Source organism: Serratia sp. Tan611 (genome assembly GCF_905188235.1).
In the GTDB taxonomy this organism is placed as follows: Bacteria; Pseudomonadota; Gammaproteobacteria; order Enterobacterales; family Enterobacteriaceae; genus Serratia_B; species Serratia_B rhizosphaerae.
The window spans coordinates 4,693,988-4,751,658 of record NZ_LR994655.1 but is presented as its reverse complement, the minus strand read 5'-3'; the positions used below and the strand labels follow the sequence as shown (position 1 = coordinate 4,751,658).

At 57.7% G+C, this 57,671-nt stretch carries 46 protein-coding genes (2 of these 46 running past the window's edge); 25 read left to right on the top strand and 21 right to left on the bottom strand.

Annotated elements, in window-relative coordinates; translation table 11 throughout:
- Positions 1-415, top strand: partial view of a DUF2461 domain-containing protein gene (locus TAN611_RS22435; protein WP_203067022.1) — the 3' portion only. The gene continues 287 nt to the left of window position 1, outside the view; 415 of the gene's 702 nt are visible here — the last part of the coding sequence; the start codon falls outside the window, past its left edge; the stop codon is at positions 413-415.
- A 13-nt stretch (positions 416-428) separates the two neighbouring features.
- Here the strand turns inward: TAN611_RS22435 and ilvY are convergent, their stop codons facing one another.
- Complete coding sequence (gene ilvY / locus TAN611_RS22430; RefSeq protein ID WP_105233550.1) at positions 429-1,310, bottom strand: HTH-type transcriptional activator IlvY; 882 nt, start codon at positions 1,308-1,310, stop codon at positions 429-431.
- Positions 1,311-1,479: 169 nt separating this feature from the next.
- Here ilvY and ilvC point away from each other — a divergent pair, with 169 nt between their 5' ends.
- Positions 1,480-2,955, top strand: a complete 1,476-nt coding sequence (gene ilvC, locus TAN611_RS22425) for a ketol-acid reductoisomerase (protein WP_105233018.1) — start codon at positions 1,480-1,482, stop codon at positions 2,953-2,955.
- A gap of 44 nt (positions 2,956-2,999) precedes the next feature.
- On the opposite strand, the gene TAN611_RS22420 is transcribed toward ilvC, so the two are convergent.
- A complete protein-coding gene (locus TAN611_RS22420) occupies positions 3,000-3,725 on the bottom strand; it encodes a LuxR family transcriptional regulator (RefSeq protein ID WP_203067021.1) in 726 nt (241 codons plus the stop codon).
- Between the two features lie 207 nt (positions 3,726-3,932).
- Positions 3,933-4,865: a sugar kinase gene (locus tag TAN611_RS22415; RefSeq protein ID WP_105233016.1), complete on the bottom strand. Its 933-nt coding sequence runs from the start codon at positions 4,863-4,865 to the stop codon at positions 3,933-3,935.
- A gap of 259 nt (positions 4,866-5,124) precedes the next feature.
- Here TAN611_RS22415 and TAN611_RS22410 point away from each other — a divergent pair, with 259 nt between their 5' ends.
- The gene (locus TAN611_RS22410; RefSeq protein ID WP_111737938.1) at positions 5,125-7,167 is read left to right on the top strand and encodes an AsmA family protein; all 2,043 of its coding nucleotides are present in this window, start codon (positions 5,125-5,127) and stop codon (positions 7,165-7,167) included.
- Positions 7,168-7,174: 7 nt separating this feature from the next.
- Here TAN611_RS22410 and TAN611_RS22405 read toward each other — a convergent pair whose 3' ends face one another.
- From TAN611_RS22405 to yhjD, 3 genes are all read right to left on the bottom strand, one after another.
- Complete coding sequence (locus tag TAN611_RS22405; protein WP_203067020.1) at positions 7,175-7,939, bottom strand: CDP-diacylglycerol diphosphatase; 765 nt, start codon at positions 7,937-7,939, stop codon at positions 7,175-7,177.
- An 87-nt stretch (positions 7,940-8,026) separates the two neighbouring features.
- The gene (locus tag TAN611_RS22400) at positions 8,027-9,349 is read right to left on the bottom strand and encodes an MFS transporter (protein ID WP_197950458.1); all 1,323 of its coding nucleotides are present in this window, start codon (positions 9,347-9,349) and stop codon (positions 8,027-8,029) included.
- Between the two features lie 342 nt (positions 9,350-9,691).
- Complete coding sequence (gene yhjD / locus TAN611_RS22395) at positions 9,692-10,699, bottom strand: inner membrane protein YhjD (RefSeq protein ID WP_203067019.1); 1,008 nt, start codon at positions 10,697-10,699, stop codon at positions 9,692-9,694.
- A gap of 406 nt (positions 10,700-11,105) precedes the next feature.
- Here yhjD and spy point away from each other — a divergent pair, with 406 nt between their 5' ends.
- Positions 11,106-11,591, top strand: coding sequence for an ATP-independent periplasmic protein-refolding chaperone Spy (spy, locus tag TAN611_RS22390; RefSeq protein WP_105233011.1), 486 nt, complete (start codon positions 11,106-11,108; stop codon positions 11,589-11,591).
- A 93-nt stretch (positions 11,592-11,684) separates the two neighbouring features.
- Here the strand turns inward: spy and TAN611_RS22385 are convergent, their stop codons facing one another.
- On the bottom strand, positions 11,685-12,911 hold the full coding sequence (locus TAN611_RS22385; RefSeq protein ID WP_105233010.1) for a Tm-1-like ATP-binding domain-containing protein: 1,227 nt from the start codon (positions 12,909-12,911) through the stop codon (positions 11,685-11,687).
- Positions 12,912-13,204: 293 nt separating this feature from the next.
- Between TAN611_RS22385 and TAN611_RS22380 the strand changes: the two genes are divergently transcribed.
- The 4 genes from TAN611_RS22380 (at position 13,205) to TAN611_RS22365 (ending at position 21,811) form a co-directional block, all read left to right on the top strand.
- Entirely contained in the window at positions 13,205-13,831 is a 627-nt protein-coding gene (locus tag TAN611_RS22380) for a TetR/AcrR family transcriptional regulator (RefSeq protein ID WP_105233548.1), read from the top strand.
- 421 nt (positions 13,832-14,252) lie between these two features.
- Positions 14,253-17,357, top strand: coding sequence for an autotransporter outer membrane beta-barrel domain-containing protein (locus TAN611_RS22375; RefSeq protein WP_203067018.1), 3,105 nt, complete (start codon positions 14,253-14,255; stop codon positions 17,355-17,357).
- 93 nt (positions 17,358-17,450) lie between these two features.
- Positions 17,451-20,513: an autotransporter outer membrane beta-barrel domain-containing protein gene (locus tag TAN611_RS22370; RefSeq protein WP_203067017.1), complete on the top strand. Its 3,063-nt coding sequence runs from the start codon at positions 17,451-17,453 to the stop codon at positions 20,511-20,513.
- 446 nt (positions 20,514-20,959) lie between these two features.
- Positions 20,960-21,811, top strand: coding sequence for a helix-turn-helix domain-containing protein (locus TAN611_RS22365; protein WP_111737933.1), 852 nt, complete (start codon positions 20,960-20,962; stop codon positions 21,809-21,811).
- Here TAN611_RS22365 and TAN611_RS22360 read toward each other — a convergent pair.
- The 4 genes from TAN611_RS22360 to TAN611_RS22340 all read right to left on the bottom strand — a co-directional run bounded on the left by TAN611_RS22360 (position 21,801) and on the right by TAN611_RS22340 (position 26,825).
- Positions 21,801-23,585, bottom strand: coding sequence for an ATP-binding protein (locus TAN611_RS22360; RefSeq protein ID WP_105233006.1), 1,785 nt, complete (start codon positions 23,583-23,585; stop codon positions 21,801-21,803). The genes TAN611_RS22365 and TAN611_RS22360 overlap by 11 nt on opposite strands.
- Positions 23,582-24,076 (bottom strand): molybdopterin-dependent oxidoreductase, encoded by a 495-nt coding sequence (locus TAN611_RS22355; protein WP_105233005.1) that lies wholly within the window; start codon positions 24,074-24,076, stop codon positions 23,582-23,584. Before TAN611_RS22355 ends, TAN611_RS22360 begins: the two co-directional genes overlap by 4 nt.
- Before the next feature lie 421 nt (positions 24,077-24,497).
- A complete protein-coding gene (gene gorA, locus TAN611_RS22345) occupies positions 24,498-25,850 on the bottom strand; it encodes a glutathione-disulfide reductase (RefSeq protein WP_203067016.1) in 1,353 nt (450 codons plus the stop codon).
- Between the two features lie 132 nt (positions 25,851-25,982).
- A complete protein-coding gene (locus TAN611_RS22340; RefSeq protein WP_197950473.1) occupies positions 25,983-26,825 on the bottom strand; it encodes a 23S rRNA (adenine(2030)-N(6))-methyltransferase RlmJ in 843 nt (280 codons plus the stop codon).
- A 126-nt stretch (positions 26,826-26,951) separates the two neighbouring features.
- Between TAN611_RS22340 and TAN611_RS22335 the strand changes: the two genes are divergently transcribed.
- Together TAN611_RS22335 and TAN611_RS22330 are read left to right on the top strand one after the other, a co-directional pair.
- Positions 26,952-27,368 carry an ASCH domain-containing protein gene (locus TAN611_RS22335; RefSeq protein ID WP_203067015.1) on the top strand — a complete coding sequence of 139 codons (417 nt, stop codon included), beginning with the start codon at positions 26,952-26,954 and terminating at the stop codon, positions 27,366-27,368.
- A 136-nt stretch (positions 27,369-27,504) separates the two neighbouring features.
- Positions 27,505-27,720, top strand: coding sequence for a DUF6500 family protein (locus TAN611_RS22330; protein ID WP_203067014.1), 216 nt, complete (start codon positions 27,505-27,507; stop codon positions 27,718-27,720).
- 49 nt (positions 27,721-27,769) lie between these two features.
- Here the strand turns inward: TAN611_RS22330 and TAN611_RS22325 are convergent, their stop codons facing one another.
- Entirely contained in the window at positions 27,770-28,054 is a 285-nt protein-coding gene (locus tag TAN611_RS22325) for a hypothetical protein (RefSeq protein WP_203067013.1), read from the bottom strand.
- A 329-nt stretch (positions 28,055-28,383) separates the two neighbouring features.
- Here TAN611_RS22325 and prlC point away from each other — a divergent pair, with 329 nt between their 5' ends.
- From prlC to TAN611_RS22310, 3 genes are all read left to right on the top strand, one after another.
- The gene (prlC, locus tag TAN611_RS22320) at positions 28,384-30,426 is read left to right on the top strand and encodes an oligopeptidase A (protein ID WP_111737930.1); all 2,043 of its coding nucleotides are present in this window, start codon (positions 28,384-28,386) and stop codon (positions 30,424-30,426) included.
- Between the two features lie 8 nt (positions 30,427-30,434).
- Entirely contained in the window at positions 30,435-31,181 is a 747-nt protein-coding gene (gene rsmJ, locus TAN611_RS22315; RefSeq protein WP_105232997.1) for a 16S rRNA (guanine(1516)-N(2))-methyltransferase RsmJ, read from the top strand.
- Positions 31,182-31,336: 155 nt separating this feature from the next.
- The gene (locus tag TAN611_RS22310) at positions 31,337-33,235 is read left to right on the top strand and encodes a bifunctional UDP-sugar hydrolase/5'-nucleotidase (RefSeq protein WP_203067012.1); all 1,899 of its coding nucleotides are present in this window, start codon (positions 31,337-31,339) and stop codon (positions 33,233-33,235) included.
- A gap of 55 nt (positions 33,236-33,290) precedes the next feature.
- Here the strand turns inward: TAN611_RS22310 and gdhA are convergent, their stop codons facing one another.
- Positions 33,291-34,634 (bottom strand): NADP-specific glutamate dehydrogenase, encoded by a 1,344-nt coding sequence (gdhA, locus tag TAN611_RS22305; RefSeq protein WP_203067011.1) that lies wholly within the window; start codon positions 34,632-34,634, stop codon positions 33,291-33,293.
- 180 nt (positions 34,635-34,814) lie between these two features.
- A complete protein-coding gene (gene uspA, locus TAN611_RS22300) occupies positions 34,815-35,258 on the bottom strand; it encodes a universal stress protein UspA (RefSeq protein WP_015962256.1) in 444 nt (147 codons plus the stop codon).
- 583 nt (positions 35,259-35,841) lie between these two features.
- Between uspA and uspB the strand changes: the two genes are divergently transcribed.
- On the top strand, positions 35,842-36,177 hold the full coding sequence (uspB, locus tag TAN611_RS22295) for a universal stress protein UspB (protein ID WP_105232994.1): 336 nt from the start codon (positions 35,842-35,844) through the stop codon (positions 36,175-36,177).
- Positions 36,178-36,229: 52 nt separating this feature from the next.
- Here uspB and pitA read toward each other — a convergent pair whose 3' ends face one another.
- Entirely contained in the window at positions 36,230-37,732 is a 1,503-nt protein-coding gene (gene pitA / locus TAN611_RS22290) for an inorganic phosphate transporter PitA (protein WP_105232993.1), read from the bottom strand.
- 301 nt (positions 37,733-38,033) lie between these two features.
- Between pitA and TAN611_RS22285 the strand changes: the two genes are divergently transcribed.
- Complete coding sequence (locus tag TAN611_RS22285) at positions 38,034-39,233, top strand: NAD(P)/FAD-dependent oxidoreductase (RefSeq protein WP_203067010.1); 1,200 nt, start codon at positions 38,034-38,036, stop codon at positions 39,231-39,233.
- On the opposite strand, the gene TAN611_RS22280 is transcribed toward TAN611_RS22285, so the two are convergent.
- Positions 39,230-40,150 carry a LysR family transcriptional regulator gene (locus tag TAN611_RS22280; RefSeq protein WP_203067009.1) on the bottom strand — a complete coding sequence of 307 codons (921 nt, stop codon included), beginning with the start codon at positions 40,148-40,150 and terminating at the stop codon, positions 39,230-39,232. The genes TAN611_RS22285 and TAN611_RS22280 overlap by 4 nt on opposite strands.
- 137 nt (positions 40,151-40,287) lie before the next feature.
- Between TAN611_RS22280 and TAN611_RS22275 the strand changes: the two genes are divergently transcribed.
- From TAN611_RS22275 to fetB, 3 genes are all read left to right on the top strand, one after another.
- The gene (locus TAN611_RS22275) at positions 40,288-40,692 is read left to right on the top strand and encodes a RidA family protein (RefSeq protein ID WP_203067008.1); all 405 of its coding nucleotides are present in this window, start codon (positions 40,288-40,290) and stop codon (positions 40,690-40,692) included.
- A 158-nt stretch (positions 40,693-40,850) separates the two neighbouring features.
- A complete protein-coding gene (gene fetA / locus TAN611_RS22270; protein WP_203067007.1) occupies positions 40,851-41,522 on the top strand; it encodes an iron ABC transporter ATP-binding protein FetA in 672 nt (223 codons plus the stop codon).
- Entirely contained in the window at positions 41,509-42,282 is a 774-nt protein-coding gene (gene fetB / locus TAN611_RS22265; RefSeq protein ID WP_015962249.1) for an iron export ABC transporter permease subunit FetB, read from the top strand. The genes fetA and fetB overlap by 14 nt, the downstream gene beginning before the upstream one ends.
- Before the next feature lie 41 nt (positions 42,283-42,323).
- Here fetB and TAN611_RS22260 read toward each other — a convergent pair whose 3' ends face one another.
- Positions 42,324-43,163, bottom strand: coding sequence for a TIM barrel protein (locus TAN611_RS22260; protein ID WP_111737921.1), 840 nt, complete (start codon positions 43,161-43,163; stop codon positions 42,324-42,326).
- Positions 43,164-43,188: 25 nt separating this feature from the next.
- Positions 43,189-44,631: a sugar porter family MFS transporter gene (locus TAN611_RS22255; protein WP_105232973.1), complete on the bottom strand. Its 1,443-nt coding sequence runs from the start codon at positions 44,629-44,631 to the stop codon at positions 43,189-43,191.
- 528 nt (positions 44,632-45,159) lie between these two features.
- On the opposite strand from TAN611_RS22255, the gene TAN611_RS22250 reads away from it, so the two are divergent.
- Entirely contained in the window at positions 45,160-46,665 is a 1,506-nt protein-coding gene (locus tag TAN611_RS22250) for a CoA-acylating methylmalonate-semialdehyde dehydrogenase (protein WP_105232972.1), read from the top strand.
- A 120-nt stretch (positions 46,666-46,785) separates the two neighbouring features.
- Positions 46,786-47,604, top strand: a complete 819-nt coding sequence (iolB, locus tag TAN611_RS22245) for a 5-deoxy-glucuronate isomerase (protein ID WP_105232971.1) — start codon at positions 46,786-46,788, stop codon at positions 47,602-47,604.
- A gap of 66 nt (positions 47,605-47,670) precedes the next feature.
- Here iolB and TAN611_RS22240 read toward each other — a convergent pair whose 3' ends face one another.
- Positions 47,671-48,507, bottom strand: coding sequence for a MurR/RpiR family transcriptional regulator (locus TAN611_RS22240; protein ID WP_105232970.1), 837 nt, complete (start codon positions 48,505-48,507; stop codon positions 47,671-47,673).
- A gap of 200 nt (positions 48,508-48,707) precedes the next feature.
- Complete coding sequence (iolC, locus tag TAN611_RS22235; RefSeq protein WP_105232969.1) at positions 48,708-50,648, bottom strand: 5-dehydro-2-deoxygluconokinase; 1,941 nt, start codon at positions 50,646-50,648, stop codon at positions 48,708-48,710.
- Positions 50,649-51,216: 568 nt separating this feature from the next.
- Between iolC and iolD the strand changes: the two genes are divergently transcribed.
- The 4 genes from iolD to iolE all read left to right on the top strand — a co-directional run bounded on the left by iolD (position 51,217) and on the right by iolE (position 56,228).
- The gene (gene iolD / locus TAN611_RS22230) at positions 51,217-53,151 is read left to right on the top strand and encodes a 3D-(3,5/4)-trihydroxycyclohexane-1,2-dione acylhydrolase (decyclizing) (RefSeq protein WP_105232968.1); all 1,935 of its coding nucleotides are present in this window, start codon (positions 51,217-51,219) and stop codon (positions 53,149-53,151) included.
- Positions 53,152-53,195: 44 nt separating this feature from the next.
- The gene (locus TAN611_RS22225; protein ID WP_111737919.1) at positions 53,196-54,209 is read left to right on the top strand and encodes a Gfo/Idh/MocA family protein; all 1,014 of its coding nucleotides are present in this window, start codon (positions 53,196-53,198) and stop codon (positions 54,207-54,209) included.
- A 131-nt stretch (positions 54,210-54,340) separates the two neighbouring features.
- Positions 54,341-55,225 carry a sugar phosphate isomerase/epimerase family protein gene (locus tag TAN611_RS22220; RefSeq protein WP_105232966.1) on the top strand — a complete coding sequence of 295 codons (885 nt, stop codon included), beginning with the start codon at positions 54,341-54,343 and terminating at the stop codon, positions 55,223-55,225.
- 106 nt (positions 55,226-55,331) lie between these two features.
- Entirely contained in the window at positions 55,332-56,228 is an 897-nt protein-coding gene (gene iolE, locus TAN611_RS22215; RefSeq protein WP_105232965.1) for a myo-inosose-2 dehydratase, read from the top strand.
- Between the two features lie 59 nt (positions 56,229-56,287).
- Here iolE and TAN611_RS22210 read toward each other — a convergent pair whose 3' ends face one another.
- On the bottom strand, positions 56,288-56,785 hold the full coding sequence (locus TAN611_RS22210) for a GNAT family N-acetyltransferase (protein ID WP_111737918.1): 498 nt from the start codon (positions 56,783-56,785) through the stop codon (positions 56,288-56,290).
- A 383-nt stretch (positions 56,786-57,168) separates the two neighbouring features.
- Between TAN611_RS22210 and TAN611_RS22205 the strand changes: the two genes are divergently transcribed.
- On the top strand, positions 57,169-57,671 hold the 5' portion of the coding sequence (locus tag TAN611_RS22205; protein WP_203067006.1) for a pirin family protein. The gene runs 193 nt beyond the window's last position; the window shows 503 of its 696 coding nt (coding positions 1-503); it begins with the start codon at positions 57,169-57,171; the stop codon falls past the right edge of the window.

Below are 57,671 nucleotides of genomic sequence, written 5' to 3'. Positions count from 1 at the left end.
ACGGCCGAGCAAAGACTGGAAAGACGCGCCGGTATATTTCTTTGAGCTGGGGCCGGACATGCTGCGCTACGGGTTGGGTTACTACAGCGCCAACAAGCCGACGATGGATCTGTTCCGCCATACGCTGCAGCGGCAGCCGCAGCAGTTTCTGGCGGCGGCTGCCTGCTGCCGGCCGCCGTTCGAGCTGGTGGGGGAGAGTTACAAGCGTCCGTTGGTCAAAGGCCAGGCGGCGGAGATTGCCCACTGGTATCAGCGCAAATCCTTCGCGGTGATGGCCTCGGACCATCAGGTGGAAAAGCTGTTCAGCGCCGATTTGGCGCCGATGCTGACGCAGGCTTTTCAGCAGCTGGAGCCGCTTTACCACTGGCTGATGAAAGTCGAGGCGATGAAGCAGATCGACCCGGCCGATTTATAAACGTCGCGTGGCGCTACAGCAGGCGCCAGAACGCTTCGATCAGCGGATCGCCAAGGCGTTTGCGCTGTACGCAGACCCCCAGTTCAAACGGCTCCACCATCGAGACATTGTCCAACTGCGAGATACGGTTGCGCACCGGCTCCGGGCTGTTGTCCACCACCACGCTGGGGATCAGCGCGATGCCGCAGCCGAGCGCCACCATCGAGACGATGGCCTCGTGGCCGCCGACGGTGGCGTAAATCAGCGGGTTGCTGATGCGCTGCCGACGGAACCACAGTTCGATGCGTTTCCGCGACGGGCCGTGTTCCGGCAGGATAAAGGGAATATTGGCCCAGTCGGGCTGCTCGGCAAAGGCCTGGGTGCGCACCGCGCACGGCAGCGCCGGCGCGATCAGCACCAGCGGAATTTCGCCGATCTTGGTGAAATCGACGCTGCCCGGCAGGCTTTCCGGCCGGCCGGCAATGCCGAGGTCTGCCTCATTGGACTGGATTTTATCCACCGCATCGGCGGCATCGCCGGTAGTGAGTTTGATTTCAACCAGCGGATGCTGGGCGCGAAAGCGGTCAAGGATCGGCGGCAAATGGCTGTAGGCGGCGGTCACCGAGCAAAACAGGCGCAGCTCGCCGCTGAGCGACGGGCCGTGCTGGCCGAGCGCGTGCTTAAGCTGCTGGTACTGCAGCAGCGTCTGCTGGGCGAACACCTTCAGCAATTCGCCGGCGTCGGTCAGTTGTACGGTGCGGTTGTCGCGCAGAAACAGCGGTTTGCCGATGCCCTCTTCCAGCCGCTGTATCTGGCGGGAAAGGGTCGAGGGGCTGACGTGCATCGCCTTGGCGGTGCGGCCGAAATGGCGGCTCTCCGCCAGATGCAAAAACAGCTTTAAATCGCGTAAGTCCATATCAGTATGCTCGCAGCGCTGGCGTTGCATAAAATGCAACGTGATGTTCTTAATATATCAATTTAAGCAACGCAAATCCTGTTATACATTGAGTTTAACGAATCTCCGCACAGACAGGGCGGGGAATGAAAATAACATGTAATACACAACATCTAACTGGAGTAGCACCATGGCTAACTATTTCAACACATTGAACCTGCGTCAGCAGCTGGCGCAATTGGGTAAGTGTCGTTTTATGGCGCGCGACGAATTTGCCGATGAGGCGGGCTACCTGAAAGGGAAAAAAGTGGTGATTGTCGGCTGTGGCGCTCAGGGCCTGAACCAGGGTCTGAACATGCGTGACTCCGGCCTGGACGTGGCATATGCGCTGCGTCAGGAAGCGATCGACGAAAAGCGCGCGTCATGGCGTAAAGCGACCGAGAACGGCTTTAAAGTGGGTACTTATGAAGAACTGATCCCGCAGGCCGATCTGGTGGTTAACCTGACGCCGGACAAACAGCACTCAGCCGTGGTGCGCGCGGTGCAGCCGCTGATGAAAGACGGTGCGGCGCTGGGCTACTCGCACGGTTTCAACATCGTTGAAGTAGGCGAGCAGGTGCGTAAAGACATCACCGTCGTGATGGTGGCGCCGAAGTGCCCGGGCACCGAAGTGCGTGAAGAGTACAAACGCGGTTTCGGCGTGCCGACGCTGATCGCCGTACACCCGGAAAACGATCCGAAAGGCGAAGGCATGGCGATCGCCAAGGCATGGGCGGCGGCGACCGGCGGCCACCGTGCCGGCGTGTTGGAGTCTTCCTTCGTGGCCGAAGTAAAATCCGACCTGATGGGCGAGCAGACCATTCTGTGCGGTATGCTGCAGGCGGGCTCGCTGCTGTGCTTCGATAAGCTGGTGGCGGAAGGCAGCGACCCGGCTTACGCCGAGAAACTGATTCAGTACGGCTGGGAAACCATCACCGAAGCCCTGAAGCAGGGCGGCATCACTCTGATGATGGATCGCCTGTCCAACCCGGCCAAGCTGCGTGCCTATGCGCTGTCTGAGCAGCTGAAAACCATCATGGCGCCGCTGTTCCAGAAGCACATGGACGACATCATCTCCGGCGCATTCTCCAGCGGCATGATGGCCGACTGGGCGGAAGACGACGTGAAGCTGCTGACCTGGCGTGAAGAGACCGGTAAAACCGCGTTTGAAAACGCGCCGCAGTTTGAAGGCAAAATCAGCGAGCAGGAGTACTTCGATAACGGCGTGCTGATGGTGGCGATGGTGAAAGCGGGCGTTGAGCTGGCGTTTGAAACCATGGTGGATTCCGGCATCATCGAAGAGTCGGCGTACTATGAGTCGCTGCACGAACTGCCGCTGATCGCCAATACCATTGCCCGTAAGCGTCTGTATGAAATGAACGTGGTTATCTCCGACACCGCAGAGTACGGCAATTACCTGTTCGCCAACGCCGCCGTGCCGTTGCTGAAAGAGTTTATGACCACGCTGCAGGCGGGCGATCTGGGCAAATCTGTGGCGGGAACCGCGGTTGACAACGCGCAGCTGCGCGACGTGAACGAAGCGGTGCGTAACCACCCGATCGAAGCGGTGGGTCGCAAACTGCGCGGTTATATGACCGATATGAAGCGCATTGCCGTCGCAGGCTAAGCGTCGCAGCACACATACCAGGCCGGCAGAGATTGCCGGCTTTTTTATGGGCTGACGCTTTGCGGCGGCGTAATTAAGCGCCGCTCAGTCCCCAGCCGTATTGCATGTTTGGCATTCAGTACGCCGAACTTTCTCACGGCATTGCCGACATGAAATTTCACCGTGCCGGTTTTAATTCCCAGTATCTGGCCAATTTCCTGATAGGTTTTCCCCATGCTGGCCCAGTATAGGATTTCATTCTCGCGCGGCGACAACATGACTGCGGGCGCCGGCGGCGGGGCAGCCGCCGCGTTGAGAGCTGCGCTGTGGGTATCGACCAACAGCATCTGCAGACGCTGCCGGTGATGGCGCAGCAGTTGCTGTACGCCGTGACGGTTATCCGTCGGCGTACTGAGCGACAGCAGCGTGAGGTGATCGGTGTGATCGTGCAGGACAAAGGTACAGCCGCTGATGATGTCGTAGCGCCGCGACTGGCTGAAAATATGCTCATAATGCGGGGCTTGTGTGGTGACGCAGGTTTCCTGCCAGGAAAAGGGCGCGACCTGATGCCGGCTCGCCTGCACGACGGGATCGCATGCCGGGTAATGATGTTTCTGGTAGAAATCGAGCCAGGGTTCCGGGTAGTCAGAGGTCAGAAACCACTGCCCGGGGCGCAGCTTATCAAGCTGCAGGTAGGCGTATTTTACGCCATGAAAATGGCGCAGCTCACGTTTCAGCCTGTCTCTTATTTTCCCTTCAGCGGCGGCAGCACCGGCTAATATTCCTGACATGACGCACCTCAATACGGCGTTGGCAATCGCGCCCGCGTAAGTAAAGACCCGTAACCTGTACTTTAGTCTAGCTAGGATCGCGGTCAGGAAAATATTTATACTCTGACGCTATAGCACAATAAAAATAGTCACGTATGCTGGAAATGAGCGCCATTAGCATCAGGGAAATTTACCTGCGGGCACGCGGATGCCCGCTTTATCGGCCGGTCAGACCGGCATCGCCGCCCGTGGAATAATCGCGCCGCGGTGTTGAATCACCGTGCTGGCGGTCAGGTGGCCGCGTTCCGCCGCCTGCTGCGGCGCACCGCCGCTCAGCCGTACGGCGAGATAGCCGGCGCTGAATGAATCGCCGGCGGCGGTGGTATCAATCACCTGCTCCTGCGCCAGCTTCACCGCCGCAACCTCCAGTGGCGCCTCATCGTTCAGATAGACCAGACAGGCCTCGGCGCCGCGTTTGATCACGATCTCCTGCACGCCGAAATTGCGGGTGCGTTTGACCACCTGCTCCACCGGCATTTGCCCCCATAACGCATCTTCATCGTCCAGCGTCAGGAACGCCGTATCGGTGCAGGACAGCATCTCGCGATAGGCCTGCTGCGCCTCTTCTCTGTTTTGCCACAGCCGTGGGCGGTAGTTATTGTCGAAAATGACCTGGCCGCCGTTGGCGCGGCATTGATGCAGCAGCGCCATCAGTTTGCGGCGTGCCTCAGAGGAGAGGATCGCCAGGCTGATGCCGCTGAGGTACAGATAATCAAACTGCGCCAGCCGACGGCAAATGGCGTCGGCCTGCGGGCCGTCGAGCCAATAACGCGCGGCGGCGTCGTTGCGCCAGTAGTAGAAGGTACGCTCGCCGGTTTCATCGGTTTCTATCACGTACAGCCCCGGTAGTTTATTCTCCAGCTGCTGTACCAGCGTGGTGTCGATCTCTTCCTGTCGCCAGGCGCGCAGCATTTCCTGACTAAAACTGTCGTTGCCGAGTGCGGTGACATAGTGGACGTTAAGCGCCTGCCGTTCTGTCTGACGGGCGATATAGACGGCGGTATTGAGCGTATCGCCGCCAAAACCACGGCTGAGTCCGGTGCCGTTTTGCGACAGCTCAATCATGCATTCGCCGATAACGGCAATATTTTTGCAAGTCATGATAATCCCTGAATAAAGGTGTGCGGGTTTATGTCAGTCTTACGGCTGCGGGGCGCGGAGTCAATAGAAATGAAATGGTGTTTTAATTTGTTTTTTACGCCGTTCGCCAAACGATCGGTTATTGCTGCTTAATGTGCGCCATGGACGGCGCAGGCCGAAAGGGTGAACTCTGCCGCATCCTTAACTAGGCTTAGGGAGAACGGCCGTCAATCAATCTCCGCCAAACCGGCCGTACGCAACGGATATTAGGGAACTGACAATGAGCAAAACGGGAAAAGTAATCAGCGGGATCGGCGGCGTTGTGCTGCTGGTGATTGTGGCGCTGGTGGTCTTTATCACCACCTTCGACTGGAACCGTCTTAAGCCGACGATTAATGACAAAGTCTCTGCCGAGCTGCAGCGGCCCTTTGCCATCCGCGGCGATCTTGGCGTGGATTGGCAGCGCAAAAAGGAAGAAGGCGGCTGGCGCGCCTGGGTGCCGTGGCCGTACATTCATGCGCAAGATATTGTACTGGGCAATCCGGAAAATATTCCCGGCGATCGTATGGTCAGCCTGCAACGTGTCGAACTCAGCATCGCTCCCCTGGCGTTGTTACATAAAGAGGTGCTGATCCCGCGCATCTGGCTGCAGCGGCCCGACGCACGGTTACAGCGTCTGGCCAATGGCGAGAATAACTGGACGTTCAACCTTGCCAGCGGTGGGCAGGATGACCAGAGCGCGGCGTCAGACTGGTCGGTGAATATTCACGATATCGTGTTCGATCGCGGCCAGATAGCGTTTAAGGACGCTACGCTGAAGGCGGATTTCCAGGCGACGATCGACCCGCTGGGCAAGCCGCTGCCATTTAGCCAGGTCACCGGCAAGAAGGAGGAGGGCCAGGTCATTACGCCGGACTATGTATTCGGCTGGCAGGTAAAAGGCAAATACAACGGCGAACCGCTGAGCGGCAGCGGTAAGATCGGCGGCATGCTGTCGTTACAGAATGCCGGCCTGCCGTTCCCGCTGCAGGCTGATATACGCTCCGGCGCGACCCGCGTGGCGGTAGCGGGCACCTTGACCGACCCGTTAAATCTCGGCGGGCTTGATCTACAGCTGAAGTTTTCCGGCGACAGTCTGGGCAATCTGTATGGCCTGACCGGCGTGCTGTTGCCCAATACGCCGCCGTATGCCACCGACGGACATCTGACGGCCCGTTTGCATGAAAAGGGCGGCGCGGTTTATCGCTATCAAAATTTCAGCGGCAAGATTGGCGACAGCGATATCCACGGCGATCTGCGCTATGTCGCCAGCCGGCCACGGCCGAGCCTGAGCGGTAATGTGCTCTCTAAACAGCTGCGCTTCGCCGATCTGGCGCCGCTGATCGGCGCTGACAGCAATGCAGCCAAGGCCGGCCGCGGCGAGAAAACGCGGCAGCCGGCGGATAAGGCGTTGCCGGTCGCAACGTTTGCCACCCAAAGCTGGGGCGTGATGAACGCCGACGTCAAATTTACCGCCAAACGTATTGAGCATGGCGATGCCTTGCCGTTAAGCGATCTGTACACCCATCTGCGGCTGGAGAACGGCGTGATTCTGCTGGACCCGCTGCGCTTTGGTGTGGCGGGCGGCAACCTGAATTCAACCGTGCGGCTGGACGGCAGCAAGCAGCCGATGCGTGGGCGGATGGATATGCACGCCCGCAATTTCCAGTTGAAGAAACTGCTGCCGAATGTGGAATCGATGAAGCGCAGCCTGGGAGAACTGAACGGCGACGCGAAGTTAACCGGCAGCGGCAACTCGGTGGCGGCGCTGTTGGGCAGCAGCAGCGGCGATCTGCGTCTGCTGGTTAACGACGGTATGATCAGTCGCAGCCTGATGGAGATTCTGGGCCTCAACGTTGGTAATTATCTGGTGGCGCAGATCTTCGGCGATGACGAAGTGGGTATCAACTGCGCGGCGGCAGACGTCGGTATACGTAGCGGCGTGGCTGCGCCGCGGCTGTTTGTATTCGATACCGAGAACGCCATCATCAATATTACCGGCAACGCCAACTTCGCCAACGAACGGCTGGATCTGTCCATCGATCCGGAGAGTAAGGGCATGCGCGTGCTGACGCTGCGCTCGCCGCTGTATGTGAAAGGCACCTTTAAGCATCCGGACGCCGGCGTGAAAGCCGGGCCGCTGATTGCGCGCGGAGCGGCGGCCGTGGCGCTGGGCGTGGTGGTGACGCCGGCTGCCGCCCTGTTGGCGCTGGTGTCGCCCAGCGACGGCGCCGATGCCAATCAGTGCGGGCAGGTGCTCAAGCAGATGAAGAAGAAAAAGTAACTGCGCCTCAGGGACGCGGCTGCAGCAGCGTACAGTCGTGGTCCTGAAGCTCCTCCGCCGAGGCCAGGTTGAGGCGCAGCAGATTGCGCTCGGTGGCCAGCAGCAGAAAATCACCGTTTGGCAAGGCGGTCATCGCCAGGCCGTAGCGCCCCATCTGTTGGCTGGCTCCGGCGACACCGCTCGCCAGCAGGCGAAACGCCCCCTGCTGTGCCAGCTCGCCTGGCGTCACCCGCCGTACCCGATAGTCGTGTTGCAACAACCCGCCGGGCAGCGGCTGCCAGCGTGGGGTGAAGGTTTGTTCTGCCTGCGCCAGACGTTTTTTCACCGTCGGCGCCAGGCAGGAGATATGGATATGCAGCTGGTTTTGCGTGCGGCCATATTCGGAATTGATGGCCAGCGAAATGGCCGCATCGTCGATAGGTTTACCGTATTTTTCCGCCATAAAGCGGCGTGCCTGCCAGGCCAGCAGAAAGAAGTTGGGCGCCGTCGGTGTCAGCAGCTCCGGGCTCTCAATGCCGGTGATTTTTGCCGTCGGCATCAGCAGGTACTGCAACGGGCCATTACGATCTTTAAACACCACGGCGCCGTGCTGCGGGTCGACCTGCGCGCAGGGCGCCGGGTTGTTGTGCTGCTGCTGATTCGGCAGACATTGTTGGCTGACGATGCGCCACAGTGCGTCGGGATGCGCGGGCTTCAGCCAGAGATAGAGCGCAAGAATGACCAGCGCCAATAGGATGAACAGCAGTAATAGCCGGCGGCGCAGTGTCATCATCGGTATCCGAATTGGGAGTAAAGAAGGCAGGATAAACGCTTTTGATGACAGAAAACAGCGGCCCGCAGGGGCGGGCCGCAGAGGTGGTTACAGCGACTGGTGGCGGGTTTCTTTCATCAAAAGCAGGGCGATCAGCGTCAGCGTCGCCATTGCCGCCAGGTACATCCCGACGTAGAACAGGCCATAGTTGGCGTTCAGCCAGGTGGCGATATAGGGCGCGACCGACGCGCCAAGAATTGAGGCGACGTTGTAGGAGAAAGAAGCCCCGGTATAGCGCACTTCGGTCGGGAACAGCTCCGGCAGCAGCGCGCCCATCGGGCCGAAGGTCAGCCCCATAATGCTCAGACCACACAGCAGGAAAGCCATCACCAGCGCCTGATTGCCAGAGCCGAGCATGGTCGGGAACAGGAAGGCGAAGCCGATCATCAGCAGCGTAATCACCACCATGGTTTTACGACGGCCGTAGGCGTCCGCCAGCAGGCCGGCGATAGGCACCATCACGCCAAAACCGATCACCGCCAGCATCAGCATCCACAGGAAACTTTCCCGTGAGTAGCCGAGGCCCAGCGGCTGTGCGGCGGTGCCGTAGGTCATGGAGTAGACGGTCATCAGATAGAACAGCGTATAGGTCGCCAGCATAATGAAGGTGCCCAGAATGGTGACCTTCAGATGTTTGCTGAGCAGGGTGCCGAGCGGGATCTTCACCTGCTTGCCGGCCTTCACCGCTTTGGCGAACACCGGCGTTTCATGCAGGGATACGCGCACGTACAGGCCGATCAACACCAGCACCGCGGAAAGGATAAACGGCAGGCGCCAGCCCCACTCCATAAACTGTTGGTCGGTCAACAGCCAGGAGAGCAGCAGGAAGGTGCCGTTGGCGAAGAAAAAGCCGATCGGCGCGCCCAGCTGCGGGAAGGAGCCGTACAGCGCGCGTTTGCGCGGCGGGGCGTTTTCGGTCGCCAGCAGCGCCGCGCCGCCCCATTCACCGCCGAGCCCCAGACCTTGGCCAAAACGCGCCAGCGCCAGCAGCAGCGGGGCGAAGATGCCGATGGTTTCATAGCTCGGCAGCAGCCCGATCAACACGGTGGAAATGCCCATGGTCAGCAGCGAGGCGACCAACGTAGCCTTGCGCCCGACGCGATCGCCAAAGTGGCCGAAGAGCGCTGAGCCGATCGGACGGGCGACGAAGGCGACGGCAAAAGTCGCCAGCGACTGCAGGGTGGCGGTGGTCGGGTCGCCCTGCGGGAAGAAGATATGCGGGAACACCAATACCGCGGCGGTGGCGTAGATGTAGAAGTCGAAGAATTCGATAGCGGTGCCGATCAGCGAAGCGACCAGCACTTTTCCCCGGGAATTGATTGGTGCGGACGCGTCGTTGGCGTCGGCGGATGTTGTGATGGTGGCTTGCATAGTTATTTCTTATGTTTTCATTATGTAAAAGGCCATCTTATGCCACAGCAAAACCCCTTTTCAATGGCGTAACTTTGTACAATGCGGGAAATAAACGCTTAATAAGATTAAAGTTTTACCTTTGTGTTTATCTGTGGAGTTTAACGTCACAAAAATAAGGCAAAGCAGTGGGAATGGCTGGAAAAGGCGGAAAGAAAAGTAGATGGGTAGTGTGTTGTGCTGCTTTTGGCTGAAACGTCAGCCGTTAGTTAGATTTATATTCTGATATCTGCGCGCTTATTTGGCATAAAAAACCGGTCATAGGCTGATGACCGGTATATTCATGCGGTTGGCCGGCTGCCGTTATGGCTTGGCCGATGGTGATTTATCGTCCTTATACTGCGCGGTGGCGATCCAGGCGGCGCAAAACAGCGTCAGGCGGGCAAAAAAGTAGAAGAAGGCCATCAGGCCGATCACCGATCCAAATGCCGCGCCGGACGGAGATTTTGCCACCTGCGGCAGCGTCATGGTCATCACGAACTTGATCACTTCAAAGCCGATGGCGGCCATCAGCGTGCCGCGGAACAGCGCTTTCTTATTAGGTTTGTGGCGCGGCAGCATCCAGAAAATCCACAGGAACAGCAGATAGTTGGCGAAGATGGAGATGGACAGCGCAATCAGCGTCATCGCCGGGCGCAGCCAGTCGATGCCGTCCAGCCCCAGCGCGCGCACGATGGCCGCCTGCGCCGAACCGGCGATTGAGGTCAGCGACAGCGTGACGATCAGCGCCACCACCAGACCGGTCAGCGAGATAAAGTCGCGGGTGTATTTAAAGTAGATTTTTTCCTGATCCTGCGGATTACGCTCCCAGACGTCGCGCGACTGGGCGCGAATCGCTTCGCGCAGGTTGCCCATCCAGCTGATACCGGAGTAGAGCGCCAGCGCCAGACCGGTCAGGCCGACGGTGGTGCGCTGCTGGATGGCGGTATTGACGGTATTTTTCAGCGTATTGGCCAGCGTTGGGTCGCTGATGCTGCCGACAATTTTGTTGATAAGCTCGGTCAGCAGGTCCTGATTAGAGGCCAGTACAAAGCCTACCGCGGCGAACGACACCATCAGAATGGGGATCAGCGACAGGAAAGAGAAGTAGGTAATGGCGGCGCCGAACTGGCTGCCCAGCCGGTCGTTAAAGCGCTCGGCCGCGCGCAGCAGGTGGGCGATACCCGGTCTGGCCTTGATATGCTCAACCAGACGGGAAAAGCCGGAGATGCCCTTGTCAATTTTGTGGTTCCCGGTCTTGATGTCGATCAGCGGCTTGGCTGATTCTTCCGTTTGGCGCGGTTGGGGAGTGTTCTCGGATCCTGTAGGCATTACGTCACGCTTTCCTTATATAAAAACCTATAACCTTCACCATTATAGCCAAACCGGCCATGGATTTGACCCCGACGAAGGGAATTGGCGTTTTTGCGGGCTTCATGTGCGGTAGCGCACATTAAAAGTGATAAAAACCAGACGCTGAGGTAAATTAGACTGCGCAATTAATCAGCGCGTGTTACCTTATTTATCCCGCTTTTTTTCGTTATGGGATACATCTTGTCAAAGGGCAGACGCTATCTCCATAATTTGCTCATAATTGATGAATAAACCCTTTTTTGGTTTTAAAAAGTTTACACTCCTTCGCATTAATCTATATTCTTGAGCCTATTATTATCTCCGACGACACGATGAGCCTGTTAAGTACAGCGCTCCTGATAAAGAATATTTTAAGGAAATAATTATGCGTAAACTGACTGCTTTATTTGTTGCCTCTACCCTGGCGCTGGGTTCTGCTTCTATGGCTTTTGCGGCCGATACCGCCACCACCGCGGCAGCAGATAGCGCGCCGATGAAAATGATGCACCACAAGGGGAAAGGCGGCCCGTTCGCGGGGCTGAACCTGACCGAGCAGCAGCGCCAGCAAATGCGCGACATTATGAAAGAAGCGCACCAGAATCGCGGTCATGGCATGAAAGAGCAGCGTCAGGCGCTGCATACGTTAGTGGCTTCCGACAGCTTTGATGAAGCCAAAGCCAAAGCGCAAATTGACACTATCAGCAAAGCGCAGTCCGAACGCATGCTGGCGCGCGCCAAGGCCGAAAATAAAATGTATAACCTGTTAACGCCAGAGCAGAAAAAACAATACAATGAGAATTATCAGAAACACGAAAAGAAAATGATGGAGCACATGAATAAAATGAAAGCGCAGCACGAGGCTGCCGAGTAATTAATAGTGTGATGTGAAAAATAACAAGGCCAGATTATTCTGGCCTTTTTTTATATTTTTTTGCCATGCGCCATCCTGGCGAGAACAATGGCCTTAGTGATTTTTTTTCACCGTGGTGATGTCATGAAACTGCGCCACCACGATGTCGGCAAACCGTGCGTCGTTGATGTGATAGGGCGTTTTAATCAGCCGGCGTCGCGTGGTCTGCACCAGAGTTTGTTCCAGCGCATCGGTAAAGGCGCGCAGCGCCAGCGGATCCCAAAAAGGTTGGCCGGGCGCATCCAGCGACGAGAGCCCGCCTTCCGGTACCACAAAACGGATTTCCCCCGGGCAGGCGTTCAGCTTTTCGCCAATCCAACGCCCGATATGGGCATTTTCCTCAGCGGTGGTGCGCATCAGCGTCACCTGGGTGTTGTGGTTATAAAAATGTCGGTCGGCATAGCGTGCCGGAATGGTTTTGGGATGGCCGAAATTAATCATATCCATGGCACCGCAGGACAGCACGCAGGGAATACCGGTGCGGGCAATAGCGCCAAAACGGTCTTCGTTACAGGCCAGCACGCCGTCGAACAGATAATCGCTCACCTCGGTGGTGGTCAGATCCAGCACCGCATTCAATAGCTGGCTGTCGATCAGCTTTTCCATGGCCTGTCCACCGCTGCCGGTGGCGTGAAACACCAGGCAGTCCCATTGCGCCTCAATGGCGCGGGTCACGGCCTGGATGCACGGCGTTGTCACGCCAAACATGGTCAAACCGGTGGCGGGTTTGCTGAGCACGTCTTCATCGGTATGGAAACGCACCGCGCCGGCGATCTGGTGGGCGGCGTTGCCCAGCACCTTGCGTGAAATACGGTTCAGGCCGGCAATGTCGGTCACGGAATACAGCATGGCGATATCGCTGGCGCCGACGTAGCCGGAAACGTCCCCGGCAGCCATACTGGAGACCATCAGCTTGGGCAGGCCGATAGGCAGCTGCTGCATTGCCGGCGTGATCATGGCTGTGCCACCGGAGCCGCCCATGCCCAACAGAGCGGCGACGTCGTTGCGCGACAGCATAAAGCGTTCGAAAGCAATGGCCATGGCGGCGATCGCCTGACCACGATTATGACAAAAGACGGCGGTTGCGCCTTCCGGATGAAAAGCGGCTACGTCGGCCGCCGAAATGTCGGCCGGGTAGCGTGCGGGCATGTTGTGAGTGGAAAGATCGACGGTGATGGTGGGTAAACCGAGGCTGTCAATCAAACCACGCACATACGCCAACTCTTGTCCTTTGGTATCTGCTGTGGTAGCAATATAGACAAAGGTTGGGGTATTTCTCATCGTCTGTTCCTGAAAAAAGGTCGGCTATGAGGGCCGAACTGGTTGTTTCTAATGATAACTTATAATATTAATTTGGAACCCTGGTGTTGATACAATAAGATACAGCCGATGAATTTATATACATAATGAGACGGCAGTATCATTAATGCAAGCCTTTTTTGACGATAAATGAGACGAGGGTCTCATTTTTTGTATTTATAGTTCGCTTTTGCGACGCTGGAAGGGCCAGGATCCTGCCAGTCAGGTTTTTCATTATGCCGCCTGTGAGCCGGCATGATTTGTGTGAGGTCGATGTGTCGCTATCCGCTTTTCCCGCACCGCGGGATGAACCCCTAACCCATACGCGCGCCAGAACGCGCAAATTGCTGCTTGCCAGCGCGATGGAGCTGTACGATGACGGCGCGTTCCCGTCGATTACCGAACTGGCGGCTCATGCGCAGGTATCCCGCGCTACCGCTTATCGCTATTTCCCGACGCAAAGCGCCCTGATTACCGCCGTGGTGGCTGAAAGTCTGGGGCCGATTTTGCAGTGGGAGCCAAATGATGACGATGCGCTGCTGCGCATTCAGCAGTTGCTGGCGTTTGCTTACCCGCAAATGGAGCAGCACGAAGGCGCGCTGCGTGCGGCGTTGCAACTTTCCCTGCAACAGTGGGCCAATGCCACGCCGGGGGAGAAATTCGTGCGTGGTAACCGTAAACGCCTGCTGAAATTGGCGGTAGAGCCGTTGCAGGATAAATTGCCTCCGGAGGCGCTGCAGCGCGTGATCCACGCTTTCTCACTGATTTACGGTTCAGAAGTTTTTCTGGTATTGAAAGATATTTGGGGACTGGAGCTGAGCGGTATTCAGGACGTGACTCAGTGGATGGCGAAGGCGATTATTCGTCAGGCCGAAGAAGATGTGCGCAACAGCAAAAAATAACCAGCAGGATAATCCATTTTTAGCGTGATGCCGGCGTTGAATGTAGAATTATTCACTAAATGAATAGGCTATGTAGTTATAATTTTTACTGATAATAACTAACGCCATATTCTGTTTATATCTTATTTTAGGCGAATAGTTTGCACACAAATCATTTGATAACTCACTAATAATCATGTAATTATATTTATAGCCGCCCCTCGCCAAATAAGATTAATGCCATGCGATAATTAGTCCCCTTCACTTTTCCACCTCCCTTTCCTTTCCCCGGCCAGCGGAATGTTTTGTCGCAATGGCGTTTACCGTCGTTTTTGCCTGCCGGGCGAAATGACCATTGTTGTGCTTTATTTATTTGGTGTTACAGAAACGTAACACATAAAACCAATAAAACATTTGCAAACAACAATGGACGGTATCTGGGATGGACAGTAAACGTAAAGAGAATAAACCGGTGCGGGCGCCGACGGCGTATACCGCACCGGTGAAGCAGCGTATGCAATTAAGCGCCATCGCCTGTTTTTTAGCGGTGATTGGCAGCGGGGCGCAGGCCGCCTCCTATGTGGAAAATGGTCGGCCAGGCGATGCGGCCAGCTGGCGTAGTAATGAATTTAATGCCGAATGGGGGCTGGGGGCGATTCATGCCGACCAGGCTTACGCCGCCGGTTACACCGGTAAAGGCGTCAAGCTGGGAATATTCGATCAGCCGGTTTATGCCCAGCACCCGGAGTTTGCCAGCCAGGACAAGGTGATCAACCTGGTGACTCAAGGGGTGCGCGAATATACCGACCCTTATATTCCGGTCAAGAAAGGGGACGACTTCCGCTATGACGGGACGCCGAGCGTAGGGTCGGACGGCGAGTTAGGTTCGCACGGTACGCACGTCGGCGGTATTGCCGCCGGTAACCGTGACGGCGGAGAAATGCACGGCGTGGCCTTCAATGCGCAAATCATCAGCGCGGAGAACGGCGACCCTGGCCCGGAAGACGGCATTATTCTCGGCAATGACGGGGCGGTATACAAGGCCGGCTGGGATGCGTTGATCGCCAGCGGCGCAAGGATTATCAATAACAGCTGGGGGATCGGCATCACCGATAAGTTTGCCGAGGGCGGATCCGATCCGGCCTATCCCCACTTTACCGTCGACGATGCGCGTAAACAGTTCGAGCAGATCAAACAGATTCTGGGCACCAAACCGGGCGGCGCCTATCAGGGGGCGATTGACGCGGCGCGCAGCGGTATCGTCACCATCTTTGCCGCCGGCAATGACGATAACCTGAATAACCCCGATGCCATGGCCGGACTGGCCTATTTTGTGCCGGATATCGCGCCTAACTGGCTGTCGGTCGCCAGCCTGCAGGATCCTGACGGCACGGGCGATTATGCTATCAGCACCTTCTCTTCCCGCTGCGGTTACACCGCCAGTTTCTGCGTTTCGGCACCAGGGACGAAGGTATACAGTTCGGTCATTGAGGGTACGACCCCGGACAATCTGACCACCGGTTACGCCAAGTACAGCGGCACCTCAATGGCCGCGCCGCACGTTGCCGGCAGCATCGCGGTGCTGATGGAGCGCTTCCCGTATATGACCGGCGCGCAGGTGGCATCGGTGCTGAAAACCACCGCCACCGATATGGGCGATCCCGGTATTGATGCGCTGTACGGCTGGGGGATGATTAACCTCGGCAAGGCGATTAACGGGCCGGGGATGTTCTACACCGAGCAGGATATTCCGGAAGCATTTCGCGTGCCGGATGAAAAAGGCGTGGCCTATGGTTCAGGTCAGTTCGTCGTCGACCTGCCCGGCGTCGGCGCGGTGCTCGATCGGGGCAAACCGACTGAACGGGTGTGTGATGACGTCCATTGCGGCCTGGATATCTGGAGCAATGATATCTCTGGCCACGGAGGCCTGACCAAGCAGGGCATCGGCACGCTGGTGCTGACCGGCGACAACAGCTACAGCGGACCGACGCTGGTCAATCAGGGGCTGCTGGCGGTGAACGGCACGCTGGTGTCGGACGTGACGGTAGGGAACGGCGGGGCGCTCGGCGGCTCGGGCCGTATCGGTTCACTCACCGCCAACGCCGGCGCCACCGTGGCGCCGGGCAACTCGATCGGCACGCTGAACGTCACCAACGACGTGACCTTTGCCGCCGGCTCGCGCTACGCGGTGGAAGCGGCGGCGGACGGCAGCAGCGATCGGATCGTCAGCGGCGGATCGGCGCAGATCGACGGCGGTGAAGTGGCGATGCTGCTGGATCAGCAGAACGTACTGAACGGCGACGCCGGCGGCAGCGCCATCGGCCAGTATGACATTTTACAGGCGCAGCAGGGTATCAGCGGCCAGTTTGACGGCGCGACAACCACTTCGCCGTTCCTGGCGGCCACGCTGTCCACGCAGGGCAACCGGCTGACGGCGGACGTGGCGCGTAACGACACCGCGTTCGCCAGCGTGGCGGCCACGCAGAACGAGCGAGCGGTGGCGACGGCGGCGGATGCGCTGGCGGCGGGCAACCCGGTGTATGAAAGCATTCTGGCCTCCGGCAGCGCCGGGCAGGCGCGGCAGGCGTTCCGCCAGCTGTCGGGGCAGATCCACGCGGATATCGCCTCGGCGCAGGTGAACGACAGCCGTTACCTGCGCGATGCGCTGAACAGCCGCCTGCGTCAGGCGGAAGGGCTGGCGACGTCGCAGGACATCAAGGCGGATGACGGCGGTGCGTGGGCGCAGTTTGTCGGGGCATGGGACCATGCGTCGGGCGACGTGAACGCCACCGGCTATCAGGCCTCGACCTACGGGGTGCTGCTGGGTCTGGATTCGGCCTACGACGACTGGCGTCTGGGTGTGGCGACCGGCTATACCCGCACCTCGCTGGACGGCGGCTACGGCTCGAATGCGGACAGCGACAACTACCACCTGGCGGTATACGGCAGCAAACAGTACGGCGATTTGGCGCTGCGTGCCGGTGGGTCTTACACCTGGCACCGGTTTGATACGGCGCGCTCGGTGAACTACGGGCTGCAGTCGGACCGCGCGACGGCGAAATACAGCGCGCGCACCGAGCAGCTGTTCGCGGAAGCGGGCTATAGCGTGCAGGGCGAATGGGTGAACCTGGAGCCGTTCGCCAATCTGGCGTACATCAACTTCCAGAACAACGGCATCAGCGAAGACGGCGGCGCAGCGGCGCTGTACGGCGACAAGCAGCACACGGACGCCACGGTGTCGACGCTGGGCCTGCGTGCGGACCATCAGTGGCAGTTGAGCCGTGAAACGGCGGTGACGCTGCGCGGCGAGGCGGGCTGGCAGCATCAGTATGGTGAACTGGAGCGCGGCACCGGGCTGAAGTTCCGCGGCGGTAATGCGGCGTTCGTCAGCAACAGCGTGCCGGTATCGCGCGACGGCCTGCTGCTGAAGGCCAGCGCGGACGTGGCGGTGAGCCAGAATGCGTCGCTGTCGCTGGGCTACGGCGGGTTGCTGTCGGACCGCCATCAGGACAACAGCGTCAACGCCGGCTTCACCTGGCGTTTCTGATCTCATGCCTATCCATCCTTAAACTCAGGGCCGCCCGTTCGGGCGGCCCGATTTCCCATGTGACGTGCAGAACAAATATCAAAGGTAACGGGAATGAAAGCATTTACAGGAAAGAAAAAGCCGACATGGAAACTGAATGCCTTACTGTGTTCACTGTTAGCTGCAGGCAGCGTACAGGCAAACGAGGGGAAAGTCGGAGACCCGGCCAGCTGGCGCAGCGCCGAGTTTAACGCCGACTGGGGGCTGGGGGCGATTCATGCCGACCAGGCCTACGCTGCCGGCTACACCGGCAAAGGACAAAAAGTGGGAATTCTGGATACGCCAGTGTATAACCAGCATCCCGAGTTTGCCGGCGACGGCAAGTTGATCAATGTGGTAACGCAGGGCATTCGCGCCTATACCGATCCCCACCGGCCGGGTATTAACGCCGGCGATCCGTTCTATTTCGACGGCAGTTTCCATTTCTACAACGGCGAGACGCTGAGCAATCACGGTGTGCATGTGGCGGGGATCGCTGCCGCCAACCGCGACGGTGCGGGGATGCACGGCGTGGCGTTTGATTCGCAGATTATCAGCGTGGACAACGACAATGACGGTCCGGCCTACGGCGAGTTTCTGGGGCTGGACGGCGCGGTAACCAACGCCGGCTGGCAGGCGATGATCGAAAGCGGTGTACGGGTGATTAATAACAGCTGGGGCGTTAGCATTCCGGATTTCTTGTCCGACGGCGGTAAGGATCCGGATGCGCTGCATTTTGAATTCCATGATGCGCAAGAGCAGTTCAATCAGGTGAAGCCGCTGCTGGGCAGCCTGGCCGGCGCGGGCTATCAGGGGGCGATCGATGCCGCACGCCACAATATTCTGGTGCTGTTTGCCGCGGGCAACGACGGTAACTACAACCAGCCGGACGTCATCAGCGGGTTGGGCTATTTTGTGCCGGATATTGCGCCGAACTGGCTGACTGTCGCCAGCGTGGCGCAGGATGATGCCTCGGCCAATAGCGTGCCTTACACCCTCAGTTCCTTCTCATCCCGCTGTGGTTACACCGCCAGCTTCTGCGTTGCGTCTCCGGGCAGCAAAATTTACAGCGCGGTGGCCAACGGTTCCGATCCACAGCAGCTGACGTCGGACTACGGCAATAAAAACGGTACCTCGATGGCGACGCCGCACGTGACCGGCGCGGTTGCCGTATTGCTGCAGCGTTTCCCTTACCTGTCGACGGCGCAAATTGCCGATGTGTTGAAAACCACCGCCACCGATATGGGAGCACCCGGTATTGACGCGCTGTACGGCTGGGGGATGATTAACCTCGGCAAGGCGATTAACGGGCCGGGGATGTTCTACACCGAGCAGGATATCCCGGAAGCGTTCCGCATTCCCGATGCCGATGGCGTGGCCTATGGCCCGACGCAGTTTGTCGCCAACATTCCGGGCGTGGGGGCGGAAGTGGATAGCGGCACGCGCTATCAGCGTATCTGCGACGATGTACATTGTGGTCTGGAAGTCTATTCGAACGATATTTCCGGCCATGGCGGCCTGACCAAAGAGGGCGCCGGTTCGTTATACCTGACCGGTAATAACAGCTACAGCGGGCCGACGCTGGTCAATCAGGGGCTGCTGGCGGTGAACGGCACGCTGGTGTCGGACGTGACGGTAGGGAACGGCGGGGCGCTCGGCGGCTCGGGCCGTATCGGTTCACTCACCGCCAACGCCGGTGCCGTCGTGGCGCCGGGCAACTCGATCGGCACGCTGAACGTCACCAACGACGTGACCTTTGCCGCCGGCTCGCGCTACGCGGTGGAAGCAGCGGCGGACGGCAGCAGCGATCGGATCGTCAGCGGCGGATCGGCGCAGATCGACGGCGGCGAAGTGGCGATGCTGCTGGATCAGCAGAACGTACTGAACGGCGACGCCGGCGGCAGCGCCATCGGCCAGTATGACATTTTACAGGCGCAGCAGGGGATCAGCGGCCAGTTTGACGGCGCGACAACCACTTCGCCGTTCCTGGCGGCCACGCTGTCCACACAGGGCAACCGGCTGACGGCGGATGTGGCGCGTAATGACACCGCGTTCGCCAGCGTGGCGGCCACGCAGAACGAGCGAGCGGTGGCGACGGCGGCGGATGCGCTGGCGGCGGGCAACCCGGTGTATGAAAGCATTCTGGCCTCCGGCAGCGCCGGGCAGGCGCGGCAGGCGTTCCGCCAGCTGTCGGGGCAGATCCACGCGGATATCGCCTCGGCGCAGGTGAACGACAGCCGTTACCTGCGTGATGCGCTGAACAGCCGCCTGCGTCAGGCGGAAGGGCTGGCGACGTCGCAGGACATCAAGGCGGATGACGGCGGTGCGTGGGCGCAGTTTGTCGGGGCATGGGACCATGCGTCGGGCGACGTGAACGCCACCGGCTACCAGGCCTCGACCTACGGGGTGCTGCTGGGTCTGGATTCGGCCTACGACGACTGGCGTCTGGGTGTGGCGACCGGCTATACCCGCACCTCGCTGGACGGCGGCTACGGCTCGAATGCGGACAGCGACAACTACCACCTGGCGGTATACGGCAGCAAACAGTACGGCGATTTGGCGCTGCGTGCCGGTGGGTCTTACACCTGGCACCGGTTTGATACGGCGCGCTCGGTGAACTACGGGCTGCAGTCGGACCGCGCGACGGCGAAATACAGCGCGCGCACCGAGCAGCTGTTCGCGGAAGCGGGCTATAGCGTGCAGGGCGAATGGGTGAACCTGGAGCCGTTCGCCAATCTGGCGTACATCAACTTCCAGAACAACGGCATCAGCGAAGACGGCGGCGCAGCGGCGCTGTACGGCGACAAGCAGCACACGGACGCCACGGTGTCGACGCTGGGCCTGCGTGCGGACCATCAGTGGCAGTTGAGCCGTGAAACGGCGGTGACGCTGCGCGGCGAGGCGGGCTGGCAGCATCAGTATGGTGAACTGGAGCGCGGCACCGGGCTGAAGTTCCGCGGCGGTAATGCGGCGTTCGTCAGCAACAGCGTGCCGGTATCGCGCGACGGCCTGCTGCTGAAGGCCAGCGCAGACGTGGCGGTGAGCCAGAATGCGTCGCTGTCGCTGGGCTACGGCGGGTTGCTGTCGGACCGCCATCAGGACAACAGCGTCAACGCCGGTTTCACCTGGCGCTTCTGATCCCAGGCATATCCATCCTTAAAAACAGGGTCGCCAACGGCGATCCTGTTTTTTTCCGCAGAAAAGTTGCCCTAATCTTCTCTCCTACCGGTAAAATCCCATAAAAAAACGGCCCCCTGATGGGAGCCGGTTCAATGGGGGGTACATCTTTATTATTAGCGATAAAGGCTTTTACTCTGAACGGTGTGCCGTTGTCCTAATGCATACTGTATTTTAGAACCGGCAACCTGAACGAGTTTCCCTGGTGTCGTTATGGTTATAAGTACTGGTGTTTTATTTTTATAGTGTGTTGCTGTGTGTAGCTTTTGATACCATGTTTGACTATAAAACATGGTGTGTCAAGCAATGTTTGAGATTAATCTTGCATATGATGCTAATATTGAATGATGTTCGAACACGATAACATGTCAAAGCGACTGAAAAATTAGAAAAAATCGAAGGAAAAAATGGATAACAATCATCAAAAATTCGATTCGCAGTCGATTGCAAACCGGGTCAGAGAACTCTTTCTTCATCACGGGATCGGTAAACGTCAGCAAGCAAAGGAGCTTAGCCGTATTCTGGCGCTAAGTTTTTCCCATGCCCACCGCAAGCTGAAAGGGCAGAGCCCTTGGACGCTGGAACAGATCAACAGCGTCGCGGCGGCGCTGGACGAAACGCCGGCGGCCATTGTGGATATCAACGTGGAGAATGAGCCTCCTGCGCAAACTATTGCACGAGATGCCATCTTTTCGCCGGCCGGGATGACGATTCCTTGCGTGGCATACATCGGCAGCGAAGTCAGCGGCGGGCGTTTTTCTGAATATGTCGCGCAGCAGGAAGACGAAAAGTGGGTGATTTACCGGGCCGATGAGGCGCCGGCCGGCAGCCGCTATTGCGTGGAGCTGATCGAGATTCGTCCGACGAATGTCGACGATGAGCGGTTAAGCATCGCGGTGCTGGATGATTCGCATCAGGCGGCGGATGAACTGGCCAAATACCTGAACAGCCGCGGTTTTAACGCCGTTGCTTTTTACGATGTTCAGACGTTCAAACAGGCGCTGAGCCGCAGCCTGTTCGACGGTTACGTGGTTGACTGGCTGATCGGGCAGGAAACCTCCGAGCAATGCATCGAAGCGATTCGCGCCTCCGATAACCCGGATGCGCCGGTATTGGTATTGACCGGCCAACTGGGCACCGGGCTGCGCGAGTCAGAAATCGCCAAGGCGATGCGCGATTATGACGTGCTTGGCCCGTATGAAAAACCGGTGCGGCTGCATGTGATTGAAGCCGCGCTGCAGCGCTGTTTTAACCTTTAAGGAACAGGGCGGACAGTGCGGTGGACAGCGCTTCCAGCCGCACGGGTTTTATCAGGTAATCATCAAACAGCGCACGTTGCTCCAGCGTCAGCAGCTCCGGCGTCTGGGCGCTGATGCCGATAATCGGAATATGGCGGTTGGGGCCGCGTTGGCCGCGCAGCTTTTTCGCCAGCGCCGCGCCGTCGATACCCGGCATTTGTAAATCCAGCAACAGCACATCGTAAGGCCGGCGCAGCAGCTTTTGCAGCGCGCGCTCTGATGAATCGCACAGCTCGTGCTGATAGCCCAGTTTATCCAGCAGGGCGGCGAAGGCTTCTCCCACCGATCTGTTGTCGTCCACTACCAGCACCTGCTGTTCTTTCATCGCCATATCGGACAGCGCCTGCGGCTGCGCCTCTTCTTCCGTCTGATCTTCGCTGACTTCCACCGGAATGCTGACGATAAAGGTGCTGCCTTTTCCCTGTTCGCTGTAAACGGTAACGGTGCCCTGCAGCAGCGCGACCAGGCCGCGTACGATCGCCAGCCCCATGCCGACGCCGCCGTACTGTTTGGTATTCGACTGATCCAACTGGGTAAACGGCTGGAATATCTGCCCCAGCTTTTCCTCTTCCATCCCGATACCGGTATCGGTCACTTCCAACATCAGCGCATTGCCGCCGGTTTGGCGACGCAGGCAGCCGTGCACGGTGATGGTGCCGCTTTCGGTGTATTTGAAGGCGTTGGTCAGCAGATTGACCAGAATCTGGCGGATGCGCAGCGGATCGGAATACATTTGCGCGTGGCTGAAGTCGACCTCGCACAACAATGTGATCTGCTCTTTGCTCATCAGCATGCCGACTTCATCGGTGGTTTGCTGAATCAGTTGCTCAGCATTGAACGGCATAATGCGCAGTTCCATCATACCGCTGTCCAGATGCGCGTAGTCGGTCAAATCCTTCATCTGGGTTTCAATCTGCTGTGCGGCGGTTTCCAGCCGCTGGAAGGTATCAACGTGCTCGGTGGACACATTGGTATTCATCAATACGTCAATGGCGGACATAATGCTCTGCAGCGAGGTACGCAGTTCATGGCCGATAGCGCCGAGGAAGGCGTTTTTCGAGTGCGTGGCCTTTTCCGCCTCGATGGCCTTGGCCTGCTGCTGAATGGTAATACGCTGCTGGCGCAGGACTATCAGCGTAATGGCGACCAGCGCAATCACCGAGAACATGATGATCACCAGGCCGTAGAAAATAATATGGCGCTTCTCAATATAGTCGTTGTAGGCGACGGTGCGCTGCTTCACTTCCGCATGGTCGGCCAGGTTGGCCATCTCGACCGCAAACGGCTTCATCTGCTGCATGGACTGGGTAATTTCCTGCAGGTTCGGCGGAGAGGCGCTGATCAGATGGTCGAGCTGATTCATTTGCGCCACCATCTGCTTAATCACCTCGGGATAGCCGGCTTCGCGGTACAGCGGCTGGGTGGATTCCGATACGGTCTCCAGCACGTAAAAGCGCGAATAGAGAATTTCGAACCTGAGCCTTAACGCGTCGATATCCACCTTGGGCGCATTCTTCAGCTGTTCCACATAGGTTTCGAACTCCGCCAGCTTGATGGAGAACTTCGCGATCGACCACGAGTAGTTTTCCTGCGTACCGGCGATGGCGTACAACCCCTTTTTCGACAGCGTGGCGCTGTAGTAATACAGGGTGATGGTGGAAGCCACAATGAACAGGGCGGCGAAAATGGCCGGAATCGCCAGCCGGCTGCCGTTCTTGAACTGGGTCAGCTTCATTTAATCACGATCCTGTTGACCTGCCAGATAAAGCGCGAGTTATACAGCGGCGAATTTAACTCCGGGCCGCTTTCATCGCGTGGATAAACCAGAAACAGCGGGCCGAAGTTGCGGATCTTCAACATTTCCCCGTCCATTTTATAGGCCAGGATAATGTTGTATTTCTCCACGTCGGACAGCGGAATATCGATGTAATAGTCGTTCAGCGCATGCATCGACAGCGTCTGCCCCTTGGCGCCCACTTTTTTCAGGATGTCCGCAACCGCTACTCCGTCGAATTTACGCCGCGGCGTCCACGAGGTGGAGGTGGAAATCGAGTTGACCGGCATGGCGAACAGATCCTGGTCGCTAAACACATAGCGTTTGTTGGCCGTATCGGTGAAATGGCTGATATTGCCAGAAACTTCCAGAGTAAAACTTAACGCGGAGGTTTGGGTGGCGATCAGGGCGAAGAGCGCCAGGGTAAGGGTTCTGATCAGGGTCGACAGCATCGGGAATTTCTCCGCAATGAAAGGCAAGGGGCCAAGAGATAAATTTAGCAGGCTAAACAGTGACAGAAAACCGCGAATTATTCAGGCGGCTGATGCAGAGGCAGCCCGGGCCGGCAAATCTTCCCGTTAACCGGGAATAGCACGTGGCGATTGAGACAAGAATATCACATGTTCCCGGCATTTCGATGCGTAGTCGTGGTGTTTAGCGCGGATTACGCCGCAGAACGTCTGGCAGGCCAGCGGTACGACGGGCGGCTGTAATGACGGCAGCGCTGGCGGAATCGCTGTGCTACCGCCGGTTTGCGCGGTATGAAAACTTTACGCATTGGAAAGTATCGCACGCGGGCGGGCAGGCGGCCGGGACAAAAAAAGCCGGTTGCGATGGGCAACCGGCCTTGATGCAGGGCTAAACCGCAGGGGCTTAGCGCATGGTGACGAACTCTTCCGCCGCCGTTGGGTGGATGGCCACCGTATTGTCGAAGTCCTGCTTGGTGGCGCCCATCTTCACGGCGACCGCAAAGCCCTGCAGGATCTCGTCCATACCGAAGCCGATGCCGTGCACGCCGACGATCTTCTCATTCTCGCCCACGCAGACCAACTTCATACGGCAAGGCTGGCGGTGCTGGGTCACGGCGCTGTACATGGCGGTAAAGGAGGATTTGTACACCTTCACGCTGTCTTCGCCATATTTTTCCTTCGCTTCCGGCTCGCTCAGGCCGATGGTGCCGATCGGCGGGTGGCTGAACACCACGGTCGGGATATTGCTGTAGTCCAGGTGCTCGTTCGGCTTGTTGTTGAACAGGCGCTCGGACAGGCGGCGGCCGGCGGCCACGGCGACCGGCGTCAGTTCAACCGCGCCGGTGTTGTCGCCGACGGCGTAGATGCCCGGTACGTTGGTGTTCTGGAACTGGTCGACGTTGATGTAGCCCCGGTCATTGGTCTGCACGCCGGTCACGGCCAGGTTCAGGTTATCGGTCGCCGGTTCGCGGCCGATCGCCCAGACCAGGCTGTCGACGGTAAATTCGCTGCCGTTTTCCAGCTGCAGGGTCAGGCTGCCGTCGGCATTTTTCACTACCGCTTTTGGCACCGATTCGGTGTGCAGGCTTGGCCCTTCGGTGTTCATCACTTCCACCAGCGTCTCGACGATCAGCGGATCGAAGCTGCGCAGCGGCGCGTGCTTACGCACGAACAGGTGAGTTTCCGCGCCCAACGCGTTCATCACGCCGGCGATCTCAACGGCGATATAGCCGGCGCCCACCACGGCGACGCGTTTTGGCATCTCGTCGAGGTCGAAGAAGCCGTCGGAGTCGATACCGTATTCCGCGCCCGGAATGTCAGGGTGGCTCGGGCGGCCGCCGGTGGCGATCAGAATATGGTCGGCGGTGATTTGCTCGCCGTTGACTTCCACGGTATGCGCGTCGATAAAGCGGGCGAAGCCCTTGATCACGTCGACCTTGTTTTTGCCCAGCACGTTGTCGTACGAGTTGTGGATACGGTCGATATAGGCGGTACGGTTGGCGACCAGCTTTTTCCAGTCAAACGCGTTGACCGTGGTGTCAAAGCCGTAGTCCGGGCCGTACTGGTGAATCGCCTCGGCGATCTGCGCCGCATGCCACATCACTTTTTTCGGTACACAACCCACGTTGACGCAGGTGCCGCCAAGTTCTTTGGCCTCAATCAGCGCACATTTCTGGCCATACATGGCTGCCCGGTTGATCGATGCGATACCGCCGCTGCCGCCGCCAATTGCTAGATAATCGTAATGTTTCGTCATCTGGGTTTTCCATGAGTTGTGTAAATTGAAGAGGATAGAGTTTAACGCCTGAGGTGGGTTTGTCGCAAAGATTGCGTCGATGGCTGTGATAGGCGTGGACGCAGGCGCGGCGTGCGCGCCTGCGGCGACCGGTTACTCCGGCACCACCCAATTGGCCAGATGGTGGCCGATGCCGGACGGCACCAGCGTTTTGTGCAGCCACGGCAGCACGTTCTGCATCTGCTGCTCCAGCTTCCACGGCGGGTTGATCACAATCATGCCGGAGGCGGTCATGCCGCGCTGATCGCTGTCCGGTTTCACCGCCAGCTCGATTTGCAGAATGCGGCGGATGCCGGTGGCCTCCAACTCTTTCAGCAGGCGTTTGATCTGCTGGCGCAGCACCACCGGATACCACAGCGCATAGGTGCCGGTAGCGAAGCGTTTATAGCCTTCCTGGATGCCTTTCACCACGTCCTGATAGTCGGTTTTCATTTCATACGGTGGGTCCATCAGGATCAGACCACGGCGCGACGGCGGCGGCAGCTGCGATTTCAGCTGCTGATAGCCGTCTGCGCGCTGCACCTTGGCGCGTTCGTCTTTCTGGAATTCGCCGCGCAGCAGCGGGAAATCGCTCGGGTGCAGCTCGGTCAGGTGGATCTTGTCCTGCGGGCGCAGCAGCTGACGGGCGATCAGCGGCGATCCCGGATAATAACGCAGCGATCCGCTGCGGTTCAGGTGCTGCACCACGCCCATATAGGCCTCCAGCTCTGCCGGCAGATCGTCGCGTTGCCACAGCAGGCCGATGCCTTCCAGATATTCACCGGTGCGTTCGGCGTGTTCGCCGCTCAGCTGATAGCGCCCCGCGCCGGAGTGGGTATCCAAATACAGGAACGGTTTCTCTTTTTCTTTCAGCGACTCAATGATCAGGCTCTGAACGGTGTGCTTCAGCACGTCGGCGTGGTTGCCGGCGTGAAAACTGTGGCGGTAACTTAGCATGGCGTTTGGTAATTCCTTGTGCTCCGTCTGCGGAGCGTGCTCGATAAGGCAGTCATCTGCACACAGTATAAACTGTTCGCAGGGGAAAAAGTGAAATGCATTGTCAGCCAATGAGGGAAGCCAGGAATGACGAGTAAACAGAACATATTGGAGCAATATCCCGACGCATTGCGCTGGGCGTTCGGCGACAGCCCGCAGCTGGCGGATGAACTGCTGCAGCTGGTAATCGTGGGAGAGAAAACGGCAACCTGCAGTTCTTACGTTGCCTACCGGCAGGAGAAAGCGCCGCTGGTCGGCGACTACAGCGTGATTCTGGACGGCAGGGGCGAGGCGCGCTGCGTGATCCGCACGCGTTCGCTTTTGCTGATCCGTTACTGCGACGTCAGCGCCGAGCTGGCAGCAAAAGAGGGAGAGGGCGATAAAAGCCTGGCCTGCTGGCGCCGGGGGCATCAGGCGTTTTTCACCCGTGAAGGCACCTTTGCGCCGGATATGTGGCTGGTGTTTGAGGAGTTTGAACGGGTGGCGATCCTTGAGGGGGAATGAACAAGGCTGTCAAACGGCGTCTGCCCCATTTTTCTGATTGAGCGCTGGCGAATACAACGCTCACAGTTAAGTGGGGGTGAGAAACAGATGTTATGGTAAGTGAGACTGATACGCGATAATGCAAAAAGGAGAGGTTGTGCGCACAGCGATGAAGGAAAAGATCGTCAGGGTATGTGAAGAAAAAATTATGGCCAAAGGCAGTCATGTAGGGCTGTCATTCTATGCTTTTTTCGCTAACAAGAATGATGATCCGGAGTTGTTGATGGAGGTTGCACATTGGTGGATCATGGAGATGAAGCTGGATCATTTTGAGAAAGCTGAAAAGATAAAATCGATAGTTTCAGCCATGTAAGCAGCCGCCCAGGCTGACATTTTCCGTCAGCCTATCGACGGCAAATGTATTAGCGTTTTGTCGCTTTAAACTCGAACGTGGCGATGATGTGTATGACCGCAAATGCTAATGCGGAGTAGCGCAATAGCCAATTATCGCTTATCCATTGGGCGGAATCTGTAATAAATAAAGCTTTGCCATTGGCAAATATTATGAATTGCCAGGTGGCCAATACCCAGCCCACTATCATGAGTATCGTTGCGGGTAATCTGTTGTCCGTGGGTCTGTACTTCAGCTTTATGCCAAGAAAAAACAAGGCGACTAATGCCGAAATAGTAGAGTAAAGCCACATCATGTACTCCCCCGCTCCCTGTTAATCCCAGTCTATACTTTTCACCGACGAACGTACTCATTCCAACGCGTGATAAGCGGGGAAATATCAGCACAATAAGGGATATCCTGACTATTGAAGTAAAAAAACAGGGCACCATCCTAATTACGGGTAATCCTTACCGATTGTTGTTGTGTCGCCAGTACAGAAAAAGGGATAAATACGCGGCTCAATGACTATCTCCGACTGAGACACCATTGATTTTCCTGCCGTCTGGCACCATGTTAATCCTTACACACGCATTTTCAGGCCGGCCAGGCGTGGCCGGCCCCAACGATAATCAGGACTGCCCTATGACAAATCCGTTGCTGACACCGTTTTCCCTGCCGCCGTTCTCCGCTATCCGTCCGGAAGATATTGTGCCGGCGGTGCAATCCGCACTGGCCGATTGCCGCGCTGAAGTTGAGCGGGTGGTGGCGCAGCCGGGGCCGTTCACCTGGGACAACCTGGTGCAACCGCTGGCGGAAGTGGACGATCGCCTGTCGCGCATCTGGTCGCCGATCGGCCATCTGAACTCGGTGAAAAACAGTCCGGAGCTGCGTGAAGCTTACGAACAGGCGCTGCCGCTGCTGTCTGAGTACGGCACCTGGGTCGGCCAGCACGAAGGGCTGTATCAGGCCTATCGCAACCTGAAAGAGGGCGACGGCTTTGCGCAGCTGAGCGTACCGCAGCGTAAAGCGGTGGAAAACGCGCTGCGCGACTTTGAGCTGTCAGGCATCGGCCTGCCGGCGGAAAAACAGCAGCGCTACGGTGAAATCGTCGCGCGCCTGTCCGAGCTGGGCTCGACCTACAGCAACAACGTGCTCGACGCCACCATGGGCTGGAGCAAGCTGATTACCGATGAAACCGAATTAAGCGGCCTGCCGGAAAGCGCGCTGGCGCAGGCGCAGGCGATGGCGCAGGCCAAAGAGCAACAGGGCTGGCTGCTGACGCTGGACATGCCGAGCTACCTGCCGGTAATGACCTATGCCGACAGCCAGGCGCTGCGTGAAGAGATGTACCGCGCCTTTACCACCCGCGCCTCCGATCAGGGGCCGAACGCCGGGAAATGGGATAACAGCGCGGTGATGGCGGAAACGCTGGCGCTGCGCCATGAGCTGGCGCAGCTGCTGGGCTTTGACACCTACGCCGATAAATCGCTGGCGACCAAAATGGCGGAAAACCCGCAGCAGGTGATCGACTTCCTGAGCGATCTTGCCAAGCGCGCCCGCCCGCAGGCGGAGCAGGAGCTGGCGCAGCTGCGCGCCTTCGCCAAACAGCACTACGGCGTCGATGAACTGCAGGCCTGGGACATCACCTACTACGGCGAAAAACAGAAACAGCACCTGTTCTCCATCAGCGATGAGCAGCTGCGTCCTTACTTCCCGGAGCAACGCGTGGTGGACGGGCTGTTCGAGGTGGTGAAGCGTATCTACGGCATCACCGCCAAAGAGCGTCAGGGCGTTGATACCTGGCATCCGGAAGTGCGTTTCTTTGACCTGTTTGACGCCGACGGCTCGCTGCGCGGCAGCTTCTATCTGGATCTGTATGCGCGCGAGCACAAGCGCGGCGGCGCCTGGATGGATGACTGCGTCGGCAAACTGCGTAAGGCGGACGGCGAGCTGCAAAAGCCGGTCGCCTACCTGACCTGTAACTTCAACCGTCCGCTGGGCGACAAGCCGGCGCTGTTTACCCATAACGAAGTGACCACGCTGTTCCATGAGTTCGGCCACGGCCTGCACCATATGCTGACGGAGATCGACACCGCCGGCGTCGCCGGCATCAACGGGGTGCCGTGGGATGCGGTCGAGCTGCCGAGCCAGTTTATGGAAAACTGGTGCTGGGAGCCGGAAGCGCTGGCGTTTATCTCCGGCCACTATGAAACCGGCGAGCCGCTGCCGAAAGCGCTGCTCGACAAGCTGCTGGAAGCCAAAAACTACCAGGCGGCGCTGTTTATCCTGCGCCAGCTGGAGTTCGGCCTGTTCGACTTCCGTATGCACTACGAATATGACCCGGCAACCGGCGCGCAGATCCTGCCGCTGCTGGCCGAAGTGAAGAAAATGGTCGCCGTGGTGCCGTCGCCGAGCTGGGGCCGCTTCCCACATGCCTTCAGCCATATCTTTGCCGGCGGCTATGCGGCGGGCTACTACAGTTATCTGTGGGCGGAAGTGCTGTCGGCGGATGCCTATTCGCGCTTCGAGGAAGAGGGGATCTTCAACGCCGAAACCGGCAGCGCCTTCCTGGATAACATCCTGTCGCGCGGCGGTTCGGAAGAGCCGATGGAACTGTTCAAGCGCTTCCGTGGCCGCGAGCCGCAGCTGGATGCTATGCTGCGCCATTACGGCATTAAAGGATAACCAGACACGTGAGCGTGTGTTTATTGTGTGAAGCAGGCGCCGATCCCGGCGCCTTGTCTGTTTTGGCCGAGCGTTGGCAGCTGACCTCGGACGACGAGGCGCAGATGGCGCTGGTGCTGACTCCGGAACGGCTGGAGTTGCGCAAGCGCGACGAGCCGAAACTGGGGGCGATCTACGTGGACTTTGTCTCCGGCCCGATGGCGCACCGTCGCCGCTTCGGCGGCGGGCGCGGCGAGGCGGTGGCCAAGGCGGTCGGCATCAAGGGCAGCTACCTGCCGAGCGTGGTGGACGCCACCGCCGGGCTGGGGCGCGACGCCTTTGTACTGGCGGCGCTCGGCTGCCGGGTGCGGATGCTGGAGCGCAATCCGGTGGTGGCGGCACTGCTGGATGACGGCCTGCAGCGCGGCTATCAGGATGCGGAAATCGGCCCGTGGCTGCGGGAGCGGCTGACGCTGCTGCATGCCTCCAGCCTGACGGCGTTGTCCGATCTCAGCCCGCGGCCGGAAGTGGTGTATCTCGATCCGATGTACCCGCACAAGCAGAAGAGCGCGTTGGTGAAAAAAGAGATGCGGGTGTTTCAGTCGCTGGTGGGCAGCGATGATGACGCTGACGGCCTGCTGGAGCCGGCGCGGCGTCTGGCGACCAAACGCATTGTGGTGAAACGCCCCGACTACGCGCCGCCGCTGGCGGCGGTGCCGGCGCATGCTGCGACGGTAACTAAAAACCACCGTTTCGATATCTATATGCCGCTGTAGCGGTTTTTGCCGTCAGTAAACGGCCCGGTGAACCGGGCCTTTCCTACTCGATCTACCTCTCATTTCTTTGCATCAATCTGAAAACCTGCTGGAAAAAGCACAAACCCGATCGCATGCTGCCAGCTAATGTCATCCCACTCGCAGTAAATGGAATTATGAAAAAGACGCTCCTTTCCCTGTTGCTTTGCCTGGGCAGCACCGCGATGGCCGCCGAGCCGGTCAATATCACCATTCTGGGCACCTCCGATCTGCACGGCACCTTTGTGCCCTGGGACTACGCCACCGACAGCGAAAACCTGGCCGGCAGCCTGAGCCAAATCGCCACCCAGGTGCGCAACGTGCGTGCGCAGCAGCCGAACGTGATTCTGGTGGATGCAGGCGACACCATTCAGGGCAATTTTGTCGAAACGTTTAAGAACGACAAAACCAGCCCGATGATCCTGGGTTTTAACGCGCTGGACTATGACGTCTGGGTAATGGGCAACCATGAATTTGATTTCGGCCTGCAGCCGCTGTCCACCTCGCTTAACCAGTTCAAAGGCACGGCGCTGGCAGGCAATATCCTGTGGGACAGCGGCAAGCCCTATTTACCGGCCTACAAGATCGTTGAGCGGCAGGGGGTGAAGATCGGCATTATCGGCATGGATACGCCGATGACCGCCGAGTTTGCCAAGGGTACCGATCGCCTTAAGGGGGTGAATTTTACCGATCCGGTACAGGCGGTAAAACAGGTGATCCAACAGATCCAGGGTGAGGTTGACGCCATGGTGTTGGTGGCGCACATGGGCATCGATAATGAAAACCAGCGGCCGGGCACCGGCGTGGGTGATATTGCGCGCGCCAATCCGGAACTGGCGGCGATCGTCGCCGGGCATATGCATGTGAAGGTCGATAAGGCGGTGATCAACGGCGTGATCGTGACCGAACCGGATAAATATGGCCGCGCGCTGTCGCGGATCGATCTGCAGTTTGAACGGCATAACGGCAAGTTTGTGCTGATCAATAAAGACAGCTACACCTATCCTATTCAGGGCACGGCGTCAGACGAACAGCTGGAAGCTATCTATCAGCCGTACCACAAGATCCTGCGCGCCAACGCCAACCGGCCGATCGCCCAGCTGACGGGGCAGGATCTGGTGCCGCCGGACGCGGTCAAGGGCATTCCGCAGGTGCACGTGCAGGATACCGGCATCAGCAAGCTGTATCAGGAGGCCAGCCGTTACTATGCGCCGCAGGCTGAGGTGATTGCGCTGCAGATTGATAACGACCGGCCGAAACTGAACGTCGGCACCATCGCCGCCAAAGATATCGCCTTCAACTATCAATATGCCGGCGGTGAAATCACCGTCTACCAGATGACCGGCAAAGAGCTGAAGAAATATATGGAATGGTCCGCCGGCTATTTCAACCAGCTGCACAACGGCGATGTCACCTACAGCTTTAACCCGCAGCGCCGGGCGTCCAAGTATTCCACCAATGATTTCTTTGACGGCGTGACCTACAAGATAGATCTGCGTCAGCCGGCGGGGCAGCGCATTGTCGACCTGAAAATGGCCGACGGCACGCCGGTGACCGACAGTACGCCGATTCGTCTGGGGATGAACAGCTACCGCATGGGGCACCTGACGCAGCAGGGCGGTGCGCTGGAGGGTATGCGCTTCCCGGTGCTGTCGGACAGCAAGCAGGAGTACGGCGAGGAGGCGGGGACGATCCGTAATCTCACCATCCGCTATCTGACCGAAGTGAAAAAAGGGCGGTATCAGGGGCAAGCGGTGCAGCGCTGGCAGCTTCTTGGGCTGAATGGCTACGAAAAGCAGCGTAAAATCGTCGAAAAACTGCTGAATGACGGCAGGATCAGCGTGCCGACCACGGCGGACGGGCGTTACAGCAATGTGGCGTCGATTAACGTGAAAGGGCTGACGTTCAGCGACACGCAGGCGCGTTTACGCAAAGAGGCCGAGCTGAAAGCGCAACTGAAGACGGCCGGCGATCCGGCGCTGCAAAAACAGCTGCAGGACCAGCTGGTGATTATTGCCGCGCTGAATCAGGCCTGACGCGGGGTAAAAAAATGCCGGCGGTAGCGCCGGCATCAATGAGCGGGATGTTACGTTACAGCACCCCTTGCGCCAGTATCGCCTCCGCCACTTTGACAAAGCCGGCGATATTCGCGCCGCGCACGTAATGGGTCTGTTTGCCTTCGCCGCCATACTCCACGCAGGCGTGATGAATATCCGCCATGATGTGCTGCAGGCGTATGTCGACTTTTTCCGCCCGCCAGCCGAGGCGTGCGGCGTTTTGCGCCATCTCCAGCCCGGAGGTGGCGACGCCGCCGGCATTGGCCGCCTTGCCCGGCGCGAACAGCACGCCGGCGTCCAGGAAGGCGTCGGTGGCCTGAATGGTGGTCGGCATATTGGCGCCCTCGGCGACCGCTTGCACGCCGTTATGGATCAGCATCTTGGCGGCGCTCAGGTCCAGTTCGTTCTGGGTGGCGCACGGCAGCGCGATATCTACCGGGACGCTCCACGGCTGCTCGCCGGGCAGATAGGTCAGGCCGCGTTCGCGGGCGTAGTCCTCCACCCGGCCGTAACGCTGGTTCTTGATTTCCGCCAGATGCGCCAGCTTCTCGGTGGTAAAGCCGGCGTCGTCCACCACGGTGCCGCCGGAGTCGGAGGCGGTCACTACACGGGCGCCGAAGGCCAGCGCCTTCTCGATGGTGTACTGCGCCACGTTGCCGGAGCCGGATACCGCAACGCGCATCCCCTCAAAGCTCAGCCCGTGGCGTTTCAGCATTGCATCGGTGAAGTACACCAGACCGTAACCGGTGGCCTCCGGCCGGATCAGGCTGCCGCCGAAGGAAAGCCCCTTGCCGGTAAACACGCAGGCGGTGTTGTTGGACAGCTTTTTCATCATGCCGGTCATAAAGCCGACTTCGCGTCCGCCAACGCCAATGTCACCGGCCGGTACGTCGGTATCCGGCCCCAGGTGACGGTATAGCTCGCTCATCAGCGCCTGGCAGAAACGCATGATCTCGCCCTGACTTTTGCCTTTGGGGTCGAAGTCCGATCCCCCTTTGCCGCCGCCCATCGGCAGCGTGGTCAGTGCGTTCTTGAAGGTCTGTTCAAAGCCGAGGAACTTCAGAATCGACAGGTTCACCGACGGATGAAAACGCATGCCGCCCTTGTACGGCCCGATGGCCGAGTTGAACTGCACGCGCCAGGCGCGGTTGACCTGCACGCGGCCGGCGTCGTCCATCCAGCTGACGCGGAACTGAATCACGCGTTCCGGTTCGACCAGGCGTTCCAGCAGTGCATATTCCCGATAACGCGGGTTGCGTTCGATAAACGGCCACAGCGAAGTAAACACTTCGCGTACCGCCTGCAGATATTCGTCCTGATAAGGGTTTTGCTGCTGTAATGCGGCAAGAAAGGATTCGAGCGATGCGCCCTGTTCCATAGATAGCTCCTTCTAAATTAATGCCCCCGGTTATTGCTATTGATTTAACGTCATGGGGGAAGATGTTGTGTCTGACTTGACTATATCACCGGGTGGCGCTTGTTTATCAAGCGATTAATTCCTGTAGAAACGAAAAAGCCCACAATTTGTGGGCTTTTTGACCGGTGTGAGGCGTTGAGCTTAGGCGTCTTCATCCTCTTCATCGCGCAACGGCACAATCAGCATATCGATATGTACGGTATTGATCAGCTGGCGGGCGGAAGACATCAGCTTGCTCCAGAAGTCCTGATGGTGGCCGCACAGCACCAGATCCATATCGTATTTCTTGATGGCGTCCACCAGCACCTGCGCCAGATCGCCGCTGCCGCTCAGGGTTTCGGTGATGGGGTAGCCGGCGTTTTGTGACAGCTCGGTCAGCGCATTGTGGGTTTCTTCGGAGATGCGCTTTTGCATATCGCCCAGATTAACGTCGATCAGGCCGGTATACAGATCGGAATAGTTAACATCGACGTGGATCAAGGAGACTTTGGCATTGTACGGCCGCGCCATGGAAACTGCTTTTTCGACCAGAATTTTACTTTCCGGGGAGAGGTCTACCGCGATAAGAATGTGTTTGTAAGCCATGAGAATACTCCTTCCATATAATGCCGATTAAAGGGTAGCAGGCATTCCGCGCGCCAGCCTGGCGCCGTTGTTTTCTCCGCCATGGTTTGGCGTCTGCCTGCATCATATCATTACGCTAACGCAATGATATGTCGGGCCGATCACAGCGCAATGCTTCACTCAGTCTTGCTATTTTCACCCTGTTAGTTTTACACCTATCGGGCTAAAAATCCTATTTATTCAGGGGGTATTTCGCCCTTGAGCGTTTGAATTATAAGCGTTCTTAGAGCAAGTATAGTCCCGAATGGCGTTTTGAGCGTCGGCGAGCATGGCCGGCGGTGGCGGGTAACGCGCCGGCCGCGCTAAATTTTCCCTGTCTGTCCGGCTACGTTTACGTTTCGTTATCCTACAATAATGTTATAGGCCTCACCCTTCCTCTGTGCGCCGTACCTTGTCTCAATATGCGTTTGCGTATCGATGGGGCGTCGCCGATGGAGGGCGATGCCTGAGCGGTATCACTATCGGTCATCAGTCGTATTGGATATGAAGTAGGGTCGTTGGCTCCGGCGGGTTGCCGTGGATCGCAACGCCTTGAGGGGGAATCATGATCAGTACCGTCGCGCTGTTCTGGGCTTTGTGTGTGGTATGTGTGGTAAACATGGTGCGCTATTACTCTTCCCTGCGCGCGCTGCTGGTGGTGCTGCGCGGTTGCGACCCCTTGTTGTACCAGTATGTTGACGGCGGCGGTTTCTTTACCGCCCATGGCCAGCCGAGCAAGCAGCTGCGCCTGGTGCGCTATATCTATGCGCAGCGCTATAGCGATCATCACGACCCGGAGTTTATCCGCCGCTGCGAGCGGGTGCGCCGGCAGTTTATGCTGACCTCCGCCCTGTGCGGGCTGGTGGTGATCAGCCTGATCGCCATGGCTATCTGGTACTGATGCCAATAAAAAAGGCGGCCCTGAGGCCGCCTTGTATTCTGGGTTCGCTGACTCAGATCAGCTTCAGCGCCAGCCAGTACAGAGAACCGGACAGCAGAATCGAAATCGGCAGGGTTAACACCCAGGCCAGAGCGATGCTCTTCACGGTTTTGCTCTGCACGCCGCCGCCATCCACGATCATGGTCCCGGCTACCGCCGAGGAGAGCACGTGGGTGGTGGAAACCGGCATGCCGGTGTAGCTGGCGACGCCGATCGACAGCGCGGCGGTCATCTGAGCCGATACGCCTTGCGCGTAGGTCATGCCCTTCTTACCGATTTTCTCGCCGATGGTGGTCGCGACGCGTTTCCAGCCCACCATGGTGCCGAGAGACAGCGCCAGCGCAACGGCGACAATGATCCACAGCGGCGCATATTCCACGGTCTGCAGCAGATCCTGACGCAGGTTGTTCAGGAAGCGTTTGTCTTCCGCTGAGGTTTCCGGCAGCTTGGCGACCTTATCTGCGGTATCCGTCACGCACATCAGCAGGCGACGCAGCTGGCTGCGTTGCTCCACGTTCAGCTGGTCATAACTTTGCAGGTCTTTCAGCAGGCCGGACGCATGGTTGATGGCCGGCATGGCGCGTGACGTGTCGCAGTGGAACTCTTGCGGCGCGTTGCTGGCCGGCGTTTCTTCCGGCGTCGGCACCAGCGGCGTGATGGCGACGACATGCGCCAGCGACGCCTGATGCTGCTGGTAATACTGCTGCAGATGGCTGACGGCATCACGGGTACGGGTGATGTCATAGCCGGTTGCATTCATATTGAGCACAAAGCCGGCCGGCGCTACGCCGATCAGCACCAGCATGATCAAACCGATGCCTTTCTGACCGTCATTGGCGCCGTGTGAGAAGCTTACGCCGACGGCGGACAGAATCAGCGCGATACGCGTCCAGAACGGCGGCTTGCGCTTACCGTCAACTTTTTCGCGTTCGGCCGGCGTCATATGAATACGCTTGCGTTTTTTGGTTCCGCTCCAGTAACGGCGCAGCATAAACACCATCAGCCCGGCGACCATCATCCCCACCAGCGGGGAGAAGATCAATGACAGGAAAATACTGATCATTTTCGGGACGTTAAGTGCATCCACCATGGAGGTGTTGGTAACCAGAGCGTTGGTTAGGCCGACACCGATAATGGCGCCAATCAACGTATGGGAGCTGGAGGCCGGCAGACCGAAATACCAGGTGCCGAGGTTCCAGACGATTGCCGCCAATAGCATGGAGAACACCATGGCTAATCCGTGCGCGGAACTGACGTTCAGCAACAGATCGGTTGGCAGCAGGTGGACAATGGCGTAGGCAACACTCAAACCGCCGAGTATTACGCCAAGGAAGTTAAACACGCCCGCCATTACGACCGCAAGTTGCGAGCGCATAGCACGGGTATAGATCACGGTAGCAACCGCATTGGCCGTATCATGAAAGCCGTTGATGGCTTCGTACATCAATACGAACAGCAGTGCGAGTATTAACATCAGGCCGGTATGGAAATCCAGGCCAGCGAACAAATGCAACATAAGCGTTACGCCAGGTTTGTGGACATGAACGCCGCGCATTATCCGTGACAACAGGGGGCGGGGAAAAGAAAAATATGACGTTTTTTTGATTTCATTGTGCCCGAACAGGCACTATCTCTGTGCAAATCAAATAAATATCATGATGTTACATGGATTTACCGATTATAACATTTTCTTACGACGGCGCTGGCGCAGGTCGTAATTTACACATAACTACGATGAATTTAGCGGTGAGTGGCGGCGAAATAGCGTAAAATGGCGCGCTTTTGTCGTGATTGTGGTTTAACTCAGAGAGGCTCAGGTGGAACAGTTTGATGTAGTCGTTATCGGCGCGGGCGCGGCGGGAATGTTTTGTGCGGCGCAGGCAGGGCAGCAGGGTTGCCGGGTGCTGCTACTCGACAACGGCAAAAAGCCAGGGCGTAAAATTCTGATGTCGGGCGGCGGACGCTGTAACTTCACCAATATGTACGCCGAACCGGCGGCCTACCTGTCCAATAATCCCCATTTCTGCAAATCCGCGCTGGCGCGCTACACCCAGTGGGACTTTATCGACCTGATTAACCGCTACGGTGTGGCTTACCATGAGAAAACTCTGGGTCAGCTGTTTTGCGACGACTCGGCGCAGCAGGTGGTCGATCTGCTGGTGAAAGAGTGTGAGCTGGGCCAGGTCACGCTACGCCTGCGCAGTGAAGTGCTGCAGGTGGAAAAACACGACGACGGCTTTGAACTGACGCTGAATGGCGAGAAAGTAAGCGCACGCTCACTTGTGGTGGCCAGCGGCGGACTTTCCATGCCGGGGCTGGGCGCGTCACCGTTCGGCTATAAGCTGGCTGAACAGTTTGGTCTTAATGTGTTGCCTACCCGCGCCGGGCTGGTGCCTTTTACCCTGCATAAACCGCTGCTGGAGCAATCACAGACGTTGTCCGGCGTCTCGGTGCCGGCCAGCGTAACGGCGGCAGACGGTACGCTGTTCCGGGAAGCCATCCTGTTTACCCATCGCGGCCTGTCCGGCCCGGCGGTGCTGCAGATTTCCAGCTATTGGCAGCCTGGTGAGTATGTGAGTGTTAACTTACTTCCTGACCTCGATCTGGCGGGCTTCCTGGATCAGCAGCGCCAGGCTCACCCTAACCAGAGCCTGAAAAATACGCTGGCGCTGCAGCTGCCGAAACGTCTGGTTGAGTTTTTGCAAACGCTGGGACAGTTGCCGGAAGCGACCCTGAAGCAACTGACCCCGGCTCAGCAGGCCGAGCTGGTGGATAGCCTGCAGCAATGGCGGGTGCAACCCAATGGCACGGAAGGTTACCGCACGGCAGAAGTGACGCTGGGCGGTGTCGATACCCGCGAGCTGTCGTCCAAGACCATGGAGGCGCGTAAGGTGCCAGGGCTGTACTTTATCGGCGAAGTGGTGGACGTGACCGGGTGGCTGGGCGGTTACAATTTCCAGTGGGCATGGAGCTCCGCCTGGGCCTGTGCGCAAGCGCTGGCGGCTATTCCCCGTTAAATGGAGTGTGGCGGCGACGCCTGTTGAGCCATCAGCGCCACTACCCAATCAATAAATACGCGCAGTTTGGCGCTGACGTGCCGGTTGGGGCGAAAGGCGATATAGAGCGGCATCGGTTCAAACCGCCAGTCGGTAAACAGCGGGGTCAGTTCGCCACGGGCCAGCGAGGGGGCGGCCATATAATCGGGCAGCCACAGGATGCCCAGCCCCGCCAGGCCGGCGGTCAGATAGGCATTGCCGTCATCAACGGCGAGGATATAGCGCCCGTGAACCTTCACCTGTTCCTCACCGCGGCGCATGGCGTAGGGCAGCGGCTTGCCGCTGCGCGCCCAGAGAAACCCCACGATGCGGTGATGGCTATCTTCCAGTTCGCGCGGATGCGCGGGCACGCCGGCCTGCGCCAGATAGGATGGTGTGGCATAGGCGCCAAGCTGCAGATCCGCCACGTGACGGGCCACCATGGACTGGTCGCTGATTTCTCCGCCGCGCACTACGCAGTCTACCTGTTCGCCAATTAAATCCACGATGCGATCGCTGACGCCCATATCAATCTGAATATCCGGGTATTGCGCGTGAAAGTCGGGAAGCGCCGGCACCAAAATCATCCGCGCCAGCGGGCTGGGCACATCGATCCGCAGCCGTCCGCGCGGCGCGGCGGCTGCGCCGGACAGGCTGGTTTCTGCATCATCCAGGTCGGCCAGCAGCCGTACCGCACGTTCATAATAGGCGGCGCCGTCGGCGGTGAGATGCACCCGACGGGTGGTGCGGTTGAGCAATTTGACGCGCAGCCGCGCTTCCAGTTGCTGAACCAGCTGGGTCACCGTTGTTCTGCTGATATGGAGGGTTTCAGCGGCTTTGGTAAAGCTGCCGCTGTCCACCACGCGGACAAAGGCCTGCATTGCATCGAATCGATCCATATTGCCTGAGGACCTCCGGATTGTTTGCGCTTTGCAAACAGTGATGGCGGATTTTGCCAGTTTATTCGCCGGGCGGCGGACTTTAAAGTTTTTGTTCACTCAACTTTTGGTGAATAAACCCGCACAGGAGATCGATCATGGCGAAGCGAGATGTGGTATTCCCCGCAGGGCGTCAGGCACTGTATGAACGTAACCATTATTCCCCGGCGATTCGCGCCAATGGCCTGCTGTTTGTATCAGGCCAGGTTGGCAGCCGCGAGGACGGCTCACCGGAACCTGACCTGACGGCGCAGGTGCATCGTGCTTTCGGCAATCTGAATGCGGTGCTGCAGGCCGCCGGTTGCTCTTTTGATGATGTTATCGACGTCACCGTCTTTATGGTGGATCCGGAATCCACCTTTCGCACCGTGTGGGACGTGGTGCCGCAGTATTGGGGCAGCGCGCCGCACCCGACCCTGACCGCCGTCGGCGTTACCTGGCTTTATGGTTTCCAGTTTGAAATCAAGGTGATTGCCAAACTGCCGCAGAACGGGGAAGGCTGACGGGGCGAGCCGTTACTGCGCCTGCGCCGGAGGAAGCATCGGCTGGTGCAGGTTATCGTTCGGCGCAAACTCTCATTGTGTTTGTTGATCGCGATTTGCCTGGTGGATTTCCGGCACCCTATACTGACCATTCATCGTGCGCAATGAATGGAGTCATAATGAAGGAAGGTAATAACGTACTGATATTGGATGATATCCATTATCAAATAGATGACTCGGTCATTCTGGATTCGGTCTCTTTGACGCTCAAATCCGGTGAGTTCAAGCTGATCACCGGCCCCTCCGGCTGCGGGAAAAGTACGCTGTTGAAAATAGTTTCCTCACTGATTAGCCCAACCCGCGGCGCTATTATCTTTGACGGCAAGAATATTAACGAACTGTCGCCCGAACATTATCGTCAGCAGGTTTCCTACTGCTTCCAAACGCCGGCGCTGTTTGGCAGCTCGGTGTTTGACAACCTGGCACTGCCTTACCAGATTCGCCGCGTCAAACCGGATGAGGAAAAAATGAAGCAGGATCTGCGGCGCTTTATGCTGCCGGAGAGCCTGCTGCAAAAGAGCATTAACGAACTGTCCGGCGGTGAGAAACAGCGGATTTCGCTGATCCGCAACCTGCAGTTTGTGCCTAAAGTCCTGCTGTTGGATGAAATCACCAGCGCGCTGGATGAAGAAAATAAGCATAACGTTAACGAAATAATCCGCCAGCTGGTCGAGCAGCAGGATATGGCCGTGCTGTGGGTAACACACGACCGGGATGAAATTGCGCATGCCGACGATATTATCGAGCTACAGGCGCATCGGGCACGGGAGACGGCCAATGAACCAGCATAACATCACGAATGAATCACTGGGGTTGTCGATGATTCTGGTGCTGGTGGCGATTTTAATCAGCCATAAAGAAAAGCTGGCGTTGGAAAAGGATATTATCTGGAGCATCTGCCGGGCGGTGGTGCAGCTGATTATTGTCGGCTACGTGCTGAAGTATATTTTCGCCTTGAATAACGAAGCACTGACGGTGCTGATGGTGCTGTTTATCTGCTTCAATGCGGCTTACAACGCCAAAAAACGCAGCAAGTATATTGAGCATGCTTTTGTCACTTCGTTTATCGCCATAACCACCGGCGCGGCGCTGACGCTGATCGTGCTGGTGTTGACCGGCTCGATAGAATTTACGCCGATGCAGGTGATTCCGATTTCCGGCATGATCGCCGGTAACGCCATGGTGGCGGTCGGGCTGTGTTACAACAATCTGGGGCAGCGTTTCAAAAGCGAGCAGCAGAAGATCCAGGAAATGCTCAGCCTGGGCGCCTCGCCGAAGTTTGCGTCCGCTGCGCTGATTCGCGACAGCATTCGCGCATCGCTGATCCCGACCATTGATTCGGCAAAAACGGTGGGGCTGGTCAGCCTGCCGGGCATGATGTCCGGTTTGATCTTTGCCGGTATCGATCCGGTGAAGGCGATCAAATACCAGATTATGGTGACGTTTATGCTGCTGTCTACCGCCAGTCTGTCGACCATTATCGCCTGCTATCTGGCATATCGTAAGTTTTATAACCAGCGCCACCAGCTGGTGGTGACCACGCTGAAGTAAAACCGCGTACGGCCTCTGGCAAGAGGCCGTTATTTTATCGGCTACGGCGCCTGCAGCAGCGCGATGCTTTGGCGAATTTCCCGTTCGATATCCGCTTCCGTCCAGCCGTTCAGCTGCGAAGAGAATGGCTCGAAGGCGTAAATGCCCCGGTAGCCCAGGCGCTCCAGATTCTGCACCTGTTTTTTACTCTCCAGACGATCCCGTTCGCTCAGCATAATGCGCTCCTCATCGCCCAGCGTCTCTTTGGCGCGAGGATCCTCGACGCCGGAAAGGTGCACCAGACCGATCCGATCGATTTGGATCTGCGCATCGAATTCTTGCTGAGCTGGTGCGCTCAGGTAATGGTGGAAAGTGTCCAGTACGATCTTATAGGGTGCGCCGGCATCGCGGATAATCGCCTGGCTCAGCAGGGACGAACGCAGGGAACTGATGCCGAAGCCGAGCGGCTCCACATAGCCCTCAACGCCGTAGCGCTGGAACAGCGGCGCCAGTAGTTGCAGCGCAGCCAGCGTATCCTGCTGCTTTTGCTCATCGCTGCGGCGATCGTCCTTGCTGCAGTGCGGACAAAGTACCAGCGCCTTGCTGTGAATGGCCTGCGCCTGCGCCAGCAGCGCTTGCGCATTGCCAAGCAGCGTCTCTTGGTCATCCAGCAGGTTAAACATGCCGAGCGCATTGATGGTGATAATTTCAATGCCGTATTTCGCTGCCAGCGCATTGAGCTGCTCATTGCTTAAATCATCGGTCACTTTGCCGCTGGGCATATCGTTGCGCAACTCAACCTTGTTGAGGCCGCATTTTTTTACCAGTTGGAAAAAACGCTCCAGATCGAGATTCGGGGCTATTTTTCGATTGATACAGAAGCGATCCAGCGCAATGGCCATGGTGTCTGACTCCCAAAAGTGAAGGTTAGGGTTTTTCATTGGGTAACGATAAGGATTCGGCCGTGGCTACAGGCTGGCGGTAGCGTTTGGCCATCACCACCTGCTCCATTTTTTCCAGCGATACGCCTTTGGTTTCCGGTACGAAACGGCAGATAAACCAGTAGCTGAACATACAGCAGGCGGCGAATACCCACATCGGGAAGGCGCCGTGGAAGGTGGAGAACAGGTAAGGGTTGTCGTTGATCATCGGGAAGGTTTGCGAGACGGCGAAGTTGGCGACCCACATACAGCCGACGGCGATGCTCATGCCCTCTGAACGCATCCGGTTCGGGAATATTTCGGAGATCAGCACCCAACAGCCGACACCCCAGGAGAGCGCGTAGAACAACATAAAGAACAGCATGCCGAACAGGGCGAAGTAACCGGTGGTTTCACTATAGAGTGCGTAGGAGGTGATCAACAGACCAATAATGGCGCCCAGAGTGCCGAAGCGCATCAGCGGCAGGCGGCCGATGCGGTCCATCAGCAGCGCGCCGATCGCCGAGCCGACCAGTTGCAGCACGCCGATCCAGATGGTCTGGAACAGGGCTTCCTGCGCGTTGCTGGTGACGGTTTTCAGCACTACGGGGGCGTAGTACATCATTACGTTGACGCCGGTGACCTGCTGCAGCATGGCGACCATGCAGCCGACGAACAGGATGAAACGCACGCGTTTGTCCCGGTAACTCAGCTTTTGCTTGGCCTGTTGCAGGTCTTGCCGCAGGGATTCCTTGATTTCTTTCAGCACGTTGCGCGCGTGGGCTTCGTTGGAGACGAGAGTCAGCGTCGCCAGTGCCTTGTCTTCCTGGCCTGCCATCACGTTCCAGCGCGGTGATTCAGGGATGATAAACACCAGAATGCAGAACAGAATGCAGGGCACCACTTCCGAACCAATCATCCAACGCCAGCCCATATCGATCAGCCAGGCTTCCGAGGCATAACTGGCGATTTTAAAGTTGACGTAAAAGATCAGGATCTGGCCAAACACGATGGCAAACTGCTGCATGCTCAGCGCCCGCCCGCGCATGTCTTTTGGGGAGACCTCTGACATATACATTGGGGAGACGGTGGCGGCGATGCCTACCGCCAGACCGCCGATCATGCGGTAGATGACAAACCAGGTGAAAGTCTCGGCCAGCGCGGCGCCGATGGCGGAAATAGTGAACAACAGCGCCGCCAGCACCAGCGCTTTCTTGCGTCCGTAGCGGCCGGCCAGCGGACCGGCGCCGAATGCGCCCAGCACGCAGCCGAGTACCACGTTGGACACCGCCCAGCCGGTTTCTGCCGGGGTGAGGTGGAAATAGGCTTTCAGCGCCTCGATGGCGCCGGAGATCACGGCGGTGTCATAGCCGAACAAAATACCGCCGAGCGCCGCAATGCCGCATATACGCAGTACGTACCCTGTATTATGTTTTCGCTGATGTGACATATGTTGCTCCGATTTTTATCCATATTTCCGCTCGCAATGCGTGTTGTAGGGGGAAGGCGGGCGGAAGGTGTGAACCGTGCCTGTCATCAAGGCGTGTTTATTCGGGTAATTCAGGTCTGAGAAGAACATTTATTTCATATTTGTGGAATAATGAAATATTGATTTTTAGACGCAGTTCAAAAAAATCGTTAGAAAAGAAAAATCGCATACCCATTTATTGCGAAGCGAAAGGCAAGAAAACCGACCGCTTCAGCGGGCATTAGCGGGTGATGTTAAGGGTTTTCATGCCGTCTGGCGGGACAGGGCGCTTTCCCATCGGTTGCACATCGCGGCGTAGCGTTACCTAAAAAATTGCGATCGGCCACGCTAAAAATAAAATTTCCAAAACGTTTTATTTGAAACTTTTTTTTCAATGGAATAAGGTTTACTTCATTCGACCAGGGCTTAGCCTGTCTGCGGGTGCCGTAAGACATCGCGCTATCTGGAGGCTCTCCTGGTCATCGCGGCATGTTGAAAAGAGGGTGGAACATGAAAATCGTGGGTAACTTTATCGACGGGCAGGTTTGTCCGAGCAGCAGCAATCAAAGCGTAGACGTGCATAACCCGGCGACCGGGCAGGTTGAGTGTCAGGTAACGCAAAGCACCGCCGCCGAGGTTAAACAGGCGATCGATGTCGCGCACCGGGCGTTTGCCGGCTGGTCGCGAACCACCCCGCTGCGCCGCGCACGCATCATGTTCAATTTCAAAGCGCTGTTGGAACAGCATCGGGAAGAGCTGGCGCAGCTGATCGTCAGCGAGCACGGCAAAGTATATTCGGACGCGCTGGGCGAACTGACGCGCGGCATGGAAGTCGTGGAGTTCGCCTGCGGCATTCCGCACCTGATGAAAGGGGAATATTCCGCCGACGTTGGCACCGGCGTCGACAGTTTTTCCCTGATGCAGCCGCTGGGCGTGGTGGCCGGCATTACCCCGTTCAACTTCCCGGCGATGGTGCCGATGTGGATGTTCCCGATTGCGCTGGCCTGCGGCAACACCTTCGTGCTAAAGCCGCCGGCGTTGGCGCCGTCGGCATCGGTGCGTATGGCGGAGCTACTGAAAGAGGCCGGCCTGCCGGACGGCGTCTTTAACGTGGTGCACTGCGGCAATGAAAATGCCGCGCAGCTGTGCACAGATCCGCAGATCCAGGCAGTAAGCTTTGTTGGCTCTTCCACCGTCGCCGAGCATATCTACACCACCGCCAGCGCCCACGGCAAGCGCGTGCAGGCCTTCGGCGCCGCGAAAAATCAGGCGATTATCATGCCGGATGCCGATCTGGACGCCACGGTGAATGCCCTGATGGGCGGGGCATTTGGTTCCGCCGGCGAACGCTGTATGGCGCTGCCGATTGCGGTGGTGGTCGGTGACGACACTGCGGATAAGCTGATTGCCAAATTGAAACCGCTGATCGCTCAGCTGCGCGTCGGGCCTGGCCTGCAGCAGGGCGGCGAAGAAAACGAAATGGGGCCGTTGGTCTCTTCTGCGCACCAGCAGAAAGTTCTGGGCTATATTGATGTGGGCGTCGAGGAAGGCGCGACTCTGGTGGCGGACGGCCGCAACTACAGCGTGCCGGGGCATCCGGACGGTTATTACGTGGGAGGCACGCTGTTTGATCACGTTACGCCGCAGATGCGCATCTACCGTGAAGAGATCTTCGGGCCGGTGCTGGGGATTGTGCGCGTCGCCAGCTATCAGGAAGCGATCGACACGGTGAACGGCCATGAGTTCGGCAACGGCAGCGCCATCTTTACCAGCAACGGCCACTATGCGCGCCAGTTCGTGCATGAGGTGCAGGCCGGTATGGTCGGGGTCAACGTACCTGTGCCGGTGCCGATGGCATTCCATAGCTTTGGCGGCTGGAAGCGTTCGGTGTTCGGCGCGCTCAACGTACACGGTGCCGACGGCGTGCGTTTCTATACGCGTATGAAGACGGCGACGGCGCGCTGGCCTTCCGGCCAGCAGACGGTGTCTGAATACAGTATGCCGACCTTAGGCTGATCAACCATATGCAGGCGCGGCTCAAGCAGAGTAAAGCCGCGCCTGTTGCGATAAGCAACGGACATACGCGCCGACGGTATTGCACCTGGCGGGTTGTCTTGACGGTAACAGGAGGGTTTCATGTCTTCATTGCTTGCGAAATGCCAGCCGCCCGATAGCCAGGGGCGTATTCAGCATGTTACGCCGGAAAACGCCGACTGGCGTTTTGTCGGTTTTGACGTCTATCGCCTTGAGGCGGGGAAAACGCTGACGCTGAGCAGCGACGATAAAGAGCTGTGCCTGGTATTGGTGGCCGGCATTGCCTCCGTTGCGACGCAGCATGCCGAATATCCCCATATCGGCAAACGTATGAGTCCGTTTGAGCGGACGCCGCCCTATGCGGTTTATGTGCCGCATCACGACCAGGTTATCGTGCGGGCCGAAAGCGAGCTGGAACTGGCAGTATGCAGCGCGCCGGGAAGCGGGCATTTGCCTTCGCGCCTGATTACGCCGGCGGACGTGGGTGTTGAACGGCGTGGCAAAGGGCGCAACCAGCGGCTGGTGCACAATATCTTGCCGGACGATAAGCCGGCGGACAGCCTGCTGGTGGTGGAGGTATACACCGACGAGGGCAATACCAGCTCCTACCCCAGCCATAAGCACGATCAGGAAGATTCTGCGGATGAAACCTATCTGGAAGAGACTTATTACCACCGCATTGAGCCGGAACAGGGGTTCTGCATGCAGCGCGTGTACACGGACGACCGCTCACTGGACGAGTGTATGCCGGTGTATAACCGCGATGTGGTGAAGGTGCCGCGTGGTTATCATCCGGTGGCGACCCTGGCCGGTTACGATAACTACTACCTTAACGTGATGGCCGGTCCAAAGCGCCTGTGGAAATTTACCTGGGAAAAAGATCACGCCTGGATTAACGGTGATGACTACCCGCAGAAATAGCCGCATCGCCACAAAGGTGACGGCGATGGCAAAAGGGGGCGAACCAGGTGTTCGCCCTTTACGCATTTATGCGTCTTTAGCGTTATTCAGCGCCAGCGAAACGGCCAGCGTCTGCGCCAGACACATTGACGCGACCTGCGAACGGAAACCATCTACCTGCGCTTCCCGGACCACAAAACACACGTCGCTAAAGGCCGCCAGCGGGCTTACCTGGCTGTCGGTAATGGCGATTTGCTGCGCGCCCTGTTTGGCGCCCAGCTCCACCAATTCCAGCGCTTCTCTGGCGTAGGGCGAATAGCTGATGGCGATCACCACGTCTTTTGGCTTCACCATGCCGAGCTGCTCGGTAAACATGCCGCCCAGGCCGTCAATCAGGAAGGCGCGGCGCTCCAGGTGGCGCAGGGCATAGGTCAGGTAGGAGGCGACGCTGAACGAGCGGCGCAGGCCAATCACGTAAATATTCTCTGCATTTTTCAGCAGTTCTACCGCCTTCTCCAGCTGCGCGCCGTCGATTTGCGCCGGCAGTTGCTGCAACGCCTGCGCATTCACCATGGTGAACACGTTGAGAATTTCAGCCGGGTTTTCCGGCGCGGCGTTGTCGTCTGTAGAGGTCTGGCGGAACAGGCGGGCGCGCTCGGTATAGTTAACCGTCTCTTCCATCAGGTGCTGACGAAAAACCTGTTTCATTTCATTGAAGCCGCTGAAGCCAAAGGCGTTGGCAAAGCGGATCAGGGTTGACGGCGGAACGCTGGCCTGTGCGGCGATGGAGGCCACGGTGTCGAACGCAATGCTGTTGCTGTTATCCAGAATATAACGCGCGACCTGTTTCAGACGTTTGCTGAGCGTTTCGTAACGGTGGCGGATTTCGTCTTGTAATAGCGAAAGTTGAGTTGGGTTATTCATCCATTCGGCTCACAATATTGGCTAAAGCGCTAAGAGGCCTGCGCCTGGAGTATTTATTCGTCATTCTAACAGACGGAGCGGAAGTTTCATTTCATCAAAAAGCGATTTATTTCAACGCAGGTTGCGTTAGTTCACAGAAAATGGGCAAAAAAAGCCCCCTAAAGTCGTAAACATGCTTTAAGGGGCCGGAGGATGTCGTTTTAAGGGTGGTGGGTTACACCATCGCGTTGTGGACGATATAACCGCCAGAAACCGATCAGAGTAAGATATTTCTGTTTAACCTGCGCAATTAAAGAAGAATCATCTAGCTCACCCTGCAGCCAGAGGCGTGACGGCTGGCCGAAAATGGTACGGCCTACCGCAAACCCTTTCACCCAGCGCTCATCGGCGGCGGCGGCAAAGCCGGCCTTCAGCGCGTCTTCCGGCGCGTCCAGGCCCAGAATGACCACGCCGCGGCAGTCGGGATCGGCGGCTTCGATCAGCTCGCCGACCTGGCGCCAGCTTGCTGCGCTCAGCGGCGGCAGTTTCCACCAGTCGGGTTTTATCCCTAACTGATAGAAGTGCGCCATGATTTCCAGGTAGTAACTTTCATCTTTATCGCTGCTGTCCTCGGGTAAAATCACTTCAAGCAGCAGTTCATGGCCGGTTTTGCAACATCCCTGATAGACGTCATTAATCAGCGCATCCTGCTCGTTGCGCAGTTCGACGGGATCGTGGGGATGATAAAACACCAGGCATTTCACCACGTGTTCCAGCGGCCAGTCGACCAGCTGAGAGCCGATGTTGCCATGTTCCAGACGCAGCGGACGTGAGCTGGGCTGCTCGATCGGACGGCCAATCCACCATCCTTCACCGGTGATTTCATTCAGCGCGGCCTGGCCGTAAGTGGTGTCGGCCAGAATACCGCTGTTGCCCTGCAGGCCCGCCTCGTCTGCCGCCTCTTTGGCGGCGGTCAGCAGCAGGGATTTCAACTGTGGAATGCGTTCTTCACCTACGCCGGCTTCGCGCGCCATATCTGCCAGCTGTTTGCGGTGGTCAAAGGCGAAGACGCACAGTTCCGGCCACTGTTGCTTGCGCGTGGTGACGCGGTGCAGGTGGTTCAGGCGCGCATCGCGATCGGGGCGCGGCACCTGCTGCTCGCGTGCCAGGTAATCGTCCAGTTCGCGCCTGGTCGGCATCGCCGGGGCGCAGCCGTGGCGCGATACCACCAGCGCACCGCAGGCGTTGGCGTAGCGGCACGCCTGATCCCAGCCCTCGTCATTCAAATAGCCGCGCAGCAGGCCGGACATAAAGGCGTCGCCGGCGCCGAGCACGTTAAGCACTTCAACCCGCACGCCGCAGTGCAGTTTTACCGCCTGCCAATCGCTCGGGATAGCCCCTTCAAATACCGAGCACCCTTGTGCGCCGCGTTTACATACCAGCGTCGCCTGGCTGACTTTGCGTACGTTGGCCAGAGCGGTCAGCGTATCGGTGCTGCCGCCGGCAATATGAAATTCCTCTTCCGTGCCGACGATCAGGTCAAAGTGGTGCAATACCTCCTGCAGTTCGCGCGTGACCTTGTCCGATTCGACAAAGCGCGTTTCGCCGTCGCCCAGCGACGTCAGGCCCCACAGCACCGGACGGTAGTCAATGTCCAGCGCCTTGCGCAGCCCGTGGCGATGCGCGTACTCCAGCGCCTGCAGCACGGCGGCGCGCGTGTTGGGGTGGGACAGATGGGTGCCGGTAATTGCCAGCGCACGTGACGAGGCGATGTAGGACTCATCAATGTCGTCAGGCGTTAACGCCATATCGGCGCAGTTATCACGGTAGAAAATCAGCGGGAAGGTTTCCTGATCCTTGATGCCGAGGATCACCAGCCCGGTCAGCCGCTGCTTGTCGGTGATCAGGCAGCGGGTGTCCGCCCCCACACGCTGAAGCTCTTCACGTAGGAAACGCCCCATATGTTCATCGCCGACGCGGGCCAGCATGCCGGACTTCAGCCCCTGAATCGCCGTGCCGTAGGCAACGTTGCCGGAAGATCCGCCGAGGTATTTGGCAAACGTGCTGGCGTCTTCCAGGCGTGCGCCGATTTGCTGCGCGTAGAAATCGACGGCGATGCGGCCGAGACAGATGACATCAAGCTGTTTTTGTTGTGAAACCATAGCCCTTTCCTTCTGTATTAAGCAAAAGCCGACTGCGACCCGATAAGCGGAGGTTAGCAGGAATCATTGCGTTGAGTATGAGGAATAAAAATTCCAATTTCAATATTAAATGAAATTTACCACCCAAGTCGCAATACGCTGTGACGTCGGGGCGAGCGTCTGCCGCTATCAGGCGGCGGCATTGCGGGCTTACGCGCAGGTTTTGCCGTATTAATGTTGGCTTCCCATCGCCGTGGGCTGCGCTTGGTGAAGGCGGCGACAGGTTGCGCTAATCAGTCTGAAAGCGTTGACGGCATGGGGAAGATGCGCTTTGAGCCGGCGTTGAAATAAGGTTTTCATTAGAATGCGATCTTTATCGCAAAATGAAATGTTTTTTCTGATGTGTGATTTTATGAAAAATATATTTGTTTATAATCGCTGCATGTTTCAGGTTGCTGAAGGTGTGCGCAATCTGTCTGAACCCGGCCCAAGATATCAGCGAATTCAGGGCAGGAAAACCGTTCCGTAATCTCAGTGGTGATGCCGACCAGGGCTAAGTCGGGCATCAGGCCATCATTAGGGGGAGAGAATGAGTAAGATCAGATTGACCATGGCGCAGGCGCTCGTCAAGTTCCTCGATAACCAGTATCTGCTGGTGGATGGCGTCGAAATCAAATTTGTGAAGGGCATATTTGCGATTTTCGGCCATGGCAATGTGCTGGGCCTTGGGCAGGCGCTGGAGCAGGATCGCGGGCAGTTAACCGTGCTTCAGGGGCGCAATGAGCAGGGGATGGCCCATGCGGCGACCGGCTTTGCCAAGCAGAAACTGCGCCAGCAGATTTACGCCTGCACCTCTTCCGTCGGCCCCGGCGCGGCCAACATGGTGACCGCCGCCGCTACGGCGAGCGCCAACCGCATTCCTTTATTGTTGCTGCCCGGCGACGTCTTCGCCTCGCGCCAGCCGGACCCGGTGCTGCAGCAGATCGAACAATCCTATGACCTGAGCATCAGCACCAATGACGCGTTTCGCGCAGTCAGCAAATACTGGGATCGCATCACGCGTCCGGAGCAGCTGATGAGCGCCTGCATCAACGCCATGCGCGTACTGACCGATCCGGCGGAAACCGGTGCGGTAACGCTGTGCCTGCCGCAGGATGTGCAGGGCGAAGCTTACGACTATCCAGAGTACTTCTTTCAGAAACGGCTGCATCGGCTGGAACGTCGGCCGGCGACGGCCGGAGCGCTCGGCGATGCGCTGGCGCTGCTGGCCGGCAAGAAAAAGCCGTTGCTGGTATGCGGCGGCGGGGTGAAGTATTCCCAGGCGGGCAAGGCGCTGCAGCAGTTTGCCGAGCGTTTTCGCATTCCCTTTGCGGAAACCCAGGCCGGTAAAGGGGCGGTCGTTTCCGACCATCCTTATAACGTCGGCGGTATCGGCGAGACCGGCTGCCTGGCCGCCAATACGCTGGCGAAGCAGGCCGATCTGGTGATTGGCGTTGGCACCCGTTATACCGATTTCACCACCTCCTCCAAATGGCTGTTCCAAAACCCGGACGTCGAATTCCTGAACATTAACGTCAGCGCGTTTGATGCCGGCAAACTGGACGGCGTGCAACTGCTGGCCGACGCGCGTGAAGCCTTGCAGGCGTTGGGCGAACTGGCAACGCAGCAGGATTATCGCGCCGATTGGGGCGATGCCGTTGAACAGGCCAAGGCGGCGCAGCAGAAAGAAACCGAGCGGGTTTACTCCGTTGCTTATACCGGCGCCGATTTCGTGCCGGAAATCGACGATCATCTCAACCGTGAGCAGGTCTTTGCCGAGTTTATTGCCCAGACGGGCTCCTCGCTGACTCAAAGCCGCGTGCTGGGGGTGCTGAATCAGCAGTTGCCGCAGGACAGCGTGATTGTGGCGGCGGCCGGCAGCCTGCCGGGGGATTTGCAGCGGGTGTGGCGCAATCGCGGTGAGCATGGCTACCACGTGGAGTATGGCTACTCCTGCATGGGGTATGAAGTGAACGCCGCGCTGGGCGTCAAACTGGCCGAGCCGCAGCGGGAAGTGTACGTCATGGTGGGCGACGGCGCATTTATGATGCTGCATTCCGAACTGGTCACCTCCATTCAGGAAGGGTGCAAAATCAACGTGGTGCTGTTCGACAACATGACCAATGGCTGCATCAACAACCTGCAGATGGAGCACGGCATGGACAGCTACACCACGGAGTTCCGTTTCCGTCAGGACGGGGAACTTAACGGCGGGCTGGTGCCGGTGAATTTCGCCATGCTGGCGGCGGCTTACGGCTGCAAGACCTACAGCATTACCACCGAACAGCAACTGATTGAAGCGCTGGCCGATGCGCGCCAGCAGACGGTTTCCACGCTGCTGGATATCAAGGTGCTGCCGAAAACCATGGTGCATAAGTATCTCAGCTGGTGGCGCGTGGGCGGAGCCCAGGTGGCGGACAGCGACAAGATCGTTGCGGTGGCCCGTCAGCTGCAGGAAAACATCGACAAGGCCCGTGATTACTGATGATTACGGCTTTTATCCAGTTTTAAATCCAGAGGATAGCGAAAATGACATTAAACATTGGGGTTATCGGTGCCGGTGCGATTGGTCGCGATCATATTCGTCGTTGCAGCCAGGTGTTGCAGGGGGCCAGGGTGGTTGCCGTCAACGATATCAACCGCGATAACGCGACAGGCATAGTGGAGCAGCTGCGTCTGGATGCACGCGTTTATGACGATGGGCACGAGCTGATTAAGGCGTCGGACGTGCAGGCGGTGCTGGTGACCTCCTGGGGGCCAAGCCACGAGGAATTTGTGCTGGCTGCGGTTGCCGCCGGCAAGCCGGTATTTTGTGAAAAGCCGCTGGCGGTGACCGCGCAGGGCTGTAAAAACATCGTCGAGGCGGAGGCGCAACACGGCAAACGCCTGGTGCAGGTTGGCTTTATGCGTCCGTACGACCAGGGCTACCGCGCGCTGAAACAGGTGCTGACCAGCGGCCAGATCGGCGAGCCGCTGATGCTGCACTGCGCGCACCGTAACCCGACGGTGGGCGAGGCCTACACCACGGATATGGCGATTACCGACACCCTGATTCATGAAATCGACGTGCTGCGCTGGCTGCTGGATGACGATTATGTGTCGGTGCAGGTGGTGTTCCCGCGCAAGAGCAGCAAGGCGCTTTCTCACCTGCGCGATCCGCAAATCGTGCTGTTTGAAACGGCGAAGGGCACGCGCATTGACGTGGAGATCTTCGTTAACTGTCAGTACGGCTATGACATTCAGTGCGAAGTCGTCGGGGAAACCGGCATCGCCAAGCTGCCGGAGCCGTCGTCTGTGCAGATGCGCAGCAACGCCAAGCTGTCCAACGAGATCCTGATGGATTGGAAAGAACGTTTCATTGACGCTTATGATGTTGAACTGCAAGGATTTATCAATGACGTGCAGGCCGGGCAGCTGCAAGGGCCGTCGGCCTGGGATGGTTATGCCGCTGCGGTTACGGCTGATGCCTGTGTCGCCGCGCAGCTGAGCGGTGAAGTCGTGCCGGTATCACTGCCGCCGCGTCCTTCTTTCTACGGCAAATGATCGCCTGATTCACTTTTTATATATCCGGGGCCGTCGGCGTCTGCTCAACGCGTGAAAAAGGACGGTTAACATGTCGGCAAGGAGGCCGTGGGTCTGGCGGCCCGGGTATAGCTGCTTAACGGGGAACAACGATGAAGATCGCGTTTGATGTGGATGTCATTAAAGATTTAGGCGTCACCCAGATGGTGCAGCAGGTGGCCGACTGGGGATATAAATATATCGAACAGTCGCCGCATCCGCAGATTAACCCATTCTATAAACATCCGAAGGCCGGCCGTGAAATCATGGCGGAATACAAAAATGCGCTGAAGGCCACCGGGGTGGAGATCTCTTCGTTTATCGTGGTTTATCGCTGGTCCGGCCCGGGTGAGGATCGTCGTCAGGCGGCGGTGAAAAATTGGCGCCGGATGATCGAGATTGCGGTGGAGATGGGCGTGCAGGTGATCAATACCGAACTGGCGGGCGATCCCAATGAACCGGAGATCTGTGAAGAGCTGTGGTACAAATCCATGGAAGAACTGCTGCCTATCATTGAGCGTGAAGGCATACGCATGGAAATTCAGTCCCACCCTTGGGACTTCTGCGAGTTGAATAATGAAACCGTCGATATGGTGAAGTCGCTGCGCAGCGATCATGTGAAGTATCTGTACAGCGTGCCGCACTCGTTCTACTACGACAAAGGCAAGGGCGACGTGGCGAATATGCTGAAATATGCCGGGGATGACCTTTCCCACGTGCTGATCGCCGATACCATGAATCATACCCGCCACTGTCGTTATATCGTCAACCCGCCCGGCGTTGACGCCGCGGTGCATCAGCACGTCGGCATCGGCGAAGGAGAGATCGACTTCGATGCGCTGTTCCAGGCCCTGCGCGATATGGAATTCGCCAACCGCAACTTTAAGGTTGGCGGTGAATCGATTATTTGCACCTCCCTGTTCGGTTATCCGGAAAAGATGAAGACCCAGGCGGTTGAAACCCGGGAACGCATCGAAAGAGAACTGTTAGGTAAATAACGCCGCCGGCGATGCCCCTGACATGGCTTGTCGCGTTTCTGCGCGGGTTGCGTGATGCGGGATGGGAACAGGGTGAAGCGCCGATCTAATGACTGAGGCCCAAAAAATGAATAAAGACTATGTGAAGCTGGCGATCGCCCCGATTGGCTGGACCAATGACGACATGCCGGAACTTGGCAAAGAGAACACCTTCCAACAGTGCGTCAGCGAAATGGCGCTGGCGGGATTCAGCGGCAGCGAAGTGGGCAGTAAGTACCCGCGCGATCCGCAGGTTTTAAAGCCCATGCTGGATATTCGCGGCATTCAGATCTGCAACGCCTGGTTCAGCACCTTTTTTGCCGACGGGCAGAAAGAAAAAACCATCGATGAGTTCGTTAACCATATGAACTTTCTGCATGATATGGGCGCCAAGGTGATTGGCTGCTCAGAGCAGAGCAAAAGCATTCAGGGTACCGACAAGGCGGTATTGGAAGAAAAACCCTACTTTACCGATGAAGAGTGGCAGCGCGTCGCCGACGGCTATAACGAACTGGCGAAAATCGCCGCTGGCAAAGGCATGCAGGTTTGCCTCCATCACCATATGGGGACGGGGATTCAAACCACGGCGGAGATCGACCGCTATATGAGCATGGTAAACGATGATGTATACCTGCTGTTTGATACCGGCCATGCCTACTACTCTGAAGGCAGCCAACAGGCGATGCTGGCTATTTTGGAAAAATATTTGCCGCGCATTAATCATGTCCATCTGAAAGACGTGCGCGATGACGTGGTCGCCGAGGTGCGGGCTAACCGCTTAAGCTTCCTGGATGGGGTGAAAAAGGGGACGTTTACCGTGCCGGGAGATGGCGTCATTGATTTTCGTCCGGTCTTCAAACTGCTGGACGAGCATGGCTACAAAGGATGGATGGTGGTAGAGGCTGAGCAGGATCCGGCCATTGCCAACCCCTTCGAATACGCGGTTAAGGCGCGCCGCTATATCAAAGAGACGGCCGGTATTTAATGGCTATCACTTCCCGTGGCCGTGGCCGCGGGAGGTGTTGATTTTTTTCGTCAGCGCTTTCAGACGCCATGAAATCGCGCCATATGATAGGCATCGACCAGCTTACCGTCGCGCATGGCAAAGTGTTGGCTGGTGCCTTCTATCTCGAAACCAAACTTCTTGTATAACGCAATGGCGCCCTGATTGTCGGTGAACACCGTCAATTCAATACGCTGAATTGCCGCCCAGTTATCGCAAAGTTCGATCATGGCGCTCATCAGCGCTCCGCCGATGCCTTTTCCCTGTTGTGCAGGATCGACGCCGATACCAAAGGTAGCGACGTGACGCCGACGTAACGACTGATTAAGTTTGATCACAATCTGACCAACAACTTGTTCGTCTATGCAGGCGACCAGATTGTGCAACCCTGGCTTGGCATCAGCCAGGCGCTGTTGCCAGTGCGTGAGTGAGGGCAGCGGAAGTTGTAGCGTATCGCGGTAGACTTCTGGGTGGGCATACAGCCGTTGCAGCGCTGGTGCATCGGAGGTTTCAACGTGGCGGACGATGATTTCACCCATTCTATTATCCCTATGATTATTAGCAATATTACTCTGTAAGTTATCGGGTCTGCTTCTTTAGTCAACAATATTTAAGATTGGTCAAAAAAACGCTTTACAGATGCGAATGATAATGATTATTATTGTCATGCGTTCTCGGCAGACGGTGGCCTCACCGCTCTGACTTGAAGGCACGACATTGCTCACATTGCTTCCAGTGTTTATTTAGCCAGCTCGGGTGCTGGCTTTTTTTTTGACCTCAATCATCTACCTTTGCGCTCAACAAATCTTCTGCGGCTCCTCTGTTTATTTCATCGAAATTTTTGAACAGAGGGGTGAGTTTTTTACGCTTTCTTATTCTGCTGTCAGGTCTAGACTGTAAAAAACATTGAGGAGAGTTGAACATGATTTATTTACGTAAAGCGAAAGACCGCGGCCACGCTAACCATGGCTGGCTGGACAGCTGGCATACCTTCTCCTTTGCCAATTATTACGATCCGAACTTTATGGGGTTCTCCGCGCTGCGGGTCATCAATGAAGACCGGATTGACGGCGGGCAAGGGTTCGGTACCCATCCGCATAAAGATATGGAAATTCTGACCTACGTGCTGGACGGTACCGTGGAGCATCAGGACAGCATGGGTAATAAAGAGCAGATCCAGGCTGGGGAATTCCAGATTATGAGCGCCGGCACCGGGGTACGCCACTCCGAGTACAATGCCAGCAGCGACAAGCTGCTGCATCTGTACCAGATCTGGATTATTCCGGATACCAACGGCCTGCCGCCGCGCTATGAGCAGCGTATGTTTGATGCACCGCAGGGGCGTCAGCTGGTGTTGTCGCCGGATGCCCGCGAAGGTTCGCTGAAGGTATTCCAGGATATGACGCTGTCGCGCTGGGCGCTGAA

Bases quoted from the DNA above. Each gene is read 5' to 3' on its own strand.
- fetB (WP_015962249.1), top strand. From the start codon at position 41,509: ATGAACCAGCATAACATCACGAATGAATCACTGGGGTTGTCGATGATT.
- TAN611_RS22385 (WP_105233010.1), bottom strand. From the start codon at position 12,911: ATGAGAAATACCCCAACCTTTGTCTATATTGCTACCACAGCAGATACC.
- TAN611_RS22420 (WP_203067021.1), bottom strand. From the start codon at position 3,725: ATGTCAGGAATATTAGCCGGTGCTGCCGCCGCTGAAGGGAAAATAAGA.
- TAN611_RS22260 (WP_111737921.1), bottom strand. From the start codon at position 43,163: ATGGCCATTGCGCTGGATCGCTTCTGTATCAATCGAAAAATAGCCCCG.
- ilvC (WP_105233018.1), top strand. From the start codon at position 1,480: ATGGCTAACTATTTCAACACATTGAACCTGCGTCAGCAGCTGGCGCAA.
- TAN611_RS22255 (WP_105232973.1), bottom strand. From the start codon at position 44,631: ATGTCACATCAGCGAAAACATAATACAGGGTACGTACTGCGTATATGC.
- TAN611_RS22250 (WP_105232972.1), top strand. From the start codon at position 45,160: ATGAAAATCGTGGGTAACTTTATCGACGGGCAGGTTTGTCCGAGCAGC.
- TAN611_RS22360 (WP_105233006.1), bottom strand. From the start codon at position 23,585: ATGAAGCTGACCCAGTTCAAGAACGGCAGCCGGCTGGCGATTCCGGCC.
- gorA (WP_203067016.1), bottom strand. From the start codon at position 25,850: ATGACGAAACATTACGATTATCTAGCAATTGGCGGCGGCAGCGGCGGT.
- TAN611_RS22275 (WP_203067008.1), top strand. From the start codon at position 40,288: ATGGCGAAGCGAGATGTGGTATTCCCCGCAGGGCGTCAGGCACTGTAT.
- iolB (WP_105232971.1), top strand. From the start codon at position 46,786: ATGTCTTCATTGCTTGCGAAATGCCAGCCGCCCGATAGCCAGGGGCGT.
- yhjD (WP_203067019.1), bottom strand. From the start codon at position 10,699: ATGCCTACAGGATCCGAGAACACTCCCCAACCGCGCCAAACGGAAGAA.
- iolC (WP_105232969.1), bottom strand. From the start codon at position 50,648: ATGGTTTCACAACAAAAACAGCTTGATGTCATCTGTCTCGGCCGCATC.
- TAN611_RS22220 (WP_105232966.1), top strand. From the start codon at position 54,341: ATGAAGATCGCGTTTGATGTGGATGTCATTAAAGATTTAGGCGTCACC.
- TAN611_RS22240 (WP_105232970.1), bottom strand. From the start codon at position 48,507: ATGAATAACCCAACTCAACTTTCGCTATTACAAGACGAAATCCGCCAC.
- TAN611_RS22310 (WP_203067012.1), top strand. From the start codon at position 31,337: ATGAAAAAGACGCTCCTTTCCCTGTTGCTTTGCCTGGGCAGCACCGCG.
- TAN611_RS22355 (WP_105233005.1), bottom strand. From the start codon at position 24,076: ATGCTGTCGACCCTGATCAGAACCCTTACCCTGGCGCTCTTCGCCCTG.
- TAN611_RS22280 (WP_203067009.1), bottom strand. From the start codon at position 40,150: ATGGATCGATTCGATGCAATGCAGGCCTTTGTCCGCGTGGTGGACAGC.
- TAN611_RS22410 (WP_111737938.1), top strand. From the start codon at position 5,125: ATGAGCAAAACGGGAAAAGTAATCAGCGGGATCGGCGGCGTTGTGCTG.
- pitA (WP_105232993.1), bottom strand. From the start codon at position 37,732: ATGTTGCATTTGTTCGCTGGCCTGGATTTCCATACCGGCCTGATGTTA.
- spy (WP_105233011.1), top strand. From the start codon at position 11,106: ATGCGTAAACTGACTGCTTTATTTGTTGCCTCTACCCTGGCGCTGGGT.
- iolE (WP_105232965.1), top strand. From the start codon at position 55,332: ATGAATAAAGACTATGTGAAGCTGGCGATCGCCCCGATTGGCTGGACC.
- TAN611_RS22335 (WP_203067015.1), top strand. From the start codon at position 26,952: ATGACGAGTAAACAGAACATATTGGAGCAATATCCCGACGCATTGCGC.
- ilvY (WP_105233550.1), bottom strand. From the start codon at position 1,310: ATGGACTTACGCGATTTAAAGCTGTTTTTGCATCTGGCGGAGAGCCGC.
- TAN611_RS22225 (WP_111737919.1), top strand. From the start codon at position 53,196: ATGACATTAAACATTGGGGTTATCGGTGCCGGTGCGATTGGTCGCGAT.
- gdhA (WP_203067011.1), bottom strand. From the start codon at position 34,634: ATGGAACAGGGCGCATCGCTCGAATCCTTTCTTGCCGCATTACAGCAG.
- fetA (WP_203067007.1), top strand. From the start codon at position 40,851: ATGAAGGAAGGTAATAACGTACTGATATTGGATGATATCCATTATCAA.
- TAN611_RS22375 (WP_203067018.1), top strand. From the start codon at position 14,253: ATGGACAGTAAACGTAAAGAGAATAAACCGGTGCGGGCGCCGACGGCG.
- TAN611_RS22370 (WP_203067017.1), top strand. From the start codon at position 17,451: ATGAAAGCATTTACAGGAAAGAAAAAGCCGACATGGAAACTGAATGCC.
- TAN611_RS22340 (WP_197950473.1), bottom strand. From the start codon at position 26,825: ATGCTAAGTTACCGCCACAGTTTTCACGCCGGCAACCACGCCGACGTG.
- TAN611_RS22400 (WP_197950458.1), bottom strand. From the start codon at position 9,349: ATGCAAGCCACCATCACAACATCCGCCGACGCCAACGACGCGTCCGCA.
- TAN611_RS22405 (WP_203067020.1), bottom strand. From the start codon at position 7,939: ATGATGACACTGCGCCGCCGGCTATTACTGCTGTTCATCCTATTGGCG.
- TAN611_RS22210 (WP_111737918.1), bottom strand. From the start codon at position 56,785: ATGGGTGAAATCATCGTCCGCCACGTTGAAACCTCCGATGCACCAGCG.
- prlC (WP_111737930.1), top strand. From the start codon at position 28,384: ATGACAAATCCGTTGCTGACACCGTTTTCCCTGCCGCCGTTCTCCGCT.
- uspB (WP_105232994.1), top strand. From the start codon at position 35,842: ATGATCAGTACCGTCGCGCTGTTCTGGGCTTTGTGTGTGGTATGTGTG.
- uspA (WP_015962256.1), bottom strand. From the start codon at position 35,258: ATGGCTTACAAACACATTCTTATCGCGGTAGACCTCTCCCCGGAAAGT.
- TAN611_RS22325 (WP_203067013.1), bottom strand. From the start codon at position 28,054: ATGATGTGGCTTTACTCTACTATTTCGGCATTAGTCGCCTTGTTTTTT.
- TAN611_RS22365 (WP_111737933.1), top strand. From the start codon at position 20,960: ATGGATAACAATCATCAAAAATTCGATTCGCAGTCGATTGCAAACCGG.
- TAN611_RS22415 (WP_105233016.1), bottom strand. From the start codon at position 4,865: ATGACTTGCAAAAATATTGCCGTTATCGGCGAATGCATGATTGAGCTG.
- iolD (WP_105232968.1), top strand. From the start codon at position 51,217: ATGAGTAAGATCAGATTGACCATGGCGCAGGCGCTCGTCAAGTTCCTC.